44 protein-coding genes and 1 pseudogene (2 of these 45 running past the window's edge) are annotated in these 57,671 nt (G+C 62.1%); 19 read left to right on the top strand and 26 right to left on the bottom strand.

Annotation, left to right across the window (positions count from 1 at the left end; genetic code table 11):
* Positions 1 to 134: the beginning of an EF-P lysine aminoacylase EpmA gene (epmA, locus tag Pan216_RS26635; protein WP_419193039.1), read on the bottom strand. Its footprint begins 910 nt before the window's first position; 134 of the gene's 1,044 nt are visible here — the first part of the coding sequence; its start codon is at positions 132 to 134; its stop codon lies beyond the left edge, outside the window.
* On the bottom strand, positions 131 to 709 hold the full coding sequence (gene efp / locus Pan216_RS26630; protein ID WP_419193038.1) for an elongation factor P: 579 nt from the start codon (positions 707 to 709) through the stop codon (positions 131 to 133). Before efp ends, epmA begins: the two co-directional genes overlap by 4 nt.
* Before the next feature lie 162 nt (positions 710 to 871).
* On the opposite strand from efp, the gene epmB reads away from it, so the two are divergent.
* A complete protein-coding gene (epmB, locus tag Pan216_RS26625; protein WP_145263035.1) occupies positions 872 to 1,918 on the top strand; it encodes an EF-P beta-lysylation protein EpmB in 1,047 nt (348 codons plus the stop codon).
* A 489-nt stretch (positions 1,919 to 2,407) separates the two neighbouring features.
* Here epmB and Pan216_RS26620 read toward each other — a convergent pair whose 3' ends face one another.
* The 5 genes from Pan216_RS26620 to Pan216_RS26600 form a co-directional block, all read right to left on the bottom strand.
* Positions 2,408 to 3,106 carry an IS630 family transposase gene (locus Pan216_RS26620; protein ID WP_145254028.1) on the bottom strand — a complete coding sequence of 233 codons (699 nt, stop codon included), beginning with the start codon at positions 3,104 to 3,106 and terminating at the stop codon, positions 2,408 to 2,410.
* Positions 3,103 to 3,546, bottom strand: coding sequence for a helix-turn-helix domain-containing protein (locus tag Pan216_RS26615; RefSeq protein ID WP_145254025.1), 444 nt, complete (start codon positions 3,544 to 3,546; stop codon positions 3,103 to 3,105). Before Pan216_RS26615 ends, Pan216_RS26620 begins: the two co-directional genes overlap by 4 nt.
* Positions 3,547 to 3,995: 449 nt before the next feature.
* Positions 3,996 to 5,462 carry a DUF1598 domain-containing protein gene (locus tag Pan216_RS26610; protein ID WP_145263033.1) on the bottom strand — a complete coding sequence of 489 codons (1,467 nt, stop codon included), beginning with the start codon at positions 5,460 to 5,462 and terminating at the stop codon, positions 3,996 to 3,998.
* 175 nt (positions 5,463 to 5,637) lie between these two features.
* Positions 5,638 to 6,582: a DUF1559 family PulG-like putative transporter gene (locus tag Pan216_RS26605; RefSeq protein ID WP_419193037.1), complete on the bottom strand. Its 945-nt coding sequence runs from the start codon at positions 6,580 to 6,582 to the stop codon at positions 5,638 to 5,640.
* A 452-nt stretch (positions 6,583 to 7,034) separates the two neighbouring features.
* Complete coding sequence (locus Pan216_RS26600; protein WP_145263029.1) at positions 7,035 to 7,859, bottom strand: peroxiredoxin family protein; 825 nt, start codon at positions 7,857 to 7,859, stop codon at positions 7,035 to 7,037.
* A gap of 417 nt (positions 7,860 to 8,276) precedes the next feature.
* On the opposite strand from Pan216_RS26600, the gene Pan216_RS26595 reads away from it, so the two are divergent.
* Together Pan216_RS26595 and fabF are read left to right on the top strand one after the other, a co-directional pair.
* Entirely contained in the window at positions 8,277 to 8,513 is a 237-nt protein-coding gene (locus Pan216_RS26595) for an acyl carrier protein (RefSeq protein WP_145264450.1), read from the top strand.
* 21 nt (positions 8,514 to 8,534) lie between these two features.
* Positions 8,535 to 9,809: a beta-ketoacyl-ACP synthase II gene (fabF, locus tag Pan216_RS26590; RefSeq protein ID WP_419193036.1), complete on the top strand. Its 1,275-nt coding sequence runs from the start codon at positions 8,535 to 8,537 to the stop codon at positions 9,807 to 9,809.
* Positions 9,810 to 10,012: 203 nt separating this feature from the next.
* Here fabF and Pan216_RS26585 read toward each other — a convergent pair whose 3' ends face one another.
* On the bottom strand, positions 10,013 to 10,978 hold the full coding sequence (locus Pan216_RS26585) for a DUF1559 domain-containing protein (protein ID WP_145264444.1): 966 nt from the start codon (positions 10,976 to 10,978) through the stop codon (positions 10,013 to 10,015).
* A gap of 382 nt (positions 10,979 to 11,360) precedes the next feature.
* Here Pan216_RS26585 and Pan216_RS26580 point away from each other — a divergent pair, with 382 nt between their 5' ends.
* Together Pan216_RS26580 and Pan216_RS26575 are read left to right on the top strand one after the other, a co-directional pair.
* Positions 11,361 to 13,397, top strand: a complete 2,037-nt coding sequence (locus Pan216_RS26580) for an ATP-dependent helicase (RefSeq protein ID WP_145263027.1) — start codon at positions 11,361 to 11,363, stop codon at positions 13,395 to 13,397.
* 298 nt (positions 13,398 to 13,695) lie between these two features.
* Positions 13,696 to 14,244 (top strand): STAS domain-containing protein, encoded by a 549-nt coding sequence (locus tag Pan216_RS26575; protein WP_145263025.1) that lies wholly within the window; start codon positions 13,696 to 13,698, stop codon positions 14,242 to 14,244.
* 203 nt (positions 14,245 to 14,447) lie between these two features.
* Here the strand turns inward: Pan216_RS26575 and Pan216_RS26570 are convergent, their stop codons facing one another.
* Complete coding sequence (locus Pan216_RS26570) at positions 14,448 to 15,476, bottom strand: L-threonylcarbamoyladenylate synthase (protein ID WP_419193035.1); 1,029 nt, start codon at positions 15,474 to 15,476, stop codon at positions 14,448 to 14,450.
* Positions 15,477 to 15,593: 117 nt separating this feature from the next.
* Between Pan216_RS26570 and Pan216_RS26565 the strand changes: the two genes are divergently transcribed.
* The 4 genes from Pan216_RS26565 (at position 15,594) to Pan216_RS26550 (ending at position 20,366) form a co-directional block, all read left to right on the top strand.
* Entirely contained in the window at positions 15,594 to 15,956 is a 363-nt protein-coding gene (locus tag Pan216_RS26565; RefSeq protein WP_419193034.1) for a SpoIIAA family protein, read from the top strand.
* A 250-nt stretch (positions 15,957 to 16,206) separates the two neighbouring features.
* Complete coding sequence (locus Pan216_RS26560; RefSeq protein ID WP_145263021.1) at positions 16,207 to 17,250, top strand: DUF3500 domain-containing protein; 1,044 nt, start codon at positions 16,207 to 16,209, stop codon at positions 17,248 to 17,250.
* Between the two features lie 27 nt (positions 17,251 to 17,277).
* Entirely contained in the window at positions 17,278 to 18,000 is a 723-nt protein-coding gene (locus Pan216_RS26555) for an ABC transporter ATP-binding protein (protein WP_419193033.1), read from the top strand.
* On the top strand, positions 17,997 to 20,366 hold the full coding sequence (locus Pan216_RS26550; RefSeq protein WP_145263019.1) for an ABC transporter permease: 2,370 nt from the start codon (positions 17,997 to 17,999) through the stop codon (positions 20,364 to 20,366). The genes Pan216_RS26555 and Pan216_RS26550 overlap by 4 nt, the downstream gene beginning before the upstream one ends.
* A 64-nt stretch (positions 20,367 to 20,430) precedes the next feature.
* Here the strand turns inward: Pan216_RS26550 and Pan216_RS26545 are convergent, their stop codons facing one another.
* A complete protein-coding gene (locus Pan216_RS26545; RefSeq protein ID WP_145263017.1) occupies positions 20,431 to 20,709 on the bottom strand; it encodes a hypothetical protein in 279 nt (92 codons plus the stop codon).
* Between the two features lie 217 nt (positions 20,710 to 20,926).
* On the opposite strand from Pan216_RS26545, the gene Pan216_RS26540 reads away from it, so the two are divergent.
* Positions 20,927 to 22,585 carry an FAD-dependent oxidoreductase gene (locus Pan216_RS26540; protein ID WP_419193032.1) on the top strand — a complete coding sequence of 553 codons (1,659 nt, stop codon included), beginning with the start codon at positions 20,927 to 20,929 and terminating at the stop codon, positions 22,583 to 22,585.
* 420 nt (positions 22,586 to 23,005) lie between these two features.
* Here the strand turns inward: Pan216_RS26540 and Pan216_RS26535 are convergent, their stop codons facing one another.
* On the bottom strand, positions 23,006 to 24,031 hold the full coding sequence (locus tag Pan216_RS26535) for a hypothetical protein (protein WP_145263013.1): 1,026 nt from the start codon (positions 24,029 to 24,031) through the stop codon (positions 23,006 to 23,008).
* Positions 24,032 to 24,602: 571 nt separating this feature from the next.
* Between Pan216_RS26535 and bfr the strand changes: the two genes are divergently transcribed.
* A complete protein-coding gene (bfr, locus tag Pan216_RS26530; RefSeq protein ID WP_145263011.1) occupies positions 24,603 to 25,088 on the top strand; it encodes a bacterioferritin in 486 nt (161 codons plus the stop codon).
* On the opposite strand, the gene Pan216_RS28640 is transcribed toward bfr, so the two are convergent.
* On the bottom strand, positions 25,024 to 25,305 hold the full coding sequence (locus tag Pan216_RS28640) for a (2Fe-2S)-binding protein (protein WP_419193700.1): 282 nt from the start codon (positions 25,303 to 25,305) through the stop codon (positions 25,024 to 25,026). The two genes, bfr and Pan216_RS28640, sit on opposite strands and share 65 nt — an antisense overlap.
* 242 nt (positions 25,306 to 25,547) lie before the next feature.
* Complete coding sequence (locus Pan216_RS28635) at positions 25,548 to 26,744, bottom strand: hypothetical protein (protein WP_419193031.1); 1,197 nt, start codon at positions 26,742 to 26,744, stop codon at positions 25,548 to 25,550.
* A gap of 167 nt (positions 26,745 to 26,911) precedes the next feature.
* Between Pan216_RS28635 and Pan216_RS26520 the strand changes: the two genes are divergently transcribed.
* The 5 genes and pseudogenes from Pan216_RS26520 to Pan216_RS26500 all read left to right on the top strand — a co-directional run bounded on the left by Pan216_RS26520 (position 26,912) and on the right by Pan216_RS26500 (position 36,426).
* Positions 26,912 to 29,158, top strand: coding sequence for an efflux RND transporter permease subunit (locus Pan216_RS26520; protein WP_145263007.1), 2,247 nt, complete (start codon positions 26,912 to 26,914; stop codon positions 29,156 to 29,158).
* 1,755 nt (positions 29,159 to 30,913) lie between these two features.
* Positions 30,914 to 32,461, top strand: a pseudogene (locus tag Pan216_RS28630) (type VI secretion system Vgr family protein); the annotation flags it as partial.
* A gap of 1,570 nt (positions 32,462 to 34,031) precedes the next feature.
* Positions 34,032 to 35,276, top strand: a complete 1,245-nt coding sequence (locus Pan216_RS26510; protein WP_145254871.1) for an ISL3 family transposase — start codon at positions 34,032 to 34,034, stop codon at positions 35,274 to 35,276.
* A gap of 48 nt (positions 35,277 to 35,324) precedes the next feature.
* Positions 35,325 to 35,525, top strand: coding sequence for a hypothetical protein (locus Pan216_RS26505; RefSeq protein WP_145263003.1), 201 nt, complete (start codon positions 35,325 to 35,327; stop codon positions 35,523 to 35,525).
* Between the two features lie 205 nt (positions 35,526 to 35,730).
* Positions 35,731 to 36,426 (top strand): class I SAM-dependent methyltransferase, encoded by a 696-nt coding sequence (locus Pan216_RS26500; RefSeq protein ID WP_419193030.1) that lies wholly within the window; start codon positions 35,731 to 35,733, stop codon positions 36,424 to 36,426.
* Positions 36,427 to 36,678: 252 nt separating this feature from the next.
* On the opposite strand, the gene Pan216_RS26495 is transcribed toward Pan216_RS26500, so the two are convergent.
* The 3 genes from Pan216_RS26495 to Pan216_RS26485 all read right to left on the bottom strand — a co-directional run bounded on the left by Pan216_RS26495 (position 36,679) and on the right by Pan216_RS26485 (position 42,100).
* Entirely contained in the window at positions 36,679 to 40,110 is a 3,432-nt protein-coding gene (locus Pan216_RS26495) for an efflux RND transporter permease subunit (protein ID WP_145262999.1), read from the bottom strand.
* 103 nt (positions 40,111 to 40,213) lie between these two features.
* Positions 40,214 to 41,374 carry an efflux RND transporter periplasmic adaptor subunit gene (locus tag Pan216_RS26490; protein WP_419193029.1) on the bottom strand — a complete coding sequence of 387 codons (1,161 nt, stop codon included), beginning with the start codon at positions 41,372 to 41,374 and terminating at the stop codon, positions 40,214 to 40,216.
* Between the two features lie 144 nt (positions 41,375 to 41,518).
* Positions 41,519 to 42,100 carry a TetR/AcrR family transcriptional regulator gene (locus tag Pan216_RS26485; RefSeq protein ID WP_145262995.1) on the bottom strand — a complete coding sequence of 194 codons (582 nt, stop codon included), beginning with the start codon at positions 42,098 to 42,100 and terminating at the stop codon, positions 41,519 to 41,521.
* A gap of 459 nt (positions 42,101 to 42,559) precedes the next feature.
* Between Pan216_RS26485 and Pan216_RS26480 the strand changes: the two genes are divergently transcribed.
* From Pan216_RS26480 to Pan216_RS26470, 3 genes are all read left to right on the top strand, one after another.
* Positions 42,560 to 44,233, top strand: a complete 1,674-nt coding sequence (locus tag Pan216_RS26480) for a DUF11 domain-containing protein (RefSeq protein ID WP_145262993.1) — start codon at positions 42,560 to 42,562, stop codon at positions 44,231 to 44,233.
* An 85-nt stretch (positions 44,234 to 44,318) separates the two neighbouring features.
* Positions 44,319 to 45,398: a Gfo/Idh/MocA family protein gene (locus Pan216_RS26475; protein WP_145262991.1), complete on the top strand. Its 1,080-nt coding sequence runs from the start codon at positions 44,319 to 44,321 to the stop codon at positions 45,396 to 45,398.
* Positions 45,399 to 45,446: 48 nt separating this feature from the next.
* Entirely contained in the window at positions 45,447 to 46,550 is a 1,104-nt protein-coding gene (locus Pan216_RS26470; protein ID WP_145262989.1) for a Gfo/Idh/MocA family protein, read from the top strand.
* Positions 46,551 to 46,660: 110 nt separating this feature from the next.
* On the opposite strand, the gene Pan216_RS26465 is transcribed toward Pan216_RS26470, so the two are convergent.
* The 10 genes from Pan216_RS26465 to Pan216_RS26420 form a co-directional block, all read right to left on the bottom strand.
* Positions 46,661 to 48,091: a hypothetical protein gene (locus Pan216_RS26465; RefSeq protein WP_145262987.1), complete on the bottom strand. Its 1,431-nt coding sequence runs from the start codon at positions 48,089 to 48,091 to the stop codon at positions 46,661 to 46,663.
* Positions 48,084 to 49,463, bottom strand: coding sequence for a hypothetical protein (locus tag Pan216_RS26460; RefSeq protein ID WP_145262985.1), 1,380 nt, complete (start codon positions 49,461 to 49,463; stop codon positions 48,084 to 48,086). Before Pan216_RS26460 ends, Pan216_RS26465 begins: the two co-directional genes overlap by 8 nt.
* Complete coding sequence (locus Pan216_RS26455) at positions 49,456 to 50,763, bottom strand: hypothetical protein (protein WP_145262983.1); 1,308 nt, start codon at positions 50,761 to 50,763, stop codon at positions 49,456 to 49,458. The genes Pan216_RS26460 and Pan216_RS26455 overlap by 8 nt, the downstream gene beginning before the upstream one ends.
* A gap of 22 nt (positions 50,764 to 50,785) precedes the next feature.
* On the bottom strand, positions 50,786 to 52,105 hold the full coding sequence (locus tag Pan216_RS26450; protein WP_145262981.1) for a hypothetical protein: 1,320 nt from the start codon (positions 52,103 to 52,105) through the stop codon (positions 50,786 to 50,788).
* Between the two features lie 318 nt (positions 52,106 to 52,423).
* Complete coding sequence (locus Pan216_RS26445; protein WP_145262979.1) at positions 52,424 to 53,785, bottom strand: hypothetical protein; 1,362 nt, start codon at positions 53,783 to 53,785, stop codon at positions 52,424 to 52,426.
* Between the two features lie 150 nt (positions 53,786 to 53,935).
* The gene (locus tag Pan216_RS26440) at positions 53,936 to 55,048 is read right to left on the bottom strand and encodes a glycosyltransferase family protein (protein WP_145262977.1); all 1,113 of its coding nucleotides are present in this window, start codon (positions 55,046 to 55,048) and stop codon (positions 53,936 to 53,938) included.
* Positions 55,049 to 55,072: 24 nt separating this feature from the next.
* Entirely contained in the window at positions 55,073 to 55,819 is a 747-nt protein-coding gene (locus Pan216_RS26435; RefSeq protein WP_145262975.1) for a class I SAM-dependent methyltransferase, read from the bottom strand.
* A 21-nt stretch (positions 55,820 to 55,840) separates the two neighbouring features.
* A complete protein-coding gene (locus tag Pan216_RS26430) occupies positions 55,841 to 56,539 on the bottom strand; it encodes an IS630 family transposase (RefSeq protein WP_145254028.1) in 699 nt (232 codons plus the stop codon).
* Complete coding sequence (locus tag Pan216_RS26425) at positions 56,536 to 56,979, bottom strand: helix-turn-helix domain-containing protein (protein ID WP_145254025.1); 444 nt, start codon at positions 56,977 to 56,979, stop codon at positions 56,536 to 56,538. Before Pan216_RS26425 ends, Pan216_RS26430 begins: the two co-directional genes overlap by 4 nt.
* Positions 56,980 to 57,130: 151 nt before the next feature.
* Positions 57,131 to 57,671 carry the 3' portion of a BtaA family protein gene (locus Pan216_RS26420; protein WP_145262973.1) on the bottom strand. Its footprint extends 659 nt past the window's final position, so only the last 541 of its 1,200 coding nucleotides appear in the window; its start codon lies beyond the right edge, outside the window — the gene reads right to left on this strand; it ends in the stop codon at positions 57,131 to 57,133.

Below are 57,671 nucleotides of genomic sequence, written 5' to 3'. Positions count from 1 at the left end.
AGGTTGTCGACGTTCGCGGATGGAAGGGCGAGCTCGGGAGAGCGATGGGAGACGCTCTCCCGGTCTGAGCCTGGTGCACTTGAGCGCCCTCGGCTCAAGTCTGTTGGACTTGAGTCCGGTTGGCTCAAGCTCACTTCTTGTCCTCGCGGGCCCGCTCGATGTAGCTGCTGGTGCGGGTGTCGACTTTGATCAGCTCGCCCGTCTCGATGAAGATCGGCACTTGCACCTCGGCGCCGGTCTCGACGGTCGCGGGCTTGGTGACGTTGGTCGCGGTATTGCCGCGAGCGCCCGGCTCGGTGTACTCGACCCGAAGAACCAAGTGGTTCGGTGGGGCGAAGGCGATCGGGTTGCCGTTGTAAAAGGTGACCATGCACATCAGCCCATCCTTGAGCCATTTGGCATCGTCGCCAACTTGCTCGGCGGTCAGGGTCGGCTGATCGAAGGTGGTCGGATCCATGAAGACGTAGTTCTCACCATCTTGGTAAAGGAACTGCATCTCGGTGTCCTCGACGTCGGCCCCTTCGAGCGATTCACCACTCTTGTAGGTACGGTCGAGGACCGTGTTCTTGATCAAGTGCTTGAGCTTGGTCTTGTAGAGCGCCTGGCCCTTGCCCGGCTTGACGAAGTTGCACTCGACCATCAAAAAGGGTTCGCCGTCGATCTGGACTTTGAGCCCTTTGCGAAAGTCGCTTGTATTGTACGATACCATCTCGCAACGAATCCTTTCGGATAGGTTCTAAGCATTCGCGGGTGCGTTGAATTCGACGCAAGGGTTCCATCGCGTCGATACGAATGACCAGTCGGTTTGGAGTTCCGGTTGATTCGGAGTTCCGAACTCTAGCCGCTCTCTCGCCGCCAAAGTCCCGGAAAGATGCACAATATAGCAAGTCCCCAAACGAATCCTAGGCCCACTTGGCGCAAGGCCTTGGCGCAAGCGATTCGCGATCCGGACGAGTTGTGCGACTTGCTCGACCTGCCCAAAGAGATTCGAACGAGCGCCCGCGCGGCGTCCAAACTCTTTCCCCTCGTCGTCCCGCGAGAGTTCGTCGAGCGTATGCGGCCGGGCGACCCGAACGATCCCCTGCTGCGTCAGGTCCTTCCGCTGGACGCCGAAGCCGAGGAGGTGCCGGGGTTCACCGTCGACCCCGTTGGCGATGCTCCCTCGCGTCGGGCGGACGGCTTGCTTCACAAGTACCACGGACGGGCGTTGCTGATCACGACGGGAGTTTGCGCGGTCCATTGTCGCTACTGTTTCCGCCGCCACTATCCCTATCACGAAGAACCGCGCGGGCTGGAAGCATGGGAGCCGGCGCTGGCCTGCTTGGCCGACGATCCCTTGATCGCGGAAGTAATCCTTAGCGGCGGCGACCCGCTGACCCTTACCGACGAATGGCTGGCGCGGCTCGCATCACGATTCGAGGAGATTGGTCATCTCCAACGGCTGCGGGTCCATACACGGCTGCCGATCGTCTTGCCGCAGCGCGTTGACGACGCGTTGCTCGCGTGGCTCACCGGGACCCACTTGCAGCCGATCATGGTCGTGCACGCCAACCACCCCAGCGAACTCGACGATGCGTGCCGGCAGGCCCTACGCCGGCTGGTCGACGCGGGTGTCCTTGTCCTCAATCAAGCGGTCTTGCTCAAAGGCATCAACGACGACGCGGCGACGTTGGCGCGGCTCTGTTTGGAGTTGGTCTCGCTTCGGGTGATGCCCTACTACCTTCATCAAGTCGACCGCGTCAGCGGGGCCGCGCATTTCGAGGTTTCCGAGGAGCGGGGGCTTCAGTTGATGGAGGACCTCCGTGGGCAGCTGCCTGGCTACGCCCTGCCGAAGTACGTTCGCGAAGTCTCCGGCGAAGCGAGCAAGATGCCCGTCGAGTTGGTGTCCCTATCTTCTGTCAGTCAGAATTTTGCCTGACGCAAATCCCGGAAGAGACCCCCTCTAACTCCCCCTTGGACAAGGGAGAGCAGGTCGGTACTCCCTGCCAACGCGTCGGGTCCGATCGCGATGCCTCCCATCGCGGCTAGACAACCCCTGCGGGGTTGGTTTTCCTCTCGGTCGGTACCCAGGGTGCGCGAAGCGCGACCCTGGGCTTCAATAGAGAACGGCGTTGCCGTTCGGAAAGGTCGGGCGTTGCCGTTCGGAAAGGAAGACGTTGCCGTTCGGAAAGGTCAGGCGTCGTCGTTCGGAAAGGTTGGGGCGTTGGTGCTTAAAAGGGAAAGGATCGCGGCTAGAGTATCCGCGATCCTGGTGTCCTGATTGGTTGATTCATCGCCGAAATGACTCTTGGGTGCCATTCCCGAGCTCGCTGTGGGCATGCGAGAAACGCCTGTGATCGGGCAATCTCCCGCATGATCACAGGGCCGAGTGATCATGAACGAACTTGCCAGCCAGGACACTAGTGCATCATCCATTCTTAATTTTTGGGTAGAGTCGGGCCAGTTTGGTGCGTGCTTCGTCGATTTGTAGTTGCCAGTCGACGCCGCGCTGCTTCTGGTTGGTCTGATCGGACCAAGCCCCGATTTCGTCTCGTAATTCGTCGAGTTCGCCGACGCGTCGACCGGTCAGACACTGTCGTGTCATCGCGCTCAGTTCGCATTCGGCGACGTTTAGCCAGCTCCCATGCTTCGGAGTGTAGACGAACGTGATTCGCTTGACATAGGCACGTGCCACGGCAGGCTCAAACAACTCGTAGAACGCTCCCTTGGTGTGGGTGTTTAGGTTGTCGAGAACCAGCGTCACTTGCTGGCAATCGGCGTAGCGAGTGTCGAGCAGTTGCGCGACCTCTTGCGCCCAATCAACCTTGGTGCGTTGCGACCTGGCCGTCGCTTGGCGAAAACCTGAAAGCGGCTCGCTGAACATGAAGATGCTCGCCGTTCCGTTTCGTTCATACTCGTAATCGACTCGCTTGGGATGGTCCTTGGCAGCTTCAATCGGCTGCCTTGTTTCTTTGATCAGCTGGACCGGTTGCTCGTCCATGCAAATGACCGGATGGTCTGCATCGTAGGGTCTTTCATAGGTTTCGAGGACTTCCTCCATGCAAGCGACGAACTCAGCGTCGTTCTCGGGGGGGATCACCCAATAGTCGATCATACGCTTGGTCATGCGATTTTTTTTAGCGTCTTGCGAACGGTCTCGGGACAAATGGATTCCACTACCTCTAGTTTAACCAATTGATCGGCAAGCAGTTGCAGCGTCCACTTGCCGTATCCCTTGGGCGGCTCTCCCAGACGCATGGCGATTAGTCTTGCTTCGGCCTGCCCGTCGAGCTTCGGCGGAGTCGGTGGCTTCTCGCGTCTCATTCCATCCAATGCCAACGCAAAACTCTCGGTGACTAGGCGTTTGCGTAGATTCTCAACGGTCTGGACACGACAACCAAAAGCCTCGGCAATTCTCTCATCCGTCCACGCCGGACCGTTGGCGTCTGTCTTCAAGAGCATTTGTGCCCGTCGAACCTTCTGGGAGGAGCCTTTGAGCTTCTTGATGACCGCGTGACAAGTTGCGCGTTCCTCTTCCGTGAGGCGAACGATGTACTTCTTGTTCATTGGGAAACCTCCGTGCTTTCCAGGAAGCAGCAAGTTTCCTCGAACAGAAGCAATCAACCAACCCGAAATCCTAGGATAGATGAACCACTAGGCTCCGTCTCAAATGTCGGCTCTGGCTTCGGCTGGCTACGTTGCCGCGGGACTTTGTCGGTCTGCATCGACGAATCCAACGGATTCGCCTGTTTCGACCTCCTCGTCCCCCACCAACTCGCTGTGCCTCGGGCCGACGATCAACTCTTGAGACGAAGCCTAGAACACTGGCCCATCTACCTTTTGGGGTGGCACTGGCTGCTTGTCAGCCGGAGCCAAAGGGTTTGGGTGGCACGAACACCAACTTCAGGTTGGAGCAGAGCACTAATAGGACAACGGCCTCGTCGGCGAGGTCACTCCTCTGGTGGGCGATCGATATTTTCCGGGCGGCGGATCGACAACTGCCTGAGCCGACGACATCACTCCTCGGGTGGGGCCATGGGGGGGATGGAATCGAGCGGGAGCGGCGAGTCGGCCCAGAACTGGGCGTCGTTGGTCTCGGCGATCTGACGCGGGTCGGCGCTCGCGAATGGCGTGTCGGCTTGGGAGATGAGCGAACCGGCCGAGCGAGCGACGGCGGCATCGGCGCTCGCCACGTCGGCGTCGCCGGGGAAGATGCTCGGCTCGGGATAGGCCGCCGACAATGCCGCCGAGGGATTCATCGATACCCCACCATAAGCGATCGTGACCATGTGGAACCGATCGCGTCCATCGCGCTTCGTGTGCCGACGAGTGGTGACCACCGGCTCGGCGTGCGACGGTTGGGCCTCGCGCGGGACCTTGTAGATCGACGGGTCGAGCAACGCGGAGCCCTGGAGCCAGTCGGCGTCGCCGACCTTCTGGATCAGCGCCGCGACCATCATCAGATCGAAGAGATTGTGCAGATCGGCGAACGCGGGATAGCGCGACTCGAGGTAGGGAAGCGCGGCGGTGAAGCTCTGGGAGAAACGATCCCAGTCGGCGCTCGCCTTGCCCGTCCCCCTCTTGTTGCCTTGGGCATCGACCATCACCGCCTCGTTGAGCAGCTTGAGTCCGGGGCCGTTGAATTTGACGAGCGTCCCTTCCTTATTGCGATCGAAGGGCTTGTAATCGGGTGTGAACCACCAGCGGGCGAGCGTCGTCGAGAGCTTTCCCTGCTCGTTGAGATCGGTCAGCACATCGAGATGGCTGGTGATGCCGCGGACCTTCTCGTCGCCCATCGCCATTCGCTTCATCAGGTAGTCGGCTTCGAGCATGAGCCGAGCGAACCGAGATCCGTCCGGGACGCCGCTGGTGACCGTGGTCTGAAGCCCGAGAGCGTCGGACACCTTCTGGGCGAGGTCGCGTTCTTCGCGGGAGTTGCGCGGAATCTTGGTGACGTTGGATGCTTCTTGGGCGGCGGCGAGCCCCGACCGGCGCGGGTCGATGGAACAGGAGACCTGGCCGGGACCGTCGAGCACGCAGCGGAGGGCCGCGACAAGATCCTCGAGTTGCAGCATCGGCCGACCCGTGGTCAACCCGACGGCGCGGCCACCGACCTCGCCGGGCGACTCTCCCCGGCCGATGAGGACGATGTCCTTCGTCTCGGGGACGAACTGGACATAGTCGACGGTGGTCAGACCAGCGACGTTCTTGACGTTGTCGGGGATCTCGTCGCCCTTTTCGAGGGCCCTTCTCAGTTCCCGATCGAGGCCCTTGAGCGAGACTTGTCGTAGCGCCGAGGGAGGTGTTTCCTTGCCGGTGCGGATGCCGGAGAGTTCTCGTTTGGCGGTTCGCCCCTTGGAGGAATCAAAGCGGAGGACGCCATCGGGATCGACGATCACGCCTCCCGCGCCGCCGAACTGGGCCATCGCCGGCGTGGCGACGAGGAAGCAACAGATCGCGGCGAGTGTCCGACGAGTATTCATCAACGAGCCCTCAAGGAGTTGACTGTTCTCCGTGCCACGGCAGGGTGGCTCTCGCGCTGTTCGCTCGTGCCATTCTACCCGCTGGCTCGCCGGTCGTCAGGCGTCGTTCCGCTGGTCCACGCGACTCGACGCCTCGGATGGAGGTCGCCGTGTAGTCCAGCGCCTTTCTGGCGCATCAGAACTCGAAGATTTCTCCGCCCGCTTTTGACGCCATCGCGCGATAGATCGCTCCGTCGATCGCATCGTTGAGGAAATGAACCGTTCCATCGCCGAAGAGGAAGTTGGCGCCGCCGGGATGGTGGCTTCGAAAGGTGATGCACTCCGAGGCGTTGCTGATGGCGTTCTCTTGGTCGCTTGCGGCCAAGGCTCGGAAATTGAAGGAGTTGACCGAATGCGCCGTCGTCGTCCAGCTCTCGTAGCCCCAATTCTGCCAAGCGCACCAGAAGCCAACGACCTCGCCGACGAAGATCGTTTTGGAGAGCCCGTCGGTCACTTCGTTTGGCCGGGCGCTGTAGCCGCTGCGTCCGATGACGCCGCGGGTGAACGAGGCCGCTCTCGACGTGGGATAGGTCGCGTTGGAGTCTTGGCCGAAGACGGGATGGACGCCGACACCCGCCGGCGAGTTGTTGCGATGATCCCCCACGCTGGCGGCATAGTTGGTCGCGGACAAGTCGATGTCTCGTGCGTCGGTCGAGCCTTCGTGGAGTCGTCCGGCCGCGGGATCGGAGGGACAGTTGGCCGCCGCCAAGGGCTGTTGGATGAGGGCGAGATTGGGAGCGACGAGCCCCCTGCGCTCCATGTTCATCCGGTCGTAGATCGCCTGTTGATCGATGAACGGCAAGAGGTGAACCATCCAGCTTCGTCGAGTCTCCGAGGCGTTGCCGTTGCCGCCGGGGACGGAGTTGTCGAGCCGCGTGGCCTGCACCGGCAAGATGCCGTGCGTCTCCATGTAGTTGGAGAGGGCGACTCCCCATTGCTTGAGTTTGCTAACGCATTGGACTCGGCGTGCCGACTCGCGGGCTTGCTGGACGGCCGGCAGCAAGAGGGCGACCAAGATGCCAATGATGGCGATGACGACGAGGAGTTCGACGAGCGTAAAACCGGTTCGCGAGCGTCTCATAGAGAGGTCTCCGATCGTGACGTGTCGATGACGGGAACGAGACTCGTTTGCCCACACAAACAAGGTCGCGACGAGAACGACCGAAGCGTCAGCGACGACGTGGTACGCGACGAGCCACGCACCAGCTTCGGCGACCGTCTCGGCGCAAATGATCGTGATCCGGGACAGCGACCCGACGAACGCAACGGAGTGCGAAATCGGCTCGACCGAGTGTTCAGACCACGTCCGAAACAGACTTTCAGTCCGAGAGAAGTGCCCCAAGAGCATGGGAGTGGAGTGGAACGCCATCACGTGCTCTCGCAGCGATGGCGATGGAAAACGCGCCAGGACTCAATCCAAGCCTCTGGGCATGGTTCGTGCCCAGACGTCGTGAAGACTTCTGACGAGTTCTTGCCGGCCCCACCCAACAAGCTCGCACTGAGTCTAATGGAGGTGGGAGTCGGTTGCCAGGACTAGTCTTGAGGTTTCGATGTCGCGTCGCTGATGGTGTCTTCCTGAAGAAAACCTCCGTCGAGCGCGACTTCCCGTAGAAGCGTCTTGTTGTGCAGAAAGGGCTGTTCGCCGAGTTCGGCCCAGCGGACGGTTCCGTTTTGGCCGATGACGAAGGTTCCGTGCCAGAGATGGCCCCGTTTCTCCTCGGGCGTTTTGGGGAGTTCGTAGACGCCGTATTTTTCGGCGATCCGGTTGTCGGCGTCGGAGAGGACGGGGAAGTGGAAGGCGCCGTATTGTTCGTAGCGCTCGCGAGTTTGTTCCGGGGGATCGGCGCTCATCGCGACGACACTGGCGCCCAGTTCCCCAAATTTACCCAGATCTTCATCGAGGCCAAAGAGTTGGGCGACGCAGTGATCGCACCAGTAGCCGTAGTAAAAGACGAGGACAACGGGGCCCTTCTCCAAGACACGGCTGAGACGGACGGCTTTGCCATCGACGTCGCGGAGCATGAAGTCGGGAGCGGGCTTGCCCAAGAGGGGATGTTCCTGCGATTCCACGAAATATTCGTCGGGATCGTTGAGGAGTTCCTGGAGTGGTCCGGAAAGAGCGTCACCCTTGCGAAACCGGAGATAGCGATTGGCGTCGGCGGCGATATTCTGCGGTGGTTCGGGTTTGGTGAAGAATTTGTAGCCGGTCCAGACGAAGAGGGTCGCGCCGACGAGCATGAGGAAGCCGATAAAGGCGATCTCGCCCCATCCGAGCTTGGCGGCGGCTTCGCGATCGGGCGCGTTGGCAGGGGTATTGGAGGTCGGCTCGTGATTGGGCGGGGCGGTTCGGGTTTCCATTGCAATCCTCGAACGGGTATCCTCAATAGGTGGTCGTACCTTCTATTCTTACGGGGCCCGGGGTGGCCAAGGAAGGCGTCGAATCGGCGAAGATCGTCTCGTCGGCGAGGTGATTGCGGCCAGCCCGGGTTTTGTTGCATATCATCCTGGGAGGTTTATGCGGACGGTGCCATCGTCAAAACCGGCGCAACCGCATCGGCGACCCCATCGCGCGGCGATGGAACGATGGTGGTGGAATCATCGTAGGTCCGTCGGTATCGCTCTTGCAAATTTGCTGGGCGTACCGTAGAGACCGGGTTCGATGGGGCACGACGAAGACCGTCGGTCGTGGTGCCCGACCAAAACGTGCGAGAGTAAGCTAGGAAAGGGAGACTTCGGAAGATGGATGCAGCCAAGGGAGATACGGAAGATCGTGCCGTGGCCAACATTCAAGAGCGCGTGATCGAGATCATTGCCGAGCAAATGGGCGTCAGCAAGGATCAGGTCAGCAGCGAGACCTCCTTCGTCAATGATCTTGGCGCCGATTCGTTGGACCAGGTCGAGTTGGTGATGGAGCTTGAAGAAGAGTTCGACATCACGATTCCGGATGAGCAGGCCGAGCACATTCAGACGGTCGGCCAGGCGGTCAAGTATATCGAGGAGCATTCCTCTTAGTTCCAGTGAGTGCGGGGAATCATGCCAGGACGGCGAGTGGTCATTACGGGCATGGCGGTCCTGACGGCATTGGGGAGTGACCTGAAGTCATTCTGGCACTCCCTCTGTGATGGCCGTTCAGGAATCGGGCCCATTGATCTGTTCGATACTTCGGACTACAAGACCCGCTTCGGCGGTCAGATCAAGGATTTCGATTCCACCCCCATTATCGATGCCCGCGATCAAAAGCGACTCGATCGCTTTGCAAAATTTGCCGTGGTCGCGGCGGCTCACGCCGTCGACGACAGCGGTATCGATTTCGGGGCCGAGAACCCCAGTCGCGCGGGTGTCATCATTGGCACCGGCGTCGGTGGGCTTTGGGAGATCGAGGATGCTCATAAGAAGCTTGCTCGAGGTCCCGATCGTCTAAGCCCCATCATGATTCCCCGGATGATGGCCAATTCCGCGCCGGGGGAACTTTCCAAACGCTACGGCATCCAAGGGCCGACGTGGGCTGTCTCGACAGCTTGCGCCTCCGCCTCGAATGCCATCGGCGACGCCTTCCGCGCTATCCAACGCGGCGACGTCGACATTATGCTCACCGGGGGGAGTGAAGCGGCGATCACGCCTCTTAGTCTCGGCGGTTTCAGCGCGATGCGAGCTCTTTCGCAACGCAACGACACCCCGACCGAGGCGAGTCGGCCCTTCTCCCGCGATCGGGATGGATTTGTCCTTTCCGAGGGAGCGGGGATCGTGATCTTGGAGGAGTACGAGCACGCTCGTGCCCGCGATGCCAAGATCTACGCCGAGATTCTCGGCTTCGGCTCGACCTCCGATGCCTATCACACAGTTAAGCCCGACCCCGAAGGTCGGGGAGCCGCCAACGCGATGCGCACGGCGCTCTTCGACGCTGGGGTCACGCCGGGGCATATCGACTACGTGAACGCTCACGGGACCAGCACTCCGCCGGGCGACCTCGCGGAGACGGTGGCTCTCAAGAGTGTCTACAAGGAACGGGCGACCGACGGGTTGTCGATCAGCAGCACCAAGAGCCAACTTGGGCACCTCCTTGGGGCCTCGGGCGGTGTTGAAACGGTGGTGACGGTGCTGTCGCTCTACTACGGGGTGCTTCCGCCGACGATCAACCTCAATGATCCCGATCCGGAATGCAACCTCGACTACGTCCCTCATACGGCTCGGGAGATTCCCGCGCGGTACGCGATGTCGAACAGTTTTGGCTTCGGCGGCCACAACGCGACGATGGTGCTCTGCGCCCTCGACGGGATTCCCCGCCGATACGCCCAGCAGGCGGCGTAGCTCTTAGGGTGGGTCTTGGCCCACCCCGAGGACGAAACAGTGGGGTAGGCGTTGGCCCACCTTCGAGACGAGACGTTAACAGGGCGCTGGTTCCCGGCCGTCAATGCCGTGTTCGCGTCGATCGGCGGCACAGGCCCCGTTTGCGGAGCGGGCCTTGACCTACCCCTCCTGAGTGAACAGGTCGTCGGTTGCTGCACCCCGGCTCAGAAGTCCCGGCCAATGGGCTGATCGTCGTTGCGGATGCCGAGCGATTGGTAGACCGACAAGTCGATGCTCTCGTTGATGAAGCGAACCGCTCCGTCCGCGAGCGCGAAGTGACAGCCGCCGGGGTGGTGGCTGGCAAACGCCCGCGAAACTTCCTGGTTGGTCACGACTCTCGCCGGATTCACGTCAAACGTATTGATCGACAGGAACGTCGACGAGAGAGTCGAGTAGAGCGAGCTGCTCGACTGCATCCAGATTCCTCCCGCCCACGACGAGTAGTACCCCGGATTGCCTGACTGAAGCTGCACGTAGCGCGATTCGCCCAACAGAAAGACGCGCGACGTGCCATCGGTGATCTGGGCGACTCCCACCGACGAGTTGTTGAAGAAGATTCCGTTGTAAAAGAAGACGCGCCTCCCTCCGAAGGTATTGCAGCCGTCGTAGGCCGCAGTGGCGCTCGCCCCGCCGCCCATCACCCCGAGGTAGTTGCTCGAAGCGTTGCTCGGGTTGGCGTTGGGATCCGAGGGGCACTCAAATTTGGGAAGTCGCCTCTTCTGCTCCGACTGATTCGGTTCCGCGACATCGTAGCTCGCGGTTCCCGTCTGCGCGAAGAAGGCGAGATCGAGATTGAACCGATCATGGCGTGCCTGCTCATCAAGGAAGGGCAACACGAGGACGCTCCACGGCGCCCGGCCACTTCGGTTGCCGTCGCCGAAGGGCAAGACGCAGTTCTGGGTCGCGCTGGTACTTCGCACGCTGACCACGCCTGGTGGGAAGAAGCCGTGCGTCGACTGGTAGTTGTGCAGGGCGGTCGCCAACTGCTTGAGCTTGTTGGCACAGGAGGTTCGTCGAGCGGCTTCGCGCGCCTGTTGCACGGCAGGAAGCAGAAGTGCGACCAGAATTCCGATGATCGCGATGACGACCAGCAATTCGACCAACGTGAATCCGTCCCGTGACCTTCGCATCGCTATTTCCCCTTGTTCCCCGTGACTGTGCGGCCAGGCTGTTCGCGCAGCGTGCCGGTGACGCAACCGCGAGATCTACTCTCGGGTTGGTTGACGGCTTGAACTGAATGAAAGACGTTTCGTTGGGCCCCGAACGTGCTCCAAGATCTTCGAGTCGCGCTCGCCCGATCTTCGCCTGCCGCATGGATGGGGTCAAGGGTGTAGTGCTGGGGCGAAAAAAATGGTTGACGCGTCGCTTCCAACGTCTTTTCCCAGAAGCTCTTGCCACATCTTCGCCATGCGACCGCGTTGCCGACGGCGTGGGCCGGCCCTATCCTGGTCCTCTCCGAGCAACGATGACGAGCCGAAGTGACCTCGTTGCCGATCGCGGCAATACGATTGGGTGAAACCATTGAGCGACTCCCTTTCGCAGGGACTCAACCCCGCGCAGCGCGAAGCCGTCCAGACACTCCGTGGCCCCCTGCTGGTGCTGGCGGGGGCCGGGACGGGCAAGACCCGGGTGATCACCGTCCGGATCGCGAACATCATTCGCCATGGAACCCCTCCCAGCCGAATTCTCGGGGTGACCTTCACTAACAAGGCCGCCAAAGAGATGCGCGAACGCGTTGGCAAGATCTTGGGAAAAGGGGCCGAGGAGACACCGCTGGTCACGACGTTCCACTCGCTGGGCGTCGATATACTCCGCAAGGAGGCGGACAAGCTCGGCTACAAACGCGGCTTCACCATCTACGATCGTGGCGACCAGGAGGGAGCCGCCCGCTCGGCCCTCCGGCAAGCGCGCATCGCTAGCGACCAACTCGGCCCTGGGGCCCTGCTCGCGCAGATCAGCAACTGGAAGATGCAGGGGATTCTCCCCAAGGCGCTGCGGTCCGATCATGCCGATGACGCGACCCGTCTCGCCTCAATCGCGTACCGGCACTACGACGAGATCCTGGTCAAGGCGGGCGCATTCGACTTCGACGATCTCCTCTTTCGCGTGGAACAACTCTTTCGCGAGTTCCCCGAGACCCTCGAAACCCACCAGCGCCGTTTCGACTACATCCTCGTCGACGAGTATCAGGACACCAACGCGAGTCAGTATCGGATGGTGAAGTTTCTCGCCGGCGGCCACGGCAACCTCTGCGTCGTCGGCGACGACGACCAGTCGATCTACGGTTGGCGCGGAGCGGAAGTGAAGAACATCCTCGGCTTCGATCGCGACTTTCCCAGTGCTCGCGTCATTCGGCTGGAGGAGAACTACCGCTGTTGCCCGAACATCCTCAAGCTCGCCAATCAACTGATCCGCAAGAATCTCGAACGGCATCCGAAGGTGCTGCGGCCTTCGCGCGTCGCCAGCGACCAGCCACGCTTCGAGAAGTATGAGGATGAAGAGAAAGAAGCCGAGATGGTCGTCCGCGACATCCTGTCGACCCACTCTCGGGAGAGACGCCCGTTCAGCGACTTCGCGGTGCTCTTCCGCACCAACGAACAGGCGCGACCGTTCGAAACGCAATTCCGGGCCCAGAACGTCCCCTACGTCCTCGTCGGTGCGTTCTCCTTCTTCGACCGGCGAGAGATTCGCGACATCGTCGCGTACATCAAGGTGCTCGCCAACCCGCTCGACGAGATGAGCCTGCTTCGGATCATCAATACGCCGGCGCGCGGGGTCGGCCCGAGCGTGGTCGAGAAGCTGCTCGCTCGCGCCGTCTCCGCGGGAAAGAGCCTTTGGGAGGTGATCCCGTCGGCCATCGAGAGCAACACGCTTTCCTCGAAAGCGGCGACGGGCCTACGGCAGTTGGTGGCGACCCTCGACGAAAGTCGGCGGGACGCCCAGCCGGGACGGCTCGCCAACGCGATTCGCGATCTGATCGAGCGGGTCGACTACGGCAGCGAACTCGCCAAGCAACATCCGGCGGTCGAGGACCAACGTTCGCGGCGTGAGTCGATCAACGAACTACTCAACATGCTCACCCGTCACGACCAAGGGAGCGGCGATCGCACGCTCGGCGGTTTTCTCGAACGTATCACGCTCGAGAGTCAGGAGACCTCCGCGGAAAAGGATCGCAAACGCGACGCGGTGATGTTGATCACGTTGCACGGCGCCAAGGGGCTCGAATTTCCGCAGGTCTACATGGTCGGGATGGAAGAGGGGCTTCTGCCGCACGAACGGAGTCTCGACAGCACTTCGGGCATCGACGAGGAGCGCCGCTTGGCGTACGTCGGCGTGACGCGCGCCAAGGACCGACTCACACTCACCCGCGCCGAGACGCGTCGCCGGTTTGGCCAGCGACGGGCCACCCAGCCGTCCCGATTCCTTCCGGAAATGTTTGGCCTGCCGGAATCGGGTCCCGCGTCGACGGGTCGGGGGGGCTCTCAGGGGGCTCGCGGGAGAAAGCCGTCGCATCGTCCGCGATCGGCCGGTCCGCGCGGCAGTCGTTGAGGATCTCCGTTTCCCGATCCCACTCCACGTAAGCCGAATCTTCACAAATCGGGCGTCTCGTCGTGGTCCGAGGTCGCCCACTGGACCAAATTCTGGCACTCCTGGCTCAGGGTGCAAACGACTCAAATCCGAAATAGTAAGTGTTCTTGTGAAAATGGAACCTTGGATTCGGGAGAGAATAACTAAACTCAGATTGTGCTTGAAGCCATTGCAGAGATCTGGTCCTCGGTTGGATCAGCGTCGACACCTCCGACAGGAAGAGAAAAGGCATTTCGAGATGCATGTCAGGGTGCCTTCCATGTCATCGAGTCTCAACGTGGTCACCGTTGAACGCGGGTTGCTCATTCTTCTCGATCACGATGATGTTAGTGGGCCAATGGCGAATGAACGCCTGGCTCAAGAGTTGGTTTCCCTCTGTCCTCATGTCGCCGACCGGACGCTCTACCTTGACTTCTCGGGCGTCCGCTCGATTGACAGCGATGTGTTGACATTGCTTCTTCGGGCGCGGGCGAGCTTGGTCAATGTCTGCGCCCAGTTGCAGCTCTGCACGGTTTCCGAGAACGTTCGCCATTGTTTGAAAATCAGCCAACTCGAGCGAATCTTCGACGTTCGGGAATATCCCGACGGACCCAAACATATGCCGATGGCGGGCGCACCGTCGACTCCGTGGCCGCTGGGCGCCATTGCCGAGAAGGTGAGAGACAGCGGATGTCCCGATCAGTCGGCGGTTTGCCGACGGATCGCCCAGTGGCTTAGCGAGGACTCCCATCGTGTCTTGAAAGACGCGATCGTTCGCTTCGCCACGCCAGACTCCGGAAAGCCCCGCGCCACGATGACCTCCCGCTAACACGCCATGCTTCTTTTCTCGCTGAATGTCTTGATTGGTTCGTTCATTGCCCAAAACCCTCGGGTGCCAATGCCCACGCTCGCCGTGGGCATGCGAGAAAGACCCACGCTCGCCGTGGGCATGTGAGACACGCCTGTGATTGAGCAATTTCCCACACGATCTGAGGTCCCTTCGTCGCCGGCAGCGAAGAGATCAATGGGCTGCTAAGACGCTGAAGCCCGTAGGAGACGATCGTGAACTGCTTCCCACTCGGGCTGCCGAGGAGGGCGTTCGATCACGATCCAATCGACATCGCTTGCCTCGAGGGTTCGTAGCGCCGCATACAGTTCGGCGGCGTAACGTCGTGGGTCGGACGACATCCGAAGCACGATCCCCTCCCTCGCCGTCACTTCTTCCGACGTTCCCCCTTCCCGAGCCAGATAGCCAATTCGCTCTCCCACTCGAGCCTGATCCAAGGTGCGGTTGAGTTCCTCGGAGTCGACACACCTCGTGGGGATCGAGGGGGCATAGTGACGCTCCTGCTGGCCGGGCGACCGGACGGTTCTGTCGAGGCCGGAGTCTCTTCCCTTTCCCTCAACCGTCGTTCCCAAGCAATCTTCGAGTTCCCCGTGGCTCACCGCGCCGGGGCGGAGCAATCGTGGCACCGCGCCGGAGAGATCGACGACCGTCGACTCGATGCCGACACGGCAAGAGCCGCCATCAAGAATGAGGTCGACGCGGCCTTCGAGGTCGTCGCGGACGTGCTCGGCACGTGTTGGAGAGATATGAGTCGCGAGGTTGGCGCTTGGTGCCGCGACGGGCAAGTTCGCGCCGCGCAACAGTTCGAGCGCCACGGGATGGGCCGGCATCCGCAATCCCACCGTCGGCCCTCCCGCGGTGACGAGATCGGAGACCTCCGGTTGCCGGGGCAAGACGAGCGTGAGTGGGCCCGGCCAGAACCGTCGCGCCAATTGCTGGGCGGAGTCGGGCCAGTCGGTCACCAGTTGTCGAGCGTGGTTGATGTCGGCGACGTGGACGATCAGCGGGTTGGAAGCCGGGCGCCGCTTGGCCGCGAAGATGCGGGCGACGGCAACATCCGAGCGGGCATCGGCCCCAAGGCCATAAACCGTCTCGGTCGGAAAGGCGACCAACCGACGGTCGCGCAGGACGGCGACGGCGCGCGCGATCGCGGCGGGTGCCGGATCGTCCGGATCGATGGCGAGGAACTGGGTCGTGGTTCTGGGTCGCGACAACCGTGGTTCCCTTGGTGGAGGAGAGTTTTTGTCGGTGCCGGGATGACATCCGCATCCTGCTGTCTTACCATGCCAAACGGGGTCGTCGACCAAATGCTCACCACCGGAGAGAGTTCCATGTTCGAAATCCTGCCAGAAACCCACGGACGTATCGTCGGACTCAAGGCCTCGGGCAAGCTGACCCACGAGGACTACCAGGCGATCATTCCCGAGTTGGAAAAGCGAATCACCGAGGAGGGCAAGCTTCACGTCCTCGTCATCCTCGAAGAACTCCACATGCCCGAGATGAGCGCGATGTGGGACGAGCTGAAGTTCGACGCCAAGCACGGCAAGGACTTCGACCGTTGCGCCATCGTTGGCGATCGCAAATGGGAGAAGTGGATGGTCAATCTCTCGAAGCCCTTCTTTCCCTCGAACATCAAGTACTTCGATGCCGCCGAGCTGGACAAGGCTTGGGAGTGGCTCAAGGAAGATCTGTAACACTCCCGAACGACGGGAGCGTCGTTTTCCCGCCCAGCGGGCCGAGCCAGTTCACCCAACGGTCCGCCAATGTCCTGATTGGTTCACTCACGACCCAGCAACTCTTGGGTGCCATGCGCACGCTGGCCGTGGGCATGCGGAAGAGGCCCTCGATTCGGCAAGATCCTGCACGACCGATGGACAAGACTTCATGCAACGAACTTGCCGATCAGGACACTAACCCAACCTTGAGACTCGGAGAGGTCTTACCATGCGAGTAAGTCGAACAGTGCTTTGCCTGACGGTTGTTCTCTTGGGCAGTTGGTTGACGGCCCGTGCGGCGGAGCCGTCGACGAGCGCCAAACGCGCCGTGGCGATGAGCAACGCCGCCGAGGCCTTAACCGCCTCCCTCGACGAGAGCCAGAAGGCCCAGGTCGAGTTGCCGTTCGCCGACGAGAAGCGAACCGACTGGCACTGGATTCCCAAACCGCGGCGCAAGGGCCTGGCCATTGGCAAGATGAACGCCGAGCAGCGCGAGCGAGTCTTCGAACTCGTCAAGGCGGGACTGAGCGACGAAGGCTACGACAAGGCCCGCAAGGTCATCATTCTCGAAGAACTCGTCGGGCACCTCGAAGGTAGTCAGGCGACGCACAACCGCGATCCGGGTCGCTACTACATCACGATCTTTGGCAAGCCCGCTCCGAGCGGCGAATGGGGCTGGAGCTTCGAGGGACATCACCTCTCGCTCAACTTCACGCTTGGTGGCGGCAAGGTTGTTTCCGCCACGCCGATCTTCCTCGGAGCCAACCCGCGGTTGATCCACGAGAAGTGGTCGCTCGGCCCGCCCGTGGGAACACGTGGATTGGAGAAGGAAGAAGGGCTCGCGCGCGACCTCTTCAAGTCCTTGTCCGGCAAGCAGCGCGAAGCGGCCCACATCGCGATGGAGCCGCCGCAAGAGCTACGCGGTGGCCCTCCCGCCAAGCTCTACGGTGGCGAGCCCCTCGGGATCGCTGGGGCCGAGCTGTCGCCGGTCCAGAAGCGGTACTTGCATGCCCTGATGTCGACGTACGTGAAGAATCTCGAGCCGACCATCGCTAGCGATCTCCTCGCACGCATTGGTCGCGACAGCCTGGATGAGACTTACTTCGGTTGGTGGGGAAGTGACGATCCCGACAAGCCTCATTTCTACCGAGTCCAGGGACCGACCTTCACGATCGAGTTCGACAACACGCAGGAAGATCCGACCGGTCGCTCGGCCAACCACATTCACTCCGTTCTGCGTTCGACCAAGGTGGATTTCGGCCGGGAGGGATAAACGACAGCTCAATTGGGTGACAGGGACGTGACCGAGCTAGTCTCCAGCGACGCGCTGATTCGCCTGGCGGGAATCGCCAAGACCTACCAGATGGGCGAAGTCGACGTTCCGGTGCTCCGTGGCGTCGACCTCGACATTCCCCAGAGCCGTTTGACGGTTCTCGTGGGGCCCTCCGGATCGGGCAAGAGCACCCTTCTCAATATCATCGGTGGGATGGACCAAACCTCGAGCGGCTCGGTCCACTTTCGGCAGCGCGATCTCGCCCGCATGAACGCCCGGCAACTGACCTCCTACCGGCGCGAGCATGTCGGGGTCGTCTTTCAGTTCTACAACCTCGTCCCAACGCTCACGGCCCGCGAAAACGTCCTCGTCGCGACCGAGATCAGTTCCAATCCGATGGATCCCGCCGAAGCTCTCGTACTGGTCGGCCTCGAGGATCGTCTCGACCATTTTCCGTCGCAGATGTCCGGCGGCGAACAGCAGCGAGTCGCGATCGCGCGGGCCATCGCGAAACGCCCCGAACTCCTGCTATGCGATGAGCCGACCGGAGCGCTCGACTTCGAAACCGGCAAGCGGGTCCTGGCCTTGCTGGTGCAACTCCAGCGCGACTTGGGAACGACCGTCCTGATCATCACCCACAACGCGGCGATCGCCGCGTTGGCCGATCGGGTCATTCGGCTCCGCTCCGGCGAGATTGTCGAGCGGCACGACAACGAGCATCCGTCGAGTGTCGAGGAGGTTTCCTGGTGACTGCCCTCGACCGCAAGCTCCTTCGCGATCTGCGGAGTTCCCGAGGGCTCATCGCGACGATTGTCGCCATCAGCGCGCTGGGGACCGCCTGCTTCGTTTGTCTTCTTTCGGCCTACAACAACCTCGAGCTCGCGCGCGGCAGCTACTATGTCGCATGCCGGATGGCCGACTTCTCGATCGAACTGAAGAAGGCTCCCCTCGCGGCGCTCGAGCCGGTCGCGGGAGTCGAGACCTTTCGCCCCCGGATTCGCTTCGCCGTCACGATCGATCTCGAGGACGAGCCTCGGCCCCTCTCCGGCCAAGTCATCTCCCTGCCCGAGAAGAACTCCTCGATCATCAACGGCGTCCAACTGCGGCGCGGCAGCTACTTCAGTGGCGAGCGCGCCAACGAAGTGATCGTCAACGACGCCTTCGCCCGAGCCCGACGGCTCCGCCCCGGCGACAAGATCCATGTCTTGCTCAACAATCGCCGCCAGGAATTGGTCATGGTCGGCACCGCGATCAGTTCGGAGTTCGTCTACCTCATCGCCCCCGGCAGTTTGACCCCCGATCCGGCCAATCATGGTATCCTCTACGTCCCCGCGAACTTCGCCGAGGAGGTCTTCGACTTCGAGGGAGCCGCGAATCAGGTTCTCGCGACCCTCTCGCCCCGACACAAGGATCGCCCCGACGAGGTCATTCGGCGCTGGGAGGAAAGGCTCAAGCCGTACGGGATCTTTTCGACGACGAAGCTCGCCGATCAGCCCTCGCACAAGTTCCTAACGAGCGAACTACAGGGACTGCAGACCTCGGCGACGTTTCTTCCGACGGTCTTTTTGACGGTGGCCGCGCTTGTGCTCAATGTCCTGATGACCAGGATCGCCCAACAGCAACGAGTCGTCGTCGGCACCCTCAAGGCGCTCGGCTACACCAACGGGCAGGTCTACCGGCACTTCCTCAAGTTCGGGATGCTGGTCGGGTTGGCGGGGGGAGTCCTTGGCGTGGTGATCGGCTTCGCCCTCGCCGGGGCCCTCAACGAGGTCTATCGCCACTACTTCGAATTCCCAAGTCTGGTCAACCGCCCCTACCCTGCGGTTGTGCTCGGTGGCATCGCGATCAGTCTGGTCTTCTCGGCGATCGGGACGCTGCGTGGAGCGTGGACGGTGTTGCGTCAGAGCCCGGCCGAAGCGATGCGCCCCGCCCCCATGAAGCCGGGCGGCGCGACGCTCTTGGAACGCATTCCGCTCCTTTGGGGGTCCCTGGGATCGGGATGGAGAATGGTCCTACGCGGCATGCTGCGGGCGCGGATGCGAACCTTCGCGGGGCTGGCGGCCGCGGCGGCGGGCGCTGCAATCCTCTTCGTCTCCTTTTTCATGATGGATGCGATCCGCGTGATGCTCGACTTCCAGTTTGAGAAGGTCCTGCTCAGCGACATCGACGTCTCGTTCAAGGACGAGCGCGATGAGGGAGCGATCGACGAGATTCGTCGTTTGCCCGGTGTCGATCGAGCCGAACCGCTGCTAATGGTTCCCTGCACGTTGCGGCATGGATCGCGACATCGGCGCGTGAGCGTGACCGGCGTCTCGCGCGGGGCACGGCTGACCGTTCCGCACGATCGCGACGGGAACGCGGTGGCGATTCCCTCCAGCGGGTTGCTCCTTTCGCGTCCGCTCGCGGAGATCCTCGACGCCCGTCGGGGAGATCGGATCATCCTCGAACCGGTCAAAGGGATCCGCGAACCGATCGAGGTCCCCGTCGCGCGGATTGTCGACAACTACATGGGGTTGTCGGTCTACGCCGACATGGACTACCTCAACGAGTTGATCGGCGAGGAGCGAGCGATCTCGGTCGCTCAACTGAAGGTCGTGCCTGGATTGATGTCGTTGCTGTCGCTCTATCGGGAACTCAAGCGGCTTCCCGGGGTCGAGGCGGTCACGCTGGTGCGCGCCAACAAGGAAGGGCTCGAACGGACGGTGTTGACCAACAGTCGGGTAATGACGACGGTGATCCTGATCTTCGCGGGGGTGATCTTCTTCGGGAGTATTCTCAACGCCTCGTTGATTTCCCTGGCGGAACGGCAACGCGAGATCGCCACCTTCCGCGTGCTCGGCTACGGTCCCTACGAGATCGGCGGGCTCTTCTTGAAGGAGACCCTTCTGGTCAACACGACCGGGGCGATCCTCGGGCTGCCGCTCGGCTATTGGCTTTGCGTCGAGATGGCCCATCAGCAGGCGACCGAACTCTTTCGGATTCCCATCGTCGTGGAGCCCTCGAGTTGGTTCATCACGGTGCTGATCGCGATCGGATTCTCACTCTTGGCGCATACGGTCGTGCAATCGGCGGTCAACCGAATGGCATGGCTTGAGGCGCTCAACGTCCGCGAGTAGCCGGCGACATTTCGTAGGTCATGCTTTTGCCTGACGCGAGTCTCGCGCGACTCCCTTTTGCCGATCAATGCACCCACTCGAGGCCGACGCGGTAGACGTCGTGTTCGTCGCCGGCGAGCGCTTTCAGATGAGCGATCCGAGCCTTGCCGTGGCGAAACTTCGATTCGAACTCGACCACCGCCCCCAGGGTCAGCGATGCCGAACCGAGAGCGAACAGCCCGACGCCGGTAGACGACTCGTCGGCGACCAGGACGGGCAAACGACCGTTGGGCAGGATCAGCGTTCCCGTGCCGTGGGGCCCTTCGACGGGCTTGCGCGCCGTTCGGCGACGTTCCTTCGTCATCGATGACAACTCCACTCTGACTTACTCTCCCAGTTAACGCATCGGATCCTGCGCGGCCGATTCATACAAGGATAACCTGAAAATTCGTGTTGTGACAGAATCGGTGGTGGGATTTGTAATCCAATAGGGGTGAAGTCGTTCGCCCTCGGGCGTTCGAGCGCCTATGAATTGGGCGCTGAGGATGTCCTCTCGAGTGCTGCTACGAAAGAGAACCGCTGTGGATGCCGACACGAAGCCGACACGCATTGTCATCCTTGGGGGCGGATTCGGTGGTGTCTACGCCGCGATGACCCTCGAAAAGGGTCTGCGGCGCCGCGACGATATCGAGATCGTCCTCGTCAACCGCGAGAACTACTTCGTCTTTCAGCCGATGCTCGCTGAAGTCCTCTCAGGACAGATGGGGATCCTCGAGCCGGTCATCCCCATTCGCCGACTTTGCCCCCGGACGCATCTCTACTTCCGCGATATCTCCTCGGTCGACGTCGAGAAGAAGCTCGTCACGCTCGCGCCGGGTTATCGGCCCCGCCCACTCGTGCTCGAGTACGACCACCTCGTGATCGCCCTGGGCGACGTGACCGACTTTCGCTTCGATCCGGGCCTGCGCGCCCATGCCCTTCCCTTCAAGAATCTCTCCGACACGCTGCGTCTTCGCGACCACGTGTTGCGTGTTCTGGGGGAAGCTGAGATCGAGGACGACGACGAGCTTCGGCAGGAACTGCTCACCTTCGTCATCGCGGGTGGGGGCTATTCCGGTGTCGAGGTCGCCGCGAGTCTCAACGATTTCGTCCGCGAGGTCGGACCCAAGACCTTCGGGCTGGAACCGGAAGACATCCGCGTCATCCTGATCCATTCCAAGGAACGACTGCTGCAGCGCGAACTGCACTCAAGCCTCGGCGAGTACGCCCAGCGCATCCTGAGGCGTCGTGGGGTCGAGCTCATGCTCGAACACCGCCTTCGCTCGGCGACCGAGACGCACGCCATCCTCGACGACGGCAGTCGCATTTGCACGCGGACCCTGGTCTCGACCGTCCCGTCGTCACCCAATCCCTTAGTCGAGTCGATCGCTCTGCGGCAGAAGAAGGGCAAGATCATCGCCGATCGGACGATGCGGGTCGAGGGATCGACCAGCGAATGGGCTCTCGGCGACTGCGCCCTGATCCCGCACCCTAGCGGCGAGGGGGATTGCCCGAAGACGGCCCAGTTCGCGGTGCGCCAAGCGACGACTTGCGCCCACAACATCCTCGCCGCGATCGACGGCCGACCCGCGAAGACCTTCAACTTTACCGGACTCGGCAGTCTCGGCGTCCTCGGGCATCGCACCGCGGTCGCGCAGTTGCCGGGGGGGCTCAAGCTCTCGGGGCTGCTGGCGTGGCTGGCGTGGCGGACGATCTATTGGTGGAAGTTGCCGGGGATCGACCGCAAGGTCCGGATCGCGCTGAGCTGGCTGCTCGATCTGGTTGTGCCGCCGGAGTTGGTGCAATCGAAATTCGACCCTCCGCAAGCGATGGTCCACGCCCACTTCGAACCGGGTGAGTACGTCATTCGCGAGGGGGACGTCGGCGACCGACTCTACATCATCATTCAGGGCAAGGCCGAGATCTTGAAGCCCGGCTCTTTCGTCTCCGAACCGGAAGTGATGGCCGAAGTTGGTCCGGGCGAGATCTTCGGCGAGATGGCTCTTCTCGACGGCAACCGCCGCGGCGCGACGGTCCGCTGTCTCGAACCGCTCGATGTCTTCACGATGGCCAAGAACGAGTTCAGCCATCTCGTCAATTTCCTGCCCGATCTCCGCCGCAACGTCGAGCAGATCGCCAAGCAGCGTCAATCGACCACCCCCGAGCCCGTCCCCTCCGACGACGCCTGTTCGACGAGTTGAACAAGACGGCGCGTGGGCCACTTATTCGCGGCGCGAATCCAGATTGACAAGCGATCAACCCATTCAACATCGCGTCGCGATCGATTGAGCGAAGGGTATTCGCAGACAACATCTTGACGGGACACAGGTTGTGGTATCTGTTTCGCCCCCCTCTGGCTCCCAACGATTGCATCCGCTTTCCTGAGCCGCGAAGCGGCAGAGGAAAGTAGCCAGGGGTGGCAACCCCTGGAAAAGTTACCGATCCGTTCATGGAGCCCCAGAGGGGCGCAGTTGGTTCGACGGCTACCGTCGCCACTTTCGGGGCTCGAACCAAATCCTTTTAGAACCAGGGGGTTGAAACCCCTGGATAGAAACCAGCGCCGCTTCGTGACTGTGGCAGTTTCGGATCCACCATTCGGTCAGGGATGGCCACCGTACGCACTACTGGTCGGACGCGTCGGGATTCGCTTGCTTTCGGGTCGCACGCCAGGCGAGAACGGCGACCACGCCGAGGATCACCACGGCGAGCACCACCAGAACGGTCCTCCCTGTCGATCCCGAGGCGGCATTTCGCTCGGCAAGAGCACGCTGCTCGGCGAACTCGGCCTCGGTGACGGCTTTCTCGCCATCCCAAATGCGTGGATGTCCGCCGACGTTCACTTCCTTGCCGACGGGGATGTCGAACGACGAGAGCGCGAAGACCGAGTCGGGAATCGGGGCTCCGATCGAGGCCTGCTCGACCGTGACCTTCTGGTCGGTGATCACTTTTCCCTTGCTGTTTTGGCGTCGGAAGCTGCTCGTCGAAGGGAACCAGACTCCCGCCGTGACTTCCTTGTAGGTGGTGTCGATCTCATCGCGGAACACGGAGCCGTTGACCACGATCCGGGTGACGGCGTCGTCCATCTCCGGGATGACCCAAACCTCGCCACTGGTTCCCGCGTCGAGGTTCTGGTACGAGACCACGACCGCTTGGCGACCATCGACCATCTCCTCGCGAACGGTGGACGAGTCGGTCGCCCCCGTCACCAGCGCGCAGTAGTCGCCCAGCCCAATGTTGTGCATCGCGTAGACCGACACCGGCACCAACCCAAGGACGCGTGGATCGATGGCACAGTCCGCGGCGGCACTAATGTCGGCAAGGTCGCCCGTGTAGATGTCATGGGCCTCGCCGTAGCGATACGCGAAGAATGCCGGCGTCTTGATCCAGGCCTCTTCGTCGATGATCGACCCGGCGCTGCTCTTGATGACGACATCGGTTCGCAGATGCGTGCCCGAGAACCAGATCTCCTGATCGACGACGTGGTCGTACGCTTCGGTTCCTCGTTGACCTTCGAGCTTGGTCTGAAACCGGACATGGGCCGGCGTCCACTTCTCCCGAGCTTCGCAGACGCGTGTCATGATGGTCGCCGGATCCGCCGCCGGAAAGGCCACGTGCGCAAGTGCGAGGAGGAGTGGAGAGAGCGTCATCGACGGGTGGCTCCCGAAAAGAGTGGAATTGAAGAGAACGGTGCGTGAAGGTGCTGAAGCGGTTGTTGTACACAAACCGCCCGGTGAAGCTTGGTGATTTGCCCCATGGCTCTTTGTTCGCCGAGTATGTCGCGCTCAAGGCAGGCCGTTGCCCTGCCATTGAAGGTGCCGAGTCCGACGGGTGGTGTGGTCGTCCCACGCGGGGCTCGATTCAGCGGCAGGCTCCGATTCCGGGGGACTGTTTTGACACCAGGTCTCGATCCCAGTCACGCCGCGATGAGATGGAGCGAGCTTCCGTGAAGGTGCCTGACCTCGATGAAAGGCCTACACGGCCGTTCGGGGCGTATTTCACTCGGGGATCGCTGGGGGCTGACGTCTGTTGTCAACGCTGGCGATGGGAAGTTCCTCGGCTGCTTCGTGCCGAGAAATGACATCGGATCTCTCGATGGAATTTAGACTTACGTCTCGTATTATTCTGGAGAACCCATTCGAGGACAACCGGGAAGGCGAGGAGTCGTCGATCCCGCGTGGCAACCCATCATGGCCTGAAACCAACAAACGGAGAGACACGATGCAGGGAAATCCCAAGGTGATCGACGCCCTCAACCAGGCGTTGACGGTTGAGCTGACCGCGATCAATCAGTACTTCTGCCAAGCGAAAATGTGCGACAACTGGGGCTTCACAAAGCTCGGGAAGAAGCACTACGTCGAGTCGATTGGCGAGATGAAGCACGCCGAATTGTTGATTGACCGAATCCTCTTCCTTGAAGGGGTGCCGGAGATCGCACGCTACGACGTCATTCGCGTGGGCGAAACGGTGCCGGAACAGTTCGAGTACGACCTAGAGCTCGAGAAGAAGGGAGTGGCGCACTACAACGCGACCGCGAAGCTCTGCATCGAGGAAGTCGACAACGGGACGCGGGAACTGGTCGAGAAGATTCTGGTCGAGTCGGAAGAGCACGTCGATTGGCTCGAGACGCAAATCGAGCTGGTCAAGTCGGTTGGACTAGAGAACTATCTACAGTCACAGATGGGCGAGCACGATCTGTCGCACTAGGGGAGTGCTCGAGGATCATCGCTTTGACCTTTTGACGGCATGCCATGCACCCGCCGCCGGCTCCAGTGAGTCGGCGGACGTCGTCGGAGGTCTGGGCGATGCCATTGACGATGACGTCGAGGACGTCGTCCTTGGAGACTCGCAGGCAGTGACAAACCAATTGCGCGGGGCAGGTCTGGCAATTGCGTCCGCAGGTGGTGGTGGAGGAGGAACGCATCGTCGGAGTCGTCTCATCCAGGAGCTTTGAGGGAGGAAGCAGTCCCATCTGCTTTCTCGTGGGCGAGGATCGTTCAGAGAGATTGACATCTCGTCTCAACAAAAGTGTAGTCTGGCCCCAAAGTCGGTTCAACCTCCATCCCAACAATTCTTGTGATGTTTTTTGATGTGTTTTTGATCGGATTGGGGCCAGAACCGTGCCTCTTGCGATCGGAATCGGATCAAATCGGCGCTTTTTCGAGGTTATTCGGGCCCGAATCGTCGCCAGAGCCACCCCAGACCCCATGCCGCCAGGATCGCCAGCACAGGCATCAACGGCGTCCTCATCCGCAAGTTGCTCCAATAGACCGCATGGACCGCCGTCGTCGCGACGATCGTCACGGGGAGGATCACGAAGGGCTGCGCCCATGCCTTGGCTTGAAAGAGGCCCAGCACAGCGAGGGCGAAGACGATGCCATAGAAGACGCTACAGAGAAACTGGCCCAAACGCGGCCCGTAGTTGGGCGCAAGTCCCCAAAGTGAAACGAGATGGTGGCCAATTGATCTGGCGGCGTTCCTGGGATGTTGGATCATCCATCGGAGAGCTTGGTCGCGGTAGTAGTCGTTGCGCTGCAGCTCCGATTTGCCGCGGGTGCGGTAGGTGTTCTCGAGCGACCAGTCTTGAAAGCTCGCCGCGGGCCAGGTGGCATTCGGGCCGGCGACGACCTCGCGGAAATAAACCGGATTTTGGCCGAGCCAGAGGGTGTAGCCCCCGTGGGTCGTGGTCAGGATGGGACGTCCGAGTACCACTTGATTCCGAACGACCCATGGGAGACAAAGGAATATCGCGGCGAGCGTGATCCAACACCAGTCCCTTCGTCGACCGGTCAGGAGGCATGCCAGCCCGAGCAAGAGCCAGATCGCCCATGCCAGCGGTCGTGTCATCGCGGCGGCGGTCACCAAAAGCGCGGCCAACCCGCGCCAGCGCCAAGCCGATCCCTCGGACGGACGCTCCGCCCAAGCGAACAAGAGGCCGACGAGAAGAGCCGTGAATACCGTCTCACTCATCGGCAGAAGACTAGACTGAAGGAGCAGCGGGTCAATCGCCACAATCAATGCCGCGACCCAAGCGGTCCCGCTGAATCCTCCCAACTCCACCAAGCGCCACGTCGCGACCACGATGACCGCGCTAGCGAGCAAATTCAGCGCGGCGACGCCGAAGACCAGGGCTGTCGAATGCCGACACCATGGCAAGAGAAGTAGCGGATATCCGGGAGCTCGGAAGGCCGACGGTTGGTCGGGAGACGATCCATAGACGCCGGAGCCGGCAAGGCAACGGGCGAAGACGATGTAGTCGTCCCGATCGTCGCTGAGCCAGTCGGTCGCCACAACGGCCATCCCCAGCCGTAGGGTGATCGCGAGTGCGACGCAGCTTAGAAGCCCCGCTGTCCGTCCCGTCATGCGATGGCTTTCGTCCTTCGCTTCCGTGGCGCCCGTAGCACAACACCCCTCGCAAGCCGTCGCGAGCAACGGCCGACGAGAGCCACCAGGAACTGGCCTGGTGGATGGACGCATGACCCCGATGGTATAGAACGCCTAGGATGTCGTCAGGGAGAGTTTGAAGCACTATGCAAGTCTTTTACCGCTCTCTCGTCCGCCACAAGCTTCTCCTCATCCTTGTCTGTTTCCTCGCCGCCTTCGTCGCGTTCCCGCTGTCTCAGTCGGTGGAATCGGACCAGTCACCCCGGTCGCTCTTCTCCGAGAATAACCCAAGACTTCAGTCCTACGAACAAGTCGTGCGCGATTTCGGGGGCGATACGACTTGCCTGGTCGCCTACTCCGATCCCCAGCTCTTTTCCGAACGAGGTCTCGAGCGTCTCTCCGGACTAACCTCGCGTCTCTCCGGCGTCAACGGCGTCGCCAGCGCCATGTCGCTGGCCAACGTCCCGCGACCGACCGCTCCCTTGGTCGGAACCCTGACGATGGCCCAGATGGTCGGCCAGGCCGCCTCGAGCTTCGACGAACTCCGCCAAGAGGTCCTCGATACGGAACTCTATAAGGACGTCTTCGTTGGTGAGGACGGCCAAACCGCCGCGGTCGTGCTCCAAATCGATCGCGAAGCCATCTCCTCCGGCGACCTGCGGCAGACCCTCGACGACGTCCGAACCATCGCCAACGAGAACGACGAGACCTCCTGCGTCGTCGGAACCCCCGCCCTCCTAAGCGACGTCTTCACGCACCTCGAGCGGGATGCCCACATGCTCACCATCGTGGCGAGCATGACGATGCTGGCAATGATCTTTCTCCTCTTTCGCAACGTCCGCTGGATGCTCCTTCCGCTCGCGATCGTCCAAGTCTCGATCGTCTGGACCCGAGCCCTGGTCGCGCTCGGCGGCGTCCAACTGAGCATCATCGACTCGATGACCGCCTCGCTGATCACCGTCATCGGAATCGCGACCTCCATTCACATCGCGGTCCGATACGGCGAGGAGACCCAACGCGGCTACGATCGCGAGGAGGCGATGCGGCGCACGCTTTCTCGGGTCATGCCGGCGGTCTGCTGGACTTGCTTGACCACCGCGGTCGGCTTCGGGGCCCTCTTCATGAGTGGCGTCGCCCCGGTTCGCAGCTACGCCTTCGTCATGACGACCGCCTCGCTCTTTGTCGGCTTGGCGTCGTTGCTACTCGTGCCGGGTGGCATTCTGCTCGGGCGATTCGCGTCGGCCCCGGTGCCCGCGCCGGGCGAGGAACGACTCAAGGAATCGCTCGCGAAGCTCGTCGGCTGGACGACGCACCACGCGGTCCTGACGACGGTGGTCATGGCGGTCATTCTCGGCGTCGCCGGGGTCGGCTTCCGCTGGCTCCGGGTCGAGACCGACTTCACCGCCAACTTCCGCGACGAAAGCCCCATCCTGCGGGGCTATCGGTTCGTCGAGGATCGCCTCGGCGGAGCAGGGGTCATCGAGCTCGCCTTCTCCGCTCCGGAAGTGCCGACCGCCGACTACTTCGAAAAACTTCGCAAGCTCGAGGACGACCTTCGCGGCATCCCTGGCATCACCAAGGTCACGGGACTCGTCGACTTGCTCGACTTCTTCCGCGAAGCGTTGCCGATCACCAAGACCCCCTTCGGAGGCTTTCTCGGTCTCTCGTCCGATGGGCTGATCCGGACCCAGCTCGAAATGCTCCGGCTCGCCAAGCCGACCATGATCAAGGAGCTGTGGAACCAGGACGGCAACCGCATGCGGATCGTCCTTCGCGTCCGCGAGAAGCAAACGGTCGCCGGCAAGCGGGAACTGCTCGCGAGCATCTCCGAGCGTGCCGAGCGGATCCTGAGCGAGCCGGTCCAAGTCACCGGGCTTTGGGTCCTGATGACCTATCTCATCGACAGCATCGTGTCGGACCAATGGTCGGCGTTCGCGGTGGCGGCGATCGGGATTCTGGCGGTGATGACCCTCGCGTTTCGCAGCTTCCGCTACGGGTTGGTCGCGTTTCTGCCGAACGTCATTCCGATCGTGGTGGTGCTCGGCCTCATGGGTTGGGTTGGTTGGCCAATCAATGTCGCGACCGCGATGATCAGCAGCATCTCGATGGGGCTCGTCGTCGACTTCAGCATCCACTACCTCAGCCGGTTCCGTCAGGAGCGCGAAGCGGGAGCGAGCTTTGACGAAGCCCTCGCGCTGACGCATCAGAGCACCGGCAAGGCGATGGTCTTCGCCAACCTCGCCCTGATGATCGGCTTCAGCATTCTCTCCTTCTCGTCCTTCGTTCCAACCGCTCAGTTTGGCGCTCTGGTGAGCATCGCGATTCTCGGAGGCCTCTTGGGCAATCTCTTCTTCCTTCCGGTCCTCCTCCGCGTTCTCGTCGGCCGAGCGTAAGACGATCGCATCGTGTCAGGGTGGCCCAGATTGCTCGCCAATCTGGGTGGCGCAGCCACAAGAGACCCTTGGCAAGCTGTCGCCCTTTCGGGGCTCGAAATTGTGGGATGACGTCTACCTGGCACTGACGTACCAGGCTACGTGCTGTCGCCGCTTCGCGGCTGAAGAAGTCGCCCCGTCCAACGACGACGGGAATGGTGATCGCAGAACGTTTGTCTTGTGACCGACGGGTGGCCCAGATTGCTCGCCAATCTGGGTGGCGCAGCCACAAGAGACCCTTGGCGGGTGGCCCAGATTGCTCGCCAATCTGGGTGGCGCAGCCACAAGAGACCCTGGGCAAGCTGTCGCCCTTTCAGGGCTCGGAATCATGGGATGACGTCTACCTGGCACTGACGTACCAGGCTACGTGCTGGCGCCGCTTCGCGGCTGAAGAGGTCGCCCCGTCCAACGAAGACGGGAATGGTGATCGCAGAACGTTTGTCTTGTGACCGGCGGGTGGCCCAGATTGCTCGCCAATCTGGGTGGCGCAGCCACAAGAGACCCTTGACGGGTGGCCCAGATTGCTCGCCAATCTGGGTGGCGCAGCCACAAGAGCCCCTTGGCAAGCTGTCGCCCTTTCAGGGCTCGGAATCATGGGATGACGTCTACCTGGCACTGACGTACCAGGCTACGTGCTGGCGCCGCTTCGCGGCTGAAGAGGTCGCCCCGTCCAACGACGGCGGGAATGGTGATCGCAGAACGTTTGTCTTGTGACCGACGGGTGGCCCAGATTGCTCGCCAATCTGGGTGGCGCAGCCACAAGAGACCCTTGGCGGGTGGCCCAGATTGCTCGCCAATCTGGGTGGCGCAGCCACAAGAGACCCTTGACGGGGGGCCCAGATTGCTCGCCAATCTGGGTGGCGCAGCCACAAGAGACCCTTGGCGGGTGGCCCAGATTGCTCGCCAATCTGGGTGGCGCAGCCACAAGAGACCCTGGGCAAGCTGTCGCCCTTTCAGGGCTCGGAATTATGGGATGGCGTCTGCCTGGCACTGACGTACCAGGCTACGTGCTGGCGCCGCTTCGCGGCTGAAGAGTTCGCCCCGTCCAACGCCGGCGGGAATGGTGATCGCAGAACGTTTGTCTTGTGACCGACGGGTGGCCCAGATTGCTCGCCAATCTGGGTGGCGCAGCCACAAGAGCCCCTTGGCAAGCTGTCGCCCTTTCAGGGCTCGGAATCATGGGATGACGTCTACCTGGCACTGACGTACCAGGCTACGTGCTGTCGCCGCTTCGCGGCTGAAGAGGTCGCCCCGTCCAACGCCGGCGGGAATGGTGATCGCAGAACGTTTGTCTTGTGATCGACGGGTGGCCCAGATTGCTCGCCAATCTGGGTGGCGCAGCCACAAGAGACCCTTGGCAAGCTGCCGCCCTTTCAGGGCTCGGAATCATGGGATGACGTCTACCTGGCGCTGACGTACCAGGCTACGTGCTGGCGCCGCTTCGCGGCTGAAGAGGTCGCCCCGTCCAACGCCGGCGGGAATGGTGATCGCAGAACGTTTGTCTTGTGACCGGCCCCCGGTCCAAATTCCTTAGTCGCGAAGCGACGCCAGCACGTAGCCTGGTGGCGTAAGCCCCAGGAAACAATTGCACCAACGATTGCCAAGCAGCGGTCGCTTCGAAAGCACTTCATTCCCACTGATCGCCTGTCTCCCTCGTATCAGTCATTGACAAGACGCGCTTTCCGAGACTAACGAAGTAAACCTGGGACTGTACCGATGGCTACTGTCGCCCTGCAAACGGACCAACGCCGCATCCAATTGCGGACGCCGTTGGCGAACGGTTCACTGGCCGTCCATCGGTTCCGTGGCCGGGAGGCGATTTCGGATCTCTTCCAGTTCAACGTGGAACTCCTCGCGCCCAACGACGTGAGCATCCCCTTCGAGAAACTGCTCGGCCAATCGGCCACCCTGACCATCGATCTTCCGGGCCAGACGACGCGACACCTCAATGGCATCGTCGCCCAACTCACCCGAGGTCGTTCGACCGACGTCGTGACGAGCTATCAAGCCGTGCTCGTGCCCAAACTGTGGCTCCTCACCAAGGATCGTCGTAGCCGTGTCTTCCAGCAGAAGACCGTGGTCGATATCGTCCAGCGATTGCTGAAGCAGGCCGGCATCGACGTCGAGTCGCGTCTGCTCGACACCTACCCGACGCAAAGTGATCGCGTCCAGTACCGCGAGTCGACCTTCAGCTTCCTCCAGCGAATTCTGCAAGAGAGTGGCATCTACTACGGCTGGGCCCACGACGAGAACTCCCATCGGCTCGTCCTCTACGACCAGATGGTTCAAGTCCCCAACATCACGGAGGATGCGTGGGAGTACTCGCCTCACTCCGGCGGGAATCGAGCGACCGGCACCATTCGATCGTGGCGGGTCAATCGAGAGGTCACGGCGGGAAAGGTCAGCTTGCAAGACCTCTCCTTCCAGCTTCGCGACCAACTCGTCGGGGCCGCCCAGCCCTTGCTCGAACACTTCCTTCTAGGCGACGAAAGTCAGAAAGTCGTCTCCGGCACCAACCGCGACATCAAAGTCGACGAGCACGGGGTTAACTTCGCGCACTGGTTCGATGAGATCGGCTCAATGGGGGAGGAACAGCGCCAACAACTTCAAGAGGTCTTTGTCGAGGGCAAGCGGCTGACGAGTCTCTTGGTCCAGCGCAACGCTTCCCAGAGCATCGCGATCGATGGGACCAGCGATATCGGCCTGCTTACGCCTGGACGCGTGCTCAAGACGAGACGTACTCCCCAGGGCGAGGGATCGTTCCTGCTGAAGCAAGTCGTTCACGACGCCTATCAACCCGTGCTCGTCGAGGAGGACGACCAGCCCGACTTCTACCGCAACGAGTTCCAGGCCCAGCCGACGAGTGTGCCTTTTCGGCCGCAAGTCACGATCGCTCGACCGAACGCCGGCCCGGAAGCCGCCACCGTGGTCGGGCCACGGCAGGGGTATCCCCACGTCGACAAGTACGGACGGGTGCGGGTGCAGTTCTCTTGGAGCGACGACGCCGACGACAACGAGTCGTGCTGGTTGCGGGTCGGGCATGCGTGGGCGGGGAGCAAACGCGGCCACGTCCACCTGCCACGCGTCGGCGACGAAGTGGTCGTCAACTTCTACCAACACGACCCCGAACGACCCTACGTCGAACACTCGATGCACAACGCGAAGAACTCCCATCCGCAGAACTTGCCGGATGAGAGCCATCAGACGGTCTACCGCTCCGCGGGGTTGGTGAACGAGAGCGAGTCGACGAGCATCACCTCCGACGATCTCGCCAGTCACCTGAAACTCTCGTCGTCCAACGACATGAGCCAGTCGGGAGGTCACAACGCCTATGACAACACGGGTGGTTCCGCTCAGTCGAACATCAGCCAGCACCACGGTCGATATCTCGGTGGGAGCATCTTCGAGGAGGTCAACCCCGACGTCTCGCAGTCGCGAAAGAACACGGCCGACCGCAACGCCTCCACGTCGACCGATGTCTTTCAAAGCGTCCAACAACGAGTCAGCCAGTCGACCGACGCGCAAAGCACGAGCGGCCTCTTGGGTAGCAGTTCGGCGACAAGTTCGACGGACTCGTCATCGACTGGTTCAACCTCGACCGACTCGAGTTCCTCCGACGCATCGACCTCGTCAACGAGTTCGGTCTCGGGAGTGGTGGGCGATCTCCTCGCCTCCAGTTCGACGTCGGAATCCAGCTATTCGAGCGATATGGAGATGGTGCTCGGCATGCATGAGTACGGCACCATCGGCGTTTCCGAGGACTTCACCTACGGGGTCCAGAACATCACGACCTTCAACCTCGTCGGGCTACTCTTCATCAATGCCGCGAGTGCGGTCGCCGTCGGAGTGGCGGACGACGTGGTCGCCGACGAAGTCGATGACATCGCCGACGATGCGGTAGACGACGATGACATCAACGACGAATTTGACAACGACAATACGCGGCGGCAAACCATCAACTACGACCAGGCTCTCCATCTGAGCAATGCCTACAACCTGGACGCCTACAGTAGGGATCTTGGCACCGCCATCAGAGGTGTCGGCCTCAACTTGCCCGGCAACATGATCGCCGAGGAAGATGAGGATCAAGCCTCGGATGTCGCTTCGGACGTCGACTTGGGAGACGTCGACGCCGCCGACGTCGAGGCGTGGTCGTCTGCGATCAATTCCGTAGCGTCGCTTTTCCTTGGGCTCCCCGTCCAAGGGAGATGCAAATCGACGTTCGCCACCTCGTCCCACTTCGTCTACGGTCCGTCGTTCGACATCCACCACGGACCGAAGGTCAATTTCAACGCGGGATCGGGCTTGGTCTATAGCAGTTCGCTCGCCCTCTCCACCGCATCGGCGGTCTTGGCGATTCTCTTTCTGGTCGGCTCCGTGCTCCAACGGGTCGCCAACTACTGGGTCGACCACAAATCGGGAGGTGACTATTCGTCGGACGATGCGGCGATCCTTCTCTTGATCGAGACGGGAAAGCTCATGCTGCAGACCGTCTGGTACTCACTCGAACTTGTGGCTCTATTGCCAAATCTGTGGGTGGTGAGTGTATTCTCCGTTCCGCTTGGTAGTGGAGGTTACCGCCGTATGCCAAGGGCCGCGTCCGGCTGCTGCTTTGCCTGGTCTTCTCGCTTCGCTCGCCCTGCATCCTCGCCATCGTGGCTCGGCTTCGGTCGCCCGGCAAAGACTCCTCCTTGGCCGTTGGCGGGGAGGATGTTCCACTGGTCAAGCGGAAAGGAGAGAAGTCGGCAGGAGGCCAAAAAAGAGCATCCCGCTCTCGAGGGGCGCATGATGGAGTTTGCAAGGACTTCTTCAAACGCCAGCCGCGAGAGACGGGATGCGACTTCAGGTTATCCTCAACGCCTTGGAGCGTCACGGGAGTTTCGTCTACGAATCGGCGGCTTGGGCCGATTCGTCGAAAGAGGGACTGCTGGTTCGGGTTCGCCCACGGCGTCGCAGCCGGCCGATCTGTTCGGGTTGCGGGAATCGTGGCGGCACGTACGACCACTTGCCGGAACGCCGTTTTCAGCACGTGCCGTTGTGGGGCCTGGCGGTCTGGTTCGTCTACGCGGCGCGGCGGGTCGCATGCCCTGCTTGCGGGGTGAAGGTGGAACGCATTCCCTGGGCGTCGGGCAAGGAGCGAACGACGTCGAGCTTCCAATGGTTCCTGGCCCGTTGGGCCAAACGCTTGAGCTGGCGTGAGACCGCCGAGATCTTCGGCACGAGTTGGCACACCGTCTTTCGTGCGGTGAAAATGGCGGTTTGCTGGGGAATCCGCCATCGCGAGCTGGAAGGGATCGAGGCGATCGGCATCGACGAGGTCGCCTACCGCAAGGGGCATCAGTACTTCACCCTGGTCTATCAGATCGACCGCGGATCGCGTCGTCTGCTTTGGGTCGGGCAAGACCGGACCAAGGAGACGCTCGGTCGTTTCTTTCGCTTCTTCGGCAGGCGGCGAACCGAGCGGCTGAAGTACATCTGCAGCGACATGTGGAAAGCCTACCTGTCGGTCATCGCTCGCGAGGCCAATGGGGCCCTGCACATTCTCGACCGCTTCCACATCATGCAGTTGTTCAACAAGGCGATCGACAAGGTGCGGGCCCAGGAGGCACGCGAACTCAAACGCAAGGGCTTCGAGGTGCTCAAGCGGACGCGTTGGCTGCTGCTCAAGCGTCGCGGCAACCTCAAACGCAAGGAGGTCCTTCGTCTCAACGAGTTGTTGACGCACAACCTCAGGACGGTCAAGTGCTACCTGATGAAGGAAGACTTCCAGCGGCTTTGGGACTACAAGGCTCCCTGGCGGATCGGATCCTTCTTCCAGGAGTGGCTCGATCGGGCCTTGAGCACACGGATCGAACCGATGCGCAACCTGGCACGAACCCTCGAGCGTCACGCCGAGCAGATCTTCAATTGGTTCGAGGCAAAAGGAGAGATTTCCGCGGGCGCCGTCGAGGGAATGAATCTGAAGGTCAAATTGACGACCCGCCGCTCCTACGGCTTTCGCGACCCCAGCACCCTCAAATACGCTCTCTATCACAATCTCGGCAACCTCCCCGAGCCACCATCGACCCACAAATTCTGAAGACGAGGCGAACTTGTTACCTACTACTACATCTCCCTCTTCGCCGAAGTGAGCTGCTTTGTCACCGGCTTCGCGAACGCGATCACCTGCGTTTTCTGGAAGCTACCCTACGCCTTCCTCGTCACCAAGATTCAGAAGGCGACGAGTAGTTTGGAAGCGTTCCTTGTGTTTGTCGCGCAAATTGCGATTGGTCTCGTTTTGGCGATGGTCGCCTTCTTCATCGTCTATGCCATCATCGAGGTATCTTAGCTAAGAAGTAACCGGTGCATGCCTGCCCTCTGATGCTCCATTGTGTTGGGTCTCCTGGTTCTTCGGGCGCCGTTGGGTGTTCGTCGGCTCGTGCCAAGGAGCAAGGTCTCCTCTTCAATGCCTCTCGCGGAGACATCAGTCTTGATGTACACTATCTCCTCGATCTCCGACGAAGGGAATCTTCGTGCGTTCAAGGATGATGCCGATGACCGATACCGCGACCATGTCCCCGCTCCACGACTCGTTCGAGGCCCGTGGTCCGTGGGTGACGCAATTCACCATCGATGGGGAAAGCTTCGGCGGGGGATATGACCCCGAGGCCGATCAGCGGCTGCCGAACTTCCGACGCTGTTTTCCCGAGCCCGGCCGTGTGCTGGAATTGGGGAGTCTCGAGGGAGGGCAAACATTCTCCATCGCCAAGATGGCCGAGCATGTCGTCGGGGTCGAGGCCCGGGCGGAGAACGTCGAGCGGGCCAAGTGGGTTCAGGGAATGCTCGGCTCGACCAACACGACCTTCCTTCAAGCCGACGTCGAGAAGGCCGATCCGGCCGAGTGGGGGACGTTCGACACCATCGTCAACGTCGGCTTCCTCTATCACCTCGCCGAACCGTGGGACGTGCTTCGCCGGCTCGCGTCGCTCAAGGCCGACATGTTTCTGTGGACCCACGTCATCCCGACATGGAAGGCGTGGACGTGGCGTCAGGGTTATCGCGGCAAGCACTATCGCGAGTACGGGCTGGAGGATCCGCTCAGCGGGATGCAGGCCCGTTCGTTCTGGCCGACGCGCGACGCCCTCCTGCGGATGCTCGCGGAGACCGGTTTTCGCCGCCTGGAGATCGTCGACGAGGAGCCCGATCACCCCAACGGTGGGCCCGCGTTGACGATCGTCTGCCGCCGTTGATGAAGGCGATCATTCTTGACGCTTGAATGGGTTGCCAACCTTGGCGACGGGAGTCCTCTTTCCCAGGGAGATCTCGTCAGATGTCCCCCTCTCCCGCGGGAGAGGGCTACGCTTCACTCAGACGTGTCGTCCTATCGCTTGAGCCGTCCCCTCACCCGGCTTGCCGCGCTCGCCGACCTCTCCCCAAGGAGAGGTGTTGAGGAACAAGACGGTGAGATGGTTTCAACCGACGACAATCTGCCCTATCTCTCTTCACACCAGTTCCGGGGCCAGTTCTTCCTTGGCGCCGACGTGAATCGACTCGCCGTCGCTCGCGGGAGGCTCGTGGGTCTCCTCCTTCGTGACGGGGTAGAGATCGAAGACGACGCTCAAGATGACCGGCACCAGGAACATCGTGAAGACGGTCGAGACGGCCAGTCCGCCGACGACGACCGCGCCCAGTCCGCGATAGAGTTCGCTACCCGATCCGGGCATCAGCACGAGCGGCAGCATGCCGCCGACCGAAGTGAGCGTGCTCATCAAGATCGGCCGCACCCGCGAGCGAACGCTTTCGGCGATCGCTTCCCGCGGTGTCAAATGGCTGACATCATCACCTTCCTCGGACGTTCCGCTCATGAAGTTGAGCGCCTGGTAGACGATCAGGATCGCGTTGTTGACGACCACTCCCGCGAGGATGACGAAACCGAGGATCGTCAGGACGTCGAGGTTCTGGACCGGCATGTAGCGATCGGCCACACTCCACTCGTGGACCGCCGCCAGCCCGAGGAAGCCCCCGAGCGTCGCCAGCGGAACGCTCACCATGATGACCAACGGATAGACCCAACTCTGGAAGAGCACCACCATCAGGAGGTAGACCACCAGGAACGCGAGAAAGAGCGAACTGGTGATCGTTCCCAGGACCGTTCCGTCGCCCAAGAGCGCGGTCTTGATCTCGTTGAGCTTGCCGGCGGAACCGGCGAGGTTGATCTCGACGCTCGGCGAGATCGCCCCCGAGGCGCGGAGGTCGGCGACGGCGGCGTTGATCTCATCGATGGCGTCCTGGAGTGGAAGCCCCGGCGGGGGGGTGAACTGGAGGGTCACGGCCCGCTGGCGGTCGACGTGCTTGATCTGGTCGGCGACGCGAACGCGTTCGACCTCGGCGATGCTCTGAAGGTCGAGCACGCGACCGCCGGGGGTCGCGATCGGAGCTTGTAGCATCGCGTCGATGGGATGTTCCGCGAGCGCTTCCTTGGTGATGATCTTGAGGTCCTTGAGTTCGCCGCCGACTTGGAACTCGCGCGGGAGGATGATCCCGTCGCCGCTGGCCGCGACCGCCAAGCCGACGTCGCGCCGGTTCATGCCCACGTCGCGGAGTCGCTCGTCGTTGGGAATGACGCGCAGCTCGGGTGTCGGCAGCGAGAAGTTCGCCGGCTCTGGCGTCACGCTCGTCGGCCCGAACTTACTGAAGAGTCTCATCAACAGAGCGCCCGCCGACTGGCTGACGGTGGGCAAGTCGTCCCCGGCGATATCGATCTTGATGGCCGACCCCGTCGTGCCGCCGGTTTGAAAGAGGGGCGCTTGGAAGGCGAAGGCGATGACGTCGGGCGCGGCCTCTCCGGCGACCGCGTGATTGAGCAGGGGCAGCGCGTCGACCACCTTCTTCTTGTCCTGGGAGATGGCGACTTGGAAGACCATGCCGTCCCAGGCGACGAGGAAGTAGTGTTCGACGGGGGGAGGAAGGACTTCGGCATCCGTCCCGGGGCCGACCGGAAGGGGAACGCGGCGGTCCTCGATGTCGCCCTCCCGGTCGTCGTACTTCTCGGCGCCGAATTGCGGGCCGGCGATCTCCCAAGCTGGCCGGACGCGCTCTTCCATCCGGTTGCCAATCGTGGAGAGTTGGTCCATGCTGTAGCCGGGCGGCGGGATCAGGATTCCCAGGACGATGTTGCGGTTGCCCTTGGGTAGGTAGTCGATTGGAGGCATGAGCCACCAGATGCCGACGAAGGTCAAGCCGAGGAACGTCGCGATGACCGAGAGCCGGACGACCCAGCCGTCGGTAAGTCGGTAGACGATACCGCTGACGATGCGCGGGAGATCCGAGACGGCGCGGAGCCACTGCCAGGCCCGCTGCGCGAAGCGGCCGATGGAGCTGGAGGCGAGGCGATCACTCTTGGGAATCGCGGGGCGCTTCGCGGAGAGCATCAGGCTCGCGGCCGCCGGGATGACGGTGATCGAAACCAGTAGGCTGACGCCGACCGCCGCCATGATCGCCAGGGCGATGTCGCGGAAGAGTTGTCCGGCTTGTTCCTGGATCAGCAGGATGGGGAAAAAGACGACCAGCGTGGTCAGGGTCGAGGCGAGGACGGCGCCGGCGACCTCGTTGGTCCCTTCGATGGTCGCCTGGCGGATGGGCTTGCGCATCTCGAGATGGCGGAAGATGTTCTCGATGACGACGATCGCGTTGTCGACGACCATGCCGACGGCGAACGCCATGCCCGCCAGCGAGATGATATTCATCGATCGGCCGAGCATCACGAGGATCACGACCGACGACATGACCGAGATCGGGATCGCGACCGCGATGATGCCGATCGTGCTGAGCGAGCGGAGAAAGAGCAGCAGGGTCACCGTCGCGAGCAAGCCGCCGACGAGGATGTTGCTGGTCACCAGTCCGATCGCGTCGTTGACGTAGGTGGTCGAGTCATAGGTCGTGACCAGCTCGAAGGTGCCGTTGAGGCCGAGCTTTTCGGCATGCTTCTCGAGCAGGCCACCGGGAGCGTTGAGCTCCTCGATCTCGGCGTTGATGGCCCCCATCGTTTCGAGCAGGTTGCCGCCACTTTCGAGCAGGAAGTTGAAAAAGGGCATGCGATGGCCGCGAGCGCGGACCCACTCGGTCATCTCCTTGTGCGAATAGACGATCTCGGCGACGTCGCGCAAGTAAATCGGCCCGGTCGGATCCCGGCGGACGACCATGCTGCCGAAGTAGTCGGCGTCGCGTGCCCGGCCGACCGAACGAACGCGGACCTCGTTCTTGCCGTCGACGAGCTTGCCGCCGGAGAGGTTCTCGTTGCTGGTCTGGATCGCCTGGATGAGGTCGGTGTAGGTGATCCCTCGTTGGGCGAGGGCGACCGGGTCGACGCGGACTTGCACCTCGGCCTCGCGCGCCCCACGAATACCGACTTGCGAGACGCCGGGGATGCGCTCAAAACGAGGGCGAAGTCGGCGGTCCATGAAGTCGTAGAGCGTCGTCGCGTCGAAGTCAGGGTCGGTCGAGGCGAGCCCGATCCATGCGATGTAGTCGACCGACTCGGGGTCGTAGTCCTCGATCTGCGGTTCGTCGACGCCGTCGGGATAGGAGGGGACCTCGCTGAGCTTTTGGTCCACTTCCGCCATCGCGTCGTCGATGTCGGTTCCGGTTTGGAACTCGAGTCGGATCTGCCCCATCCCCGGCTGACTGGTGCTTGTCATCGAGACGAGCCCGGAGATGTCGCCGAGCCGCTGTTCCTGTTCCTCGATGACGTCGCTTTCGATCTCCTCGGCCGAGGCGTTCTCCCACGCGGTCGCGACCGAGATGACGACCGACTCGACCTCGGGGGCCATCTGCACCGGCACCCGATCAAAGGCGATCACGCCCGCGAGCACCGCGAGGATGACCCCGACGGCGATGGTGATCGGCTGTTGCACCGACATCCTGACCAAATTCATGGCGACGTCCCTCCGCGAACCTGACTTCTCTGATCGCTAGCCGAAGCGGCGACTGCGTGACTCCGGGCCCGGTGTCACCCGAACATCCAAATGGATCAGCGTCCTAACGATCCTTCAGCGTGGCGAGCTGGGGTTCTTGACCGGGCTGATAGGTGAACTCGACGCGACTGCCTGGGATGATGCGCTCGTTGCCCTCGACGATCACGAAGTCCCCTTCCTGGAGGTTGCCGCTCTCGATCGCGGCACGATCCCCCGATTCGAAGAGGACCGTGACGGGAGTCTGGACCGCGGTGTGGCCGCTCTCGCCGTCGGGGGCGGCCTTGAAGACATAGGCCCTTCGGTCGCTACGGATGATGGCCGAACGCGGGATGGTGAGCCGAGGGGCCTTGGTTCCCGTGGGGATCCATGCGGTCACCGACATGCCCGTCGTCAGTTCGCCCTCTTGGTCGTCGAGTTCGACGACGAAAGAGAAGGTCCGCGTGCGCGGGTGAACTTGGGGAATTCGCTTCGTTTGAATCGCGGGGACGCGCTCGCCGGTCGCGGCGATGCTAACGAAGACATCGTTGACGTCGCGCGAGAGACTCTCGCTGTAGCGTTCGGGAACCTCGAGCCACGCGTCGATCTTGCCGGTGGAGACCAAGGTCACGATCGGGTCGCCGGCGCGAAGCCATTCGCCAGGCTCGGTGTGACGTTCGACGATGCGGCCGTCGAAGGGGGCGCGGATGACGGTGTCGTCAAGACGGATGCGCAGGAGTTCTTGCTGGCTCTTGATCTGATGGAGTTGTCGCTTGGCGGCGTTGAGCTGGGCCTCGGCGATCTTGTACTCGGCGGTCGCGTGGTCGAGCTCCTCGGGGGAGAATGCCTTTTTCTCAAAGAGGAGTCGGGCTCGGCCGACGTCCTGGTTGGCTTTCATCTCCTCGGCTTCTCGCTGGGTGATCAGGGCTTCGGTCGTGGCGTACATCGCTTCGGACTCGTGGAGCATCGCCTCGAGTCGGCGATCGTCGATCCGGGCGAGGACGTCCCCTTTCTTTACGTGGGCTCCCTCGCGGACGGTGACTTCGGTGACGCGGCCATCCTCGAGCCCGGCGACATTGCCGCGTGAGAGGGCCCGCAGGGTTCCGGTGACGCGCTGATGTTCCTGAACCTTTTCCTTGAGGACCTTGGCGGTGCGCACGTGGGCGGTTGGCTGGGCGAGGGTGGTGGTCGAGAGGGCAACGATGACGAGTATCGCCAACGGCGTGACGCGATGGATCGGTGATGGCACGATAGGAAACTCCCCCCGACGACGGGATTAGCGAAAGAGTGTTCGCAGGAAGGGCTCAGGACCCGGCGGTCTCCGCCCGTTGGCTTCCGGCAACACACTAGTGACGATTAGACTAGTCGTCTCAAGGTTCGCGAAAAAATCAGTCTATTTCGCGAGCAAGCATTCAAAAATAAAGTGCAGGAAGTCGTCGGCCGCGCGAATCTCGCGGTCGACTTGCACCCGGAGGAAGACACCCTCCCACGCCGCGATCATGAAATCGGCCAACGCTTCGGGGTCGTGATGCTCAGGGATCTCCCCCAAGTGTTGGGCCTCGCGGATGCACTGCGCCGTCAGACTTCGCCACTGGTCCATGGCGCAGCGGATCGACGCCCGCACCGGGTCGCTCAGAGTCGCTAACTCCATGGCTAGCTTAAAGATAAGGCATTCGACGGTGTAGCCGTTCTCGATCAGATAGGTGCGTCCCCACTCGAACTTGCTGCGAAGTCGTTCCAGTGGGGTCTTGTTCGGCTCGGAGAAGAATGCCCGGAGGCGCTGGGTATGCTCGTCGGCGCACTGGTTGACGATGCAGACGCCGAGGTCCTCCTTCGACGCAAAGTGGTGGTAGAAGGAGCCTTTGGGCACGCCAGCGATTTTGAGAATTTCGTTGAGACCGGCGCCATTGTAGCTCTTTTCGAGCATGGCTTGGTTCCCGGCCTGAATGATACGGTCGCGCGTTTCAGCGCTCATGGAAAGTCCCTCATCGTGAACCAATATTAGACCAGTCGTCTCGACTTGTCAAGCCGAGTCGACCGGTGGTGCGATTCGTGACGATTTTCCGTGCGCCGGAGGCAACGTTTCGCTCCGGCACGCCTTGTGGGAATGGCCCCAGCCGAGTGCTCTGTTCCAACGTGAACTTGGTGTTGGTATGGCCCTAACTCATTGGCACTGACTGGCCAGCAGTGGCACCCGAGAATTCAAATGCATCAGTGGGCGAGTCCCCGCACGGGGAAAGTTGGCTTGACCACTTTGCCGCATCCCTTTATCCGGCATGACTTCTGGGGAATCCGCGAGCCTTCCGCTCCGAGGCCCCGGCGAAGATTCGTCGCGAGAGGAATCGCGCAAAGGGCGAACTCGGAGCGGTCCAAGGGGCCGCTCGTGGGGCGGCCTTGATCGATCGGGGGATCGCTCTCCCCGCCGAAGCGAAGGATGACCGTTATGGATGGCAAGTCGGTGTCGGCACGAAACGCGTTCGCAGCCTTGGTCTTGATGCTGTGTCCCGCCGTCGCGATGGCGCAGGATGTTCCTCCCCGGCCGGTGGCCTTCGATGCCGCCGATCCCACGGGTCGGTCCGCGCTGCCACCTTACGACGCCGATGCCGCGATCCGTCCGGCGATGGCCCAGGGGGCCGACGCGATGCCAACCGCCGAAGCCATCGGCAAGACCCTCACGTCGGGCGTCGCCATTCCCTCCGCACGGGCGAAGAGTGAGTCGACGTCTCCCGGTGGCAGCCGTATCCGTCCTCTCGTCGAACTCGAACAACGACTCCCGCGGCAACTCCGTGCCGGCCAGGCGACCAACATCGAATTCATCCTGCACAATCGCGGCGACCTCGCGGCCACCGAGATCAGCTTGATCAATGAAGTCCCGCAAGGCGTGGTCGTCCTCGAGAGCAACCCGCCCGGCAAGCTCACCGATCACACCCTCGAATGGACCATCACGCGTCTCGAGCCAGGACAAGAAAAGCGGGTCGAGCTCAAGGTCAAGGCGACGCATGGCGAGGGTCGCTTCCTCACCGCCAGTCGCACCCGACTTCGCTACGAGACCGAGGTGATCACCGAGATGACCATCTTGCAACCTCGCCTGGAACTGACCGTCGAGGGGCCCGAGAAGGGATCGGTCGGTGACGAGATGCCGTTCGAAGTCACTGTCAAGAACACCGGCAACATCGCGGCCGAGGGAGTCATCCTTCGCGACGTGTTACCCGCGACCCTGGCGCATCCCTACGGGCCGGAACTGGAGAATGTGCTCGGTCGCATCGAGGCCGGCGAGGAGCGGTCGACAACCCTTTCCGTCACCCCGACCGAGGCGGGCGAGATCGCCAACACGTTCGCGGTGCACGCCGATGAACTCGCTCCGGTCGAGAAGTCCGTCAAGCTCCACATCCGCAAGACGAAGCTCTCGCTTTCCGCGAACGGTCCCCGCTTTCGCTACCTCAACCGCCCCTGCACGTTCCAGTTCACCATCCGCAACGAAGGGGCTCGCGCCGCCGAGGAGGTGGAACTGAAAGTCGATGTTCCCAAGGGAATCTCGTTCGAGAAAGCCTCCAACGGTGGCCAAGTCGATGACAAGAAGGAAGTCGTTCACTGGAAGCTCGGCAACATCGACGCCGGGGAGACCACGACCCTGTCGTTGACCGGCGTGCCGACCGCGATGGGCGATCAGCAGTGCCAAGCGGTGCTGCGGGCCTTTGGCGAGACCTACGCCAAGACCGAGTTGGCCACCAAGGTGCGCGGCACCTCGCGGCTCGCGATCCATATCGACGATCTCGACGATCCGATCGAGTCGGGCAAGGAGACGATCTACGAGGTTCGCTTGCTCAACGAGGGGACCCTTCCCGCGACCAACGTCCGCGTCTCGATGACGATGTCGCCGGAACTCAAAGCGGTCGCCGCCGACGGTCCGAGCAACAACAAGGCCTACCAGAACATCCTCGCGTTCGAGCCGGTGCCGCAGCTCGAGCCGACCGGCGAGTTGGTCTACCGAATCAAGGTCGTCGCTCAGCGCAAGGGGGATGCCCGTCTTCGCGTCTCGGCTCAAACCGACGAGATGAGCCGGCCGATCATCTCCGAAGAACCGACCAAGATCTACAGCGACTTCTAGGCTTCCCACGCGAGTCGCTAGCAACCACCCCGGTGTTTCGAGAGAATGTCCCGAAAGGAGACCTGCTCCAAGCTCGGGAGACGTTCTGGTGGCCAAGTATCGCGTCGTCGGCATCAATTTCGATCACATGCACATCGGCGATAACCTGCGGATGGCGTTCGAGCACCCCGCGTGCGAGATCGTCGGCGTTTGCGACGAGACCCCGTCGCGCATGAAGGACGCGATCGCCCAGTTCTCCCTCCCCCAAGATCGCGTCTTCACCGATGTGGCCGCGTGCATGGAGGCGGCCGATCCCGACCTGATCCTCCTCTGTCCGGCGACGGCGGCCCACGGCGATTGGACGGAACGACTGGCTCCCTACGGCAAGCCAATCCTGATGGAGAAGCCCTTCGCCGCCTCGCTCGAGGAAGCCGATCGCATGGTCGCGGCGTGTCAACGGCATGGCGCCAAGCTCGCGATCAACTGGCCGATGGTTTGGTATCCCTCGCACCGCACCGCCAAGCGGCTCGTTGACGAGGGAACGATCGGTCGTGTCCTCGAAGTGCACTACTACGACGGCAATCGTGGTCCGCTTTGGCATACCGCCGACAAGATCGAACGGACCGCCGACGAGGTCGAGCGGGAGAAGCCCTCGAGCTGGTTCTACCAAAGGTCCGCCGGCGGCGGCTCGCTGCTCGACTATCTCGGCTACGGCGTCACGCTCGGAACATGGTTCCTGGGCGGGGCCAAGCCGATCGAGGTAGTGGCGATGGCCGATCGTCCCGACGGCCTCGAGGTCGACGAGCACAGCGTCACCATCGCTCGCTACGCCTTTGGCCTGTCGAAGTTCGAAACCCGTTGGGGAACGTTCACCGATCCATGGACCCATCAGCCGCAACCGAAGTGCGGTTTCGTGTTGGTCGGCACCGACGGGACGATCAGCAGCTTCGACAAGGAGGCGACGATTCGCGTTCAGACGGCGGATCATCCCGAGGGGCGGGAGGTAGCCGTTGATTCCCTCGAGACTCCGCATCAGAATCCCGTGCAGTACCTAATCGACTGTCTCGAACGCGACGTGCCGGTCGAAGGCCCCTTGTCGCCGGAGCTCTCGCGCATCGGCCAGCAGATCGTCGATACCGCCGTCCGTAGCGCCGAGGAGGGCCGTGTCCTGCCGCTGATGGGGTAGGCGATGACATGACCGACTCGTCGCCAGATTGAATGAGGAGTTCGCGCCATGGCGGAGACGACGTACGGCCTCGCGAACGTTGAGAGCGGTGAAGCCGTCCCCGCGCCGAAGCTCGACTACCAGCCGCCGCGCCCGAATCGCTACTCGCCGAAGATCGGACTCATCGGTTGCGGCGGGATCAGCGGCTATCACCTCGCCGCATACCGAGAGATGGGTCTCGAGGTCGTGGCGATTTGTAGTCGCGACCGAACCAAGGCCGAGCGGCGGCGCGACGAATTCTTTCCCGACGCCGACGTCACTGACGACTATCGGGAGCTTCTACGACGCGACGACATCGAGGTGGTCGACCTCGCGATCCCGCCCGCGCCAAGGGTCGGTGTCATGGAGGCGGCACTCAAGGCCGACAAGCACGTCCTGAGTCAGAAGCCCTTCGTCACCGATCTCGAGGAGGGCAAACGTCTCGTCGATCTGGCCGAGCGACGGGGACGCAAGCTCGCCGTCAACCAGAACGGCCGCTGGGCCCCGCACTTCGCGTATCTTGGGCGGGCGATTGACGCGGGGACCGTCGGGCGGGTCTCGAGTATCGATTTCGTCCTGCACTGGGATCACACCTGGACCGCGGGCACGGCGTTCGAAGAGATTCACCACCTCGTCCTCTACGACTTCGGGATCCATTGGTTCGATATCGCCACCCGGTTCCTCGGCGGGAGGAGTCCCCATCGCGTCTTCGCCAGTGTCGCACGCTCGTCATCGCAGGCAATGAAGCCGCCGCTGTTGGCTCACGTCGTCGCCGAGGCCGATGGGGCGCAGGTGCGGATGTCGTTCAACGCTCAGGTTCGCTTCGGTCAAGAGGATCGCACCGTGGTCGCCGGCGAGTTGGGGACGCTCAGGGCCTTTGGGCCGGAACTCAACGAGCAATCGGTCGGGCTCTGGACGACGGAGGGCGTCGCCGCTCCAGCCCTCGACGGGGACTGGTTCACCAGCGGCTTTCAAGGGACGATGGGCGAGCTTCTTTGCGCGATCGAAGAGAACCGCGAGCCAACCAACGGCGCCCGCGGCAATCTTGAGTCACTCGCCTTCTGCTTCGCCGCCCTCCGCAGTGCCGACACCGGCCGCCCGGAGGTTCCAGGAAGTGTCATGAGGGTGGCATAGGAGTCTCTCGCTGGTTACGCTGCCACAAGGGTGCCACTGGCTGCTTGCCAGCCAGTGCGGGAACACTTCGTTCTTGAGACGAACGTTCCCGTCGGCCTGATGGCCGTCGGTCACTCATCCCGCTCTTCTCCTTCTTCCTTTTGAAGCTCCGGGTAGCGGACGCGGAAGAAGACTTCGTTGAGATCGCCGTGGGGGTTGAGGGAGGGATCCGGCTCGTCGGCCTCGCCATTGGGACCGAGGTTGAAGAGCGTGAACCCGTCCTCCTCGATGCGGTAGACGATGGGTTTCTTCGAGAAGATGCCGAGCGACGCTTCTGCCAGGCTTTCGTCGAGAACCTCTTCGAGCCGCTCCGGCAATCGGCCATGCTCGGCGCGGTAACGATCGACCCGCAGCGCCAACCGCGCGAGACGGAGACGTTGCCGGGTTCGTAGGACCGCGTTGCCGCAAACCGAGACGGCCGGGACGAAGAGCCGGGTGAGGACGTAGCGCGGCGGCAAGTCGCGAATGGACCCGTCGAGTCGTTGCGCCTCCTCGTGTCCCTCGGGGCCTTCCTGGTCGACGGCGTCGGAGATGTTGCTCATCAACCGGAGTGACATGGCTTTGTCACGCATCTTGAGCGGTTCGAAGACGCTGTAGCCGACAATGATACTCGCCGGGACCGGGATGCTGAGCCACCGCAGACTGTTGGGGCGGTTCTTGTTGTTGATGAAGAGCTGGACGTTTCCGCCTCCCCAGGCACTGACATCCTCCGGTGTGGCATGTTCCAGGGACGTGTGCATCGCGCATCGTTCCGCCAAAAGAGAGCGGCGCAGCCGGAAGGACTCGTCGATGGTCGCGAGCCGCCGATCGAGATGCTCGAACGCCGTCTCGTCGAGATCGAGATAGGCGAGGACGTGCTCGAGAGAGCCCATCGCCATGCTCTGATTCGCGCAACGGACGAGCTGGCCAATAAGAAACGGTTCGTCGCGGGCGAGTTCCGCGATCGTTAAGTCGCGATGGAGCGAGTGAAGGGCCTCTTGCTCGTCGCCATCGAGAGCCGAGAGCACGGTGACCGCGGACGAGAGCCGAGCCGCTTCGCGGTAGGTCTGCAGATGCGGCATCGACAATTCAAAGGGGGAGCGGGTGTCATAATCGTATTGGAATTGAACGTGGGGACGTTCGAGGGCGTTGTCGAGTTCGGCAAGCGCCTCTTCTTGGCCTTCGACACCAGCGCGAAGTTGCTCGACGAGTTCGACGGTGAGGACCGTTCCGGGCGCGACCGTCTCCTTGAAATTGGAAGACTGTGCCAGACTTGTGGCCCTCAAGATCGCCTTGGTGTTGTCCTCTTCGAGCGGCTCGGGCCGGAGATCCCTGAACCACAGCGGCTCGCCGCGCGCGAGGATCTTCGCCCGCTCCGCGGAGAGCTCCCGCCACGCGCTCCAGTAGGCCCACGTCCAAGCGCCGGCGATGAGGAGAAAGAGGACGGCCGGGATCGCGAGCCAACGGAGCAGGCGACGATGGAATGGTTTGTGGGAGCGAGGTGTCGAGGAGATGTCACTCATCGCTCGTCTCCTTCGCCGGAGTTCGGTACCGCACCTGAAACGTGACTTCGTTCTCGTCGAGCCGCTGGCCGGTGGCTTCGTCGATGCCATCGTCGTGGCCGTTGGGGCCGAGGTTGTAGAGCAGGAAGGCATCGTCGGTCGCTTGGTAGCGGATCGGCTTGTCGGAGAAGATGCCAAGGGCGAGATTGGTGGTGGAGGGATCGAGGGCGTCTTCGAGGCGGTTGGGGAGTTGGCCTTCGCGCCGGGAGGCGTCGAGATGAATCGCGATCAGGGCGAGCCGAAGCCGTTGACGGTAGCGCAGCCCGGCGGTGCGCGCTTGGACCAGGGCGGGAAGTTGGAGCTTGATGAGATTGAAAAAGTCAGGCAGTTCGACGATCCGGGCTTCGAGTTCGGCGACCGCTTCATCCCCCTCGGGACCGGTGACGTCGGCGATCTCGGCGACCTCGGTTAGGGTCCGGAGCATCTGTGCTCGTTGGGCATCGAAGAGACCCTGCACGGGCAGGCGCAGCACCATGCGGAGAAACCCCGGAGGGCGGCCGGCGCCGGTGAGGGCCGCTGTCGGCAAGTACGCCATCGACGTGTTGACCAGGGCACGCTCGCGGAGGAACCAGCGACGGAGGGAGAGGTCGGCCTCGATGGTCGCGAGTTGTTGTCGCAGCAGGTCTCGCTGCGCGGGTGGGAGCGGACGCTCGCCGAGGAGGAGTTGGAGTTCCCGAAGTGAGGAGGTTCCCATCGCGGTGCGAAGAAGCTGGACGATCAGGAGCGGCTCGTCGCGCAGTCGCTCGCCGACGCGAAGTCCAAGCAGGACCGAGTCGGTGGCGACATCGGTCTCGCCCTCTGCCAACGCCACCAGAATCTGGGCGCGCAGGACGCGATTGATGGTTCGAAAATCCTTGATCAGCGTCAGCACCGCGGGCATCGGCATGGGGTCGGTGTAGTCGAGAGGCAGCCGAAAGTGGGGGCGGCGCAGGCCTTGAGCGATGCCATCGAGTTGGCCCTGGTTGGCCGCGATCGCTTGCCGAAGGGTGTCAAGCTTGTCGCCCGCGAGGGGAGGCTCGACGGCCAGGATGTCGTTGAAGGGTCGTTGCTGGATCTTGTTGAGCGCGGTCAGGACGATCTCGGTGGCGTCGTCGTCGGGATCGACCGGCGCGGGGGCGAGTTCCGCGAAGGTGACCGGTTCGCCGCGGGCGCGGATCTTGGCGATCTCGCGCGAAAGCTCCGAGGAGAGGCTCCTGTTCCAAAGCCCCCAGGCCACCAACGCCACCAGGACCAGTCCCAGCGGGTAGAGCCACCAGCGCCGCCACCGCCTCTTGGGAGTGCCCTCGCGCGTGCCGGGAGCGGCGTCGGATGATGACATGACGACGTCAGTCACGAACTGCCTCTCCTGGGTCTGGGGACGTTGGGTAGGCGACGGTGAACGAGACCGCTTGAATTGCTTCCTCAGGGACGATCGTAAAGCCCGTGTTGGTCGGATGATAGTCAAAGCGGGTCGTAAACCCCAGGCGTTTGGTCGCTGGGGAGAGACGATTGCCCTTGGCATCGACCAAGTGATCGGGCAACTGTCCATGCTCGTCACGATAGCGGTCGAGCCACAGGGCCAGCCGGGCTAGCCGGAGCTGCTGGCGGTAGAAGAGGTTCGCGACCCGCGCCTCGTCGAGACGCTCCGCATGGACTTTCGGAAGTTGGTAGGAGTCGGGAAGCTCGGCGATGTGCTTGCGCCAGTTTTGGTGACGAGCTTTCCCTTCCGGGCCGTTCGTGTCGGCGAATTCGGCCATGGCGGTGTAGGTCCGGAGGATCTCGGCGACCTGGCCTTTGACGCTGGCGCGGGTCAGAAACGTGTGCAACCTCTTTCGCCAACTTCCAGTGTTGGATGCGGTGAGTGAGACCTCGTCCATCTTCGAATAGGTGAGCGCCCGTTCGCCCAGGACCGCGGGGGTGAGCGTCAGCGAACGCTCGATGTCGGACAAGATGCGGTCGAATCGTTCCCGATCGTGTTCCGAGAGGTTGGCCGATCCAAGAAGGAGAGCGACCTCGTCGAGAGCGGTGCGTCCGATTCGATACCGGGCGAGCTGTGCCGAAAGAAAGGGTTCGTGGCGTAGTTGCTGACTGAGTGCTAGCTGAAGGAGGATACTCTCTATCGCTGCTTCGGTATCTTCTTCCGCAAGGCCGATGAGAAAGCGCTTTCGTAGCAACTGACCGACCGCTTGCAGCCCAGAGAGGTAGGCGTTGACTCGCCGCATCGCTGCCGGCAGCGAGGTCCCGGGAGGGACTGGAAGGCGTCCCGGATCTTGGTCGTTTGTCGCGGCGATCCGGTCCAGCAAGTTCCGGTAGTTCGCGAGATCGTCTTGATGGAGACGTAGCGTCCCACGCCCAACAAGCTGCGTTGACGGCTCGATCGGGGCGAGGCTCGTGATGTTCAGCTTGCGGATCTCGTCGAATGGAAACGGCGTCGCCTCTTGGGCGATCTCAGCCGGCTCCGGGAGGAGATCGTCGAAGGTGACCGGCTGCCCGAGAGCGCGGATTCGCTCAAGCTCCGCCGCGAGGTGAGAGGCGGAGCTCCAGCGCCACCAACCCCAGACGGCCAAGAACGCGAGCACGAGGACGATCGGGAGGAGGAGCGATTGTCGCCAACACCCGCCGCGGGAGGGGCTCGCGTGGTCACTCCGGCTCATCGGATCTCGCTGACGATGGCGGTTAGTACTCGATCTTGAAGACGGCGACGGTGAAATCCTCCTTCGGTTCGCCTGTCTCGCTGCCCTCCTTGCCAGGGTTGTGGATCGTGAATCCGGACTCGGTCGGACGGTAGATCAGCGGCTTGCCGGTAAAAAGACAAACGGGCAACTCCTCGAGGTTGTCGTCGAGGACTTGGTCGAGGCGTTCGGGAAGCTTGCCATGCGTGGCCCGGTAGCGATCGACGCGAATCCCAAGACGTGCGAGCGCGAGCCGTTGACGAACGCGCAGTGAACCAAGTCGCGTCGTCATGAGCCCATTGAGGATATCGTACACCAAGGGGAAGGGTGTCGTCTTGGACGACGTCTCGATTTGACGGCGCAATTCCTGGGCGCGCTCGCGGGCCTCGGGACCGACCTCGTCCATGAGGCCGACGACTTCGGTATTGAGGCGAAGCGTCTCCGCGAGGCCCTCCATCAGGATCGGTTCGCCAAGCACCGTCGGCATGAGCCGAAGCTTGAGCGAACGAACGCGGTCCGCGACGGTCGGCGGTTCGGGGGGCCGGTTCCGACCGAGAAGGACGTCGAGGATCGAGCCCGGCGACATCCGTTCGACGGTCTCCACGAGTTCGAGGAGTTTCTTGGCATCGACGTTGACGAAGGAGGTGTGAATCGCGGCTCGGGTGGCCAGGGCGATGGGGCGCGTTCTTTCCCGTCGCTGCTCCGTGGTCAGCCGTTGGTCGAGCCGCTTGAACGCCACGTTGGAAAGGTCATCCACGGCAAGGAGACGCTGAAGTTCCCGCACGGTGCTCGCGACGATGGCGAGTTTCCAGACACGGTCCATGACCGGATCGTTCGAAGCGGGTAGGTTTGCCACGTTCCACTGGTCGTGAAGACGCTCCAGCGCGTCGGCGTTGTTGCCTTCCATCAACGCGACGCGGTAGCGGCAATGGTAGAGCCGCCGAACGGCCATGACGGGCGAGATCAGCGATCGGACCCCTTCCCACAGCGGCGTGGGCGAATCGAGCCGTTCGTCGCGATGAAGAGTCTCGGTCGCCATCGCTTGGTTCGCCTCGACGTGGCGGCGCAGGGCGGGAAGATGCTCGGGATTCAGCGCGTCGTCGGGACGGATGTAGGTGTTAACGATCGTGCGATCCTCGTCCGGCGGCTTCACCATGGCCTTCTCTGCTTGGAGGAGCAGGTCGATGACATCGGGTTGCGGGAGCACATCGAGTTCCGAGAACCAAAGCGGTTCGCCGGCGGCGACGATCTCGAGCTTGGCCCAGGCGCGGAGATAGGCGGTTCCCCACCAACTCGCCACGAACGCGACCAGGCCGAGCGGCAAGACGAGTAGCGTCGGCCACCAACGGCGCCGCGGGGTGGATGGAGAGAGGGGTGGTCTTTCGGTGTCTCGGGATGGTCAAGGGGCATCGGGCTCTTCTGCGCTCTTCGAGGGGACTGGTTGGGAGTAGTCGATGGCGAAGGTGATCGGGGGCCACTCACCATGTTAGGGCATTTAGTGTAGGAGTGTGAGCGGGAAGAGGGGAAGTGGGGCTTGTTGGTCCATGGGGGACTGGCAACAACGTCGGGCGACGTGAGTCGTACCCTCTGGCACTGGCCGGCAAGCAGCCAGTGGCATCTGAAGTGTTGGGGCCGACAAGTATCAGCGGGGATCGCGTCGGGCGGAGACGACCGAGGTCGCGGGAGAACCGAGCGATGCGTCGAGGTGGGGACGTTCGATCTCGAAGGAGAGTGGCGACGTGGGGTCGTTGTCCCTGGCGGGGCCGCGCACGACGAATCCGCTGACATCGGGCTGGTAGCGAAGGCCCTTCCCCGAGAAGACGCAGTGATGCTGTTCCGAGGGAAGAGTTGCGATGAGATCGGTCAGCCGCTCGGGATAGTACCCTTTCGCCGACCGATGATGCTCGAGGCCAAGGGCGAGGCCCGCCAAGCGGAGGCGTTGCCGGCAACCCAAGAGCCACGCGCGGTAGCAGATGCGGCGCTGGTGAAAGGAGCTTACGACCGAGAAACAGAGCTCGTCGCGAGCCTCCTCGCGGAGTTCGTTCCATTGCTGTTCGCCGTGAGGTCCGACGGTTTCCAGGGCGTCGATCGCCTGGGTGAAGTGGCGGAGCTGTTGGGCGATTCGCCGGGAGACGAGTGGGCGGGTGATCGTCGCCAGAGGTGGGAACGATGAGGGGATGCCGGCATGGGGGGGCGATGGTTTGGGAATGGGCCGGCGTTGTCCTCGTCCCTCGTGGGCGATGAGGGCTTGGTCGTGGACCCAGGCCCGTTGCCGTATCAGGGTTTCGCGGGCGCGTGGGTAGCGTTCGATCTCCATGACACGAGCTTGCAGCGCGAGCAGCGATTTAGGTGCGAGCGGGAGGCGCGAGAGGGTGATCTGCAAGTCATCGAGAGCGCGGTGGAGGATGACGAGGCCGAAATACTGATCGTGAAGCAGTGCTTCTCGGGAGAGGTAGTCACCCAGTCGAAAGAGGCGGAGAATTGCGCTGGTGGCATCATCGGCATCGCGGTGGTGTAGGGCGACGCGCAAGCGGCCTCGATAGAGGTCGGCGGCGGCGCTCAAAGGGCGAAGCGACGACCTCGGCGGACTTGGGGCGTTGGCGGCGTAGTGGTACGGGTAGTGAAATTGGTCACGATCAAGGGCGCGATCGACGAGCGTCAGGACCTCTTGTTGCCGATCGAGTTCCCGCTCGAGGGCGGCGAGTCGCTTGGCGTTGGTGGGCCATTCGAGAGCATTGCGGAAGCCGGAGCGGGGCGGTTGGAACTGGCGAGTGGCGTCGAGTAGGAGAGGGGCGGCGTCGTGATCGGGATCGAGGGAGTCGGGAGCGAGTTCGGCGAAGGAGAGGGGCTCGCCTCGCTGGCGAATGGTCCTCCTCGCGTGTTGGAGGTCGCGTTGGGCGGAGTTGGCGGCGAAAGCCCAGAGCCCGATCGCGAGTCCGAGTAGCAGGGCGCAGGACCCGGCAACGCGCCAGGCAAGGAGTTGCAAGTGGCGTTGTTCGCCCATCAGCCTTCCCCCCCCCTAGTCTGATGGCAAAATTTTATCGCAATCGCATAATAAGCGAGCTTTCCTTAAAAAGTAAAGGCGATTGTTCGGATTCCGGGAAGATCTCGTTCCACGAGACATCACGGGGAAATCGGAGGTGGCGATGCCGGTTCAGGGGCGAACCGGCGCGTTGGAGTGATCCGGTTGGGTCGGTTTGGTCGCCGCCGCGAGGTGCTTGCGGATGATGGCGATCGCCTTGGGGTTGCCGTCGAGACGTTCGGGATCGATGCGGCTGCGGTAGGCATCGCGCCGATCGAGGAACTTGTCGATTCGCCGCGACGAGGCGGCCTCGAGCAGCATGTAGTCGCCGGCGCCCATCTCGCGGAGATAGTGGGCGTTGATCCGTTGCTCGAAGTGGTTGGCCTCGGGCAGTGCCAGGACTGGTTTTTGCAGGTAGAGGGCTTCGCCGAGGGTTTGATTGCCGGCGGCCCCGACAACCGCGTCGGCGGTGGCGAGATCCTCCACGAACTGGCGCTCGTCGATCTTCTTGAAGTTGAGGTTCCCCTCCGGCATCCGCTCCCCGAGACCGTAGACGCGCACTTCCGAGGGCAACGTCCGCAGCAGGTCGAGAACCTTGGTCGAGGCCCGTCGTCGCAGGTACGCGATGAAGTGATCGCCCCGTTCGCTCTTGGCTTCGCGGATCTCCGGACGGAGCAGCGAACCGATCTGGACGACGTCCTCTTGTCCCTGGCGTAGCGGGGGAAAGAAGAACGAGGAGACGACCGTTTCCGCCTCGCCCCGGTAATAGGCTTTGACCGCGTACGCCATCGACCAGGCGTTGAGCCGGAGCGTTGGTGGCAGCGACGAGAGATCGCACGCCGTCAGGAAGTGCTGGTGATCGAGACTTAGGAAGGGCATGCCGACCTTCTTGGCGGCGGCGGGCAGCGCTGGTTCGAAGTCGGTAATGATCAGGTCGGGGCGTTCGCGTTCGATTTCGTCGACGAGTCGTCGGACGAGACTGCGAAAGTGGAAGAGGAAGTCGATCGAGCGGGAGACCGTGGTCGCGTAGTCGAGCCGCTTGCCGCGATAGTGAAAGACGAGTCCCGGGATGCGGCGGACGACGACATGCGGATGGTCCTCGTAGCGTGGCGCGAGGAAGTTGTAGGCGTCTCGCGGGCAGTAGAGGAAGAACTGGTGCTCGTGTTGGAGTTCCTCGACGAGCGCCCGGACGCGCGCGGCGTGACCGCGGCCCTCGCCCGCCATGCTGTAGAAAATCGTTCCCACGACTATCCTCGCCTTCCTAGCCGCTCAGGGCTCCTCGTTGGACAACGGCTTGCGACCGACAAACTGGTAGTACGGAACCTTCCCGAAGGGGATGTAGGGTACCTTGCCCCGACGTTCGTTCAGCTCGACGACGTCGAAGTGTCGGCTGACGTAGGGGATGTAATCGGGGCTGAGAAAGACGTTGTCGAACGCGAACCAGTTCGGCCAGAAGAACCGCGTGCACCAGCCGTGCTTGGAGCGACCCTCGGCGGGGAACTTCCGCGCGATGTAGAAGTCGACGATCCCGATCGTCCCGCCCGGCTTGAGGAAGCGCAGGGCGTTGTCGACGGCGGCGAACCAGTCGGGGATCATCGAGAGGGAATAGGAGAAGGTGACGAGGTCGGCTTGGCCTTCTGGTGGGGTGAAGGTCGTGGCGTCGGCCTCGACGGTGACGATATTGTTCCAGCCCTGCTCGGCGGCACGACGTTCGGCGACCTCCAAGAGCGAAGGCGAGAGATCGACGAGATAGCCCTTGGAAAAGTCGGCCAAGCGGTCGCCGAAGTAGGTGGCGTTCGAGCCGGTGCCGGCGCCGACATCGACCCAGACGTCTCCCTTGTTCACCGGGAGGGAAGCGTAGAGTTCTTCCCGTCCCGAGAGGAGACGCTTGCGAAACGAATCGTAGTTGTCGGCTTGTCCCGAATAGAAGGACTCAAGTCGTTCGGCGTGCGTGCGCCCCCGGATTGGGGAGAGCGTGAGATGGTAAAGGACCTTAAGATCCTGCGCGATTGACATGCCCAAAGTCGTCCTAGTGCATCATCCATTCTTAATTTTTGGGTAGAGTCGGGCCAGTTTGGTGCGTGCTTCGTCGATTTGTAGTTGCCAGTCGACGCCGCGCTGCTTCTGGTTGGTCTGATCGGACCAAGCCCCGATTTCGTCTCGTAATTCGTCGAGTTCGCCGACGCGTCGACCGGTCAGACACTGTCGTGTCATCGCGCTCAGTTCGCATTCGGCGACGTTTAGCCAGCTCCCATGCTTCGGAGTGTAGACGAACGTGATTCGCTTGACATAGGCACGTGCCACGGCAGGCTCAAACAACTCGTAGAACGCTCCCTTGGTGTGGGTGTTTAGGTTGTCGAGAACCAGCGTCACTTGCTGGCAATCGGCGTAGCGAGTGTCGAGCAGTTGCGCGACCTCTTGCGCCCAATCAACCTTGGTGCGTTGCGACCTGGCCGTCGCTTGGCGAAAACCTGAAAGCGGCTCGCTGAACATGAAGATGCTCGCCGTTCCGTTTCGTTCATACTCGTAATCGACTCGCTTGGGATGGTCCTTGGCAGCTTCAATCGGCTGCCTTGTTTCTTTGATCAGCTGGACCGGTTGCTCGTCCATGCAAATGACCGGATGGTCTGCATCGTAGGGTCTTTCATAGGTTTCGAGGACTTCCTCCATGCAAGCGACGAACTCAGCGTCGTTCTCGGGGGGGATCACCCAATAGTCGATCATACGCTTGGTCATGCGATTTTTTTTAGCGTCTTGCGAACGGTCTCGGGACAAATGGATTCCACTACCTCTAGTTTAACCAATTGATCGGCAAGCAGTTGCAGCGTCCACTTGCCGTATCCCTTGGGCGGCTCTCCCAGACGCATGGCGATTAGTCTTGCTTCGGCCTGCCCGTCGAGCTTCGGCGGAGTCGGTGGCTTCTCGCGTCTCATTCCATCCAATGCCAACGCAAAACTCTCGGTGACTAGGCGTTTGCGTAGATTCTCAACGGTCTGGACACGACAACCAAAAGCCTCGGCAATTCTCTCATCCGTCCACGCCGGACCGTTGGCGTCTGTCTTCAAGAGCATTTGTGCCCGTCGAACCTTCTGGGAGGAGCCTTTGAGCTTCTTGATGACCGCGTGACAAGTTGCGCGTTCCTCTTCCGTGAGGCGAACGATGTACTTCTTGTTCATTGGGAAACCTCCGTGCTTTCCAGGAAGCAGCAAGTTTCCTCGAACAGAAGCAATCAACCAACCCGAAATCCTAGGATAGATGAACCACTAGTTCAATTCTCGCGTTGAGCGAACTGGGATGCGACCCTTGGGGACGCCCATCGCTCCACGCTTACGCCGGCAACAGGTCGGCGATGTGGAAACTTCCATAGGTGTGCACGCGGTCTTTCACGTGCAGCTCCGCCGCAAGGTCACGATTGTACGAAAGCAACTCGGAGACTTGGTATCGCTGATCGCGACGGAAGACTTCGAGTCGGTCGACGTAGTCGGTCTTGAGTCCGCCACTGCGCCACAAGAGCCGCGCGTTGGGAGCGGCTTTGTCGATGATGGCTTGCCATTCCCGCTGGAGCATCGGCACACCGAAGGTGCTGAGCCAGTCCATGTGATCGAGCAGGACGTAGCGGGAGATGCGTCCGTCGTGGGATTCGAGGAAGTCGGTGATCGAGCAGGTGTGAGTCGAGACCCGGTCGACCGCGCCGTCGCGGAGTTTCTGAAAGTTCTCGGGACGGAGGTACTCGGGGCAGCACTCGGGCGAATACTCGCCGGTGAGGTAGACGCGCCAGAAGTAGTTGTCGTGGATCGGCAGCGAGGCGAAGACCGCCTCGAGTGATTCGAGGATGAACTCGATGATGCCGCCGGCGTAGTGGCGTTCG

The sequence above is a fragment of the Kolteria novifilia genome, assembly GCA_007748055.1.
Classification (GTDB): domain Bacteria; phylum Planctomycetota; class Planctomycetia; order Kolteriales; family Kolteriaceae; genus Kolteria; species Kolteria novifilia.
This window is presented reverse-complemented; position numbering and strand designations above follow the sequence as displayed.

What these genes read in the sequence shown, in the direction of transcription:
- Pan216_RS26565 (WP_419193034.1), top strand. Translation starts at nt 15,594, where the DNA reads ATGTTCGAAATCCTGCCAGAAACCCACGGACGTATCGTCGGACTCAAG.
- Pan216_RS28640 (WP_419193700.1), bottom strand. Translation starts at nt 25,305, where the DNA reads ATGCGTTCCTCCTCCACCACCACCTGCGGACGCAATTGCCAGACCTGC.
- Pan216_RS26500 (WP_419193030.1), top strand. Translation starts at nt 35,731, where the DNA reads ATGACCGATACCGCGACCATGTCCCCGCTCCACGACTCGTTCGAGGCC.
- Pan216_RS28635 (WP_419193031.1), bottom strand. Translation starts at nt 26,744, where the DNA reads ATGACGGGACGGACAGCGGGGCTTCTAAGCTGCGTCGCACTCGCGATC.
- Pan216_RS26495 (WP_145262999.1), bottom strand. Translation starts at nt 40,110, where the DNA reads ATGAATTTGGTCAGGATGTCGGTGCAACAGCCGATCACCATCGCCGTC.
- Pan216_RS26620 (WP_145254028.1), bottom strand. Translation starts at nt 3,106, where the DNA reads ATGACCAAGCGTATGATCGACTATTGGGTGATCCCCCCCGAGAACGAC.
- Pan216_RS26615 (WP_145254025.1), bottom strand. Translation starts at nt 3,546, where the DNA reads ATGAACAAGAAGTACATCGTTCGCCTCACGGAAGAGGAACGCGCAACT.
- Pan216_RS26605 (WP_419193037.1), bottom strand. Translation starts at nt 6,582, where the DNA reads ATGAGACGCTCGCGAACCGGTTTTACGCTCGTCGAACTCCTCGTCGTC.
- fabF (WP_419193036.1), top strand. Translation starts at nt 8,535, where the DNA reads ATGCCAGGACGGCGAGTGGTCATTACGGGCATGGCGGTCCTGACGGCA.
- Pan216_RS26535 (WP_145263013.1), bottom strand. Translation starts at nt 24,031, where the DNA reads ATGACGCTCTCTCCACTCCTCCTCGCACTTGCGCACGTGGCCTTTCCG.
- Pan216_RS26520 (WP_145263007.1), top strand. Translation starts at nt 26,912, where the DNA reads ATGCAAGTCTTTTACCGCTCTCTCGTCCGCCACAAGCTTCTCCTCATC.
- Pan216_RS26600 (WP_145263029.1), bottom strand. Translation starts at nt 7,859, where the DNA reads ATGGAAACCCGAACCGCCCCGCCCAATCACGAGCCGACCTCCAATACC.
- Pan216_RS26610 (WP_145263033.1), bottom strand. Translation starts at nt 5,462, where the DNA reads ATGAATACTCGTCGGACACTCGCCGCGATCTGTTGCTTCCTCGTCGCC.
- Pan216_RS26585 (WP_145264444.1), bottom strand. Translation starts at nt 10,978, where the DNA reads ATGCGAAGGTCACGGGACGGATTCACGTTGGTCGAATTGCTGGTCGTC.
- Pan216_RS26455 (WP_145262983.1), bottom strand. Translation starts at nt 50,763, where the DNA reads ATGAGCCGGAGTGACCACGCGAGCCCCTCCCGCGGCGGGTGTTGGCGA.
- bfr (WP_145263011.1), top strand. Translation starts at nt 24,603, where the DNA reads ATGCAGGGAAATCCCAAGGTGATCGACGCCCTCAACCAGGCGTTGACG.
- Pan216_RS26485 (WP_145262995.1), bottom strand. Translation starts at nt 42,100, where the DNA reads ATGAGCGCTGAAACGCGCGACCGTATCATTCAGGCCGGGAACCAAGCC.
- Pan216_RS26510 (WP_145254871.1), top strand. Translation starts at nt 34,032, where the DNA reads ATGCGACTTCAGGTTATCCTCAACGCCTTGGAGCGTCACGGGAGTTTC.
- Pan216_RS26470 (WP_145262989.1), top strand. Translation starts at nt 45,447, where the DNA reads ATGGCGGAGACGACGTACGGCCTCGCGAACGTTGAGAGCGGTGAAGCC.
- efp (WP_419193038.1), bottom strand. Translation starts at nt 709, where the DNA reads ATGGTATCGTACAATACAAGCGACTTTCGCAAAGGGCTCAAAGTCCAG.
- epmB (WP_145263035.1), top strand. Translation starts at nt 872, where the DNA reads ATGCACAATATAGCAAGTCCCCAAACGAATCCTAGGCCCACTTGGCGC.
- Pan216_RS26435 (WP_145262975.1), bottom strand. Translation starts at nt 55,819, where the DNA reads ATGTCAATCGCGCAGGATCTTAAGGTCCTTTACCATCTCACGCTCTCC.
- Pan216_RS26445 (WP_145262979.1), bottom strand. Translation starts at nt 53,785, where the DNA reads ATGGGCGAACAACGCCACTTGCAACTCCTTGCCTGGCGCGTTGCCGGG.
- Pan216_RS26430 (WP_145254028.1), bottom strand. Translation starts at nt 56,539, where the DNA reads ATGACCAAGCGTATGATCGACTATTGGGTGATCCCCCCCGAGAACGAC.
- Pan216_RS26575 (WP_145263025.1), top strand. Translation starts at nt 13,696, where the DNA reads ATGTCATCGAGTCTCAACGTGGTCACCGTTGAACGCGGGTTGCTCATT.
- Pan216_RS26425 (WP_145254025.1), bottom strand. Translation starts at nt 56,979, where the DNA reads ATGAACAAGAAGTACATCGTTCGCCTCACGGAAGAGGAACGCGCAACT.
- Pan216_RS26465 (WP_145262987.1), bottom strand. Translation starts at nt 48,091, where the DNA reads ATGAGTGACATCTCCTCGACACCTCGCTCCCACAAACCATTCCATCGT.
- Pan216_RS26480 (WP_145262993.1), top strand. Translation starts at nt 42,560, where the DNA reads ATGACCGTTATGGATGGCAAGTCGGTGTCGGCACGAAACGCGTTCGCA.
- Pan216_RS26560 (WP_145263021.1), top strand. Translation starts at nt 16,207, where the DNA reads ATGCGAGTAAGTCGAACAGTGCTTTGCCTGACGGTTGTTCTCTTGGGC.
- Pan216_RS26545 (WP_145263017.1), bottom strand. Translation starts at nt 20,709, where the DNA reads ATGACGAAGGAACGTCGCCGAACGGCGCGCAAGCCCGTCGAAGGGCCC.